This is a genomic window from Streptomyces sp. NPDC026500, assembly GCF_055567635.1.
In genome coordinates, this window is the sequence record NZ_JBVHQB010000027.1 from 1 (window position 1) to 54,580 (window position 54,580).

The following is a 54,580-nucleotide window of genomic DNA, read 5'->3' on the forward strand; positions in this document are numbered from 1 at the left end:
GCTGCAGACACTCCTCGCCCTCTGGACCGGCGCCTGCCCCACCTGCCACCGCGACATACCAACATCCATATCAACCTGACCAGGCACTACTAGGTTGCCGCTATGGCCAACGACATCGTGTTACGCCCGGACCCGCCTGTGCCCAGAACCTGGACGTGATGTGGCTCGTCAGCGAACACCTCGCGGTCGGCACGCCATCCCATCCCTTCCGCGCGACGCCAACGGGCGTATGGCGCAGGTGGTGCGGTCACCAGCCAGCACTCTCAGCAACCAGCATCCCAGCGGCCCGAAACCCTGCGCCGTATCGTCGCGCTGGACGCGGCGCACGCCGACCGGGATCCAAGAGAGCCTCGGCGAAGCCGGCAGGTACAACCAACCTCCGAGCCGTGGAGCATTCGCGGACGGCCCACTCGCAACAGGACAATTGCAGCGCGCTGAGCTGGAAGAACACGGCGAGCCAAAAGGCCCTCCGGAGCCTCGTGCGCGCGGAGGTGCGGGACGTCAGCTCGCCCTGTGCGCGACAGCCGTGGCGTCGTGGGTGCGTTCGTGCTCCACACGGGCCGTCTCCAGGAGGTGCAGCCAGGAGGTGACCGTCGGACGCCGGCGCAGCAGGGCCCGGCGCTCGCGCTCGGTCATACCTCCCCATACGCCGTGCTCGATGCGGTGGTCCAGCGCATAGGCGAGGCACTCGGTGAGTACGGGGCAGCCGATGCACAGTATTTTGGCCCGGTTCTGCGCGGCGCCCTCGACGAACAGGTCGTCAGGATCGGCCGTGCGGCACAATCCTCGGTCGCTCCAGTCGGTGCTCGTCATCTCGTGATGCCGTCCTCTCCCCTGGCCCCCGCCTGCGAGTTACCCACCTGCCCTGGGCAACAGGCATATGACACTACGCCTTTCGAGGACCGTCACTCTATCTGCCGTACGGACCACACCTTCGAGTGAGCGCCGCTTGCCTCCCGCGCTCAGCAGCGCTATGGAGGTGCCTCAACGGTTTACGGTCCGGTTCAGGACCTCCGGAGAGCGATGCAGTTGTCCTTTCACCCTTCCTTGCGCAGGAAAGCAGGAGCCATGTCCCGGAACAAGCAGACCGTCGAGACCTATCTGGACGGTTTCCGCAAGAACGATCACGCACAGATCCTGAGTTGCCTGACCGATGACATCCAGTGGACAGTCTTCGGCGGCTTCCATCTGACCGGAAAGGAGGCGTACGACGCCGCCATCGAAGGCCCCGGTTTCGTCCCGCCTCCCCAGCTGGAGGTCGTGCGCATGGTCGAGGAGGACGACGTGGTCATGGCCGAGCTCACCGGAACGGTGATGCGTGACACAGGAGAGGTGATGCGCATGTCGATGGCCGAGGTGTTCCGCATGCGCGACGGGAAGATCTGCGTGAAGTCGGCGGCGGCGGCCTGCTGAGCCTCGGTGTCGGTGCGCGTGTCTCCGCCTCCGCTCAGGTTGCGGCCCGGTCCGCGAGCACCGTTTCATGGAACGCGGCCACGACGGGCCGCAGATCAACCCGGTGCCAGGCGTCCCACAGCTGAACGGACCCTTCGTACCAGGGCAGTTCGCGTACCGCGACCCCTTCGGAAGTGCCGCGCAGCATGCTCTTCTGGATGAGCGCGAGACCCAGACCGGACGCGACCAGACCCAGCGCGGTGAGGGGGTCGGCCGCGTCGAGACGGATGTCCGGCGTGAAGCCGGAGGCGACACAGGACGCGACGAACGTGTCACGCCACACCGGATCCTGGGCGTCGCCCACCGCGATCCACGGCTGCCCGTCAAGTGCCTCGGGCGTCAACTCCTCCGTCAGGGCGAGGGGATGCTTTTTCGGGCAACGCGAGCAGCAACGGGTCCCGCAGCAACGCCGCTGCGTTCAGGTCCGCGTCGTCCTCGGGCGGCGGCGTGCGCACCAACGCGATGTCCAGGCTGCGCAGGCGCAGGCCCTCGAACTGCTCGGCCGACTCCTGGTCGTACGGCGCCACGTGGATTTCCTGGGCGCTGATCACGCAGGGTGCGCAGGGCCGAGGGCAGGACACCCGTACGCATGGCATCGGCCACGTATCCGACGCACAGGCCGCCTTCCTCCCCGCGGCCGAGCCGTCGCCCGAGGTTCTCCAGCCGGTCGGCATGGCGCAGCAGGGCCTGCGCCTCGGTCAGGAACACCCGGCCGTCGGAAATCAGCCCCAGATCCGGACAGCGCCTACGTGGCTCCGTCCGCCCGCCGTTTCGGCGCCGGAGTCAGCCAGCGCGCAGTGTCGCCGCCGCCTTGTAGGTGCGCAGTACCGGTGCCGTCTCGATCCGCGTGACGGCGTCCTAGGCCACCGGGCGCGTCAGATAGTGGTGCAGGGCCCCCGCGTCACGGCACAGCACGTGGGCGACGAGGTTCGTCGGGCGGTCGTCGCCGCGACCACCGCGAGGTCGTCGCGGCGCGCCGGCGCTGTCGCCACCGTGTCCAGGTGTGCTGGGGCGACCTGCATATCCACAGCAGCGCGGACACCGTCACGCCCAGCAGCCGGCAACTCGGCGGCACACTCGGTGTCGCGGTCATCGGGCGGCATCCATCCGGGGGCGGCCGACGACGCGCGCGGCGCGGCCCAGCACGCGTTGGGGGCCGGGGGCCACGGCAGTGGTCCTGGCCGCGACGGCGGTGGCGGCCATGGTCATGAATGACCGCACGCCCTGCCGTCCGCCGACGGCCAACTGCCGCCGCCCCACCGCCGACCCGCGAACGGCGTGGGCAGCCGCGAACAGTCAAGGACGGCCGGGCCGCCACCGCTGCGTGGGAACGCCCCGGCCGACATCAGCGACGCACGAACGAAGAACCCGCAACCACGGCCGACACAGGCACAAGACACCCACCCACGGTCGGCGCAACCGCGAAGCACCGCCCACACCGGCACGGGCGCACGGCACCACGCGCACCCGACACGGACGGAAAACACCTGCCTCACCCGGCACGGGCGCACGGCACCTACGAAGCGGACTCGAAACACCTGCCGGAACCCGGCACGGGCTCATGACACCCGCCCCGTAACCGGCACAGACGTGAGGGCGAGGAACCCGCCCATACCCGGCACGGGAGCCGGGCGCCCGTACCCGGCACGGGCTCATGGCGTCCGCCCGCAACCGGCGCGGGCGCGACGCCATGGCTCGCAACCGGGGCGGGCACGGGGCGTCAGGGCCGGCTCAGGATTCCGCGCGCCTCGGCAGCCGCCAGTTCGGACGTACGAAGTGGCAGGTGTAGCCGTCGGGGTAGCGCTGGAGGTAGTCCTGGTGTTCCGGCTCCGCCTCCCAGAACGGACCGGCCGGCGCCACCTCGGTCACGACCTTCCCCGGCCACAGCCCGGAGGCGTCGACATCCGCGATGGTCTCCTCGGCGACACGCTTCTGCTCGTCGTCGACGTAGAAGATGGCGGACCGGTAGCTGAGACCGATGTCGTTGCCCTGCCGGTTCTTCGTCGACGGGTCATGGATCTGGAAGAAGTACTCCAGGATCGTCCGGTAGTCGGTCTTCGTGGGATCGAACGTGATCTCGATCGCCTCGGCATGCGTGCCATGGTTGCGATACGTCGCGTTGGCCACGTCGCCACCGCTGTATCCCACCCGCGTGTCCAGCACGCCCGGGAACGTCCTGATCAGATCCTGCACGCCCCAGAAGCAGCCGCCCGCCAGCAGCGCCTTCTCCTCGTTCCGGCTCATCGCACGCACCCTTCTTCCTCGTCTTCGTCGGACTCGCACAGGCGCCACCGCGCGAGCTCCCGGCGGTCCGTCTCCCCCGCCGTCACAGCAACGTGGCACCGAACTGCACAAGGCCGGAAGGACCGCTCTAAATTCCCGGTCCGGCCCCTGGGACGTGAAAGAGCTCGAACCCCGTCACGACCGGCCGGGACGGACGCCCGCACGGCACCGATAACAATCCTGCAAGATTCAATCAACAACGCCTTGAGAATTTGCTATCGCTACCAGGAAAAGGGCTCAATGTCCCTGCTATGTCAGCAGAAAAGCGTTAGGGAGCGGATGAACGGCACGATCGACGGCTTCAGCTACGGGCTGGTCACACCGGTGGCCGCCTACGTCATGGCCTGTGTGGGCTCGGCGTTGGGGCTGCGCTGTGTGGTGCGGACGGTGCACCACGAGCCCGGCTGGAGGCTGGGTTGGCTCGCACTGGGAGCCAGCGCTCTCGGCTGTGGCATCTGGACGATGCACTTCATCGCCATGACCGGCTTTTCCGTGGCGGAGACGCCCGTAACCTACGACGTCCCGTTGACCGTGCTCAGTCTGGTCGTGGCGATCGTGGTGGTCTCCGCGGGCGTGTTCATCGTCGGGCATCGCGGCGCCACGCGAACCGCCCTCACCGTGGGCGGGAGCATCACCGGCCTCGGCGTCGCGACGATGCACTACCTCGGCATGTTTGCGATGCAGCTCAACGGAGACCTCCGCTACAACGCGTTCACCGTGACCCTGTCCGTGGTCATCGCCCTCGTCGCGGCGACCGCCGCGCTGTGGGCCGCCGTCTCCGTGCAGGGCTTCCTCCGCACCCTCGGCGCCAGCCTTGTCATGGGCCTGGCTGTCACCGGCATGCACTACACGGGCATGGCCGCCGTAAGCGTCCATCTCCACAACGGTATGCAAGAGGCCGTCGGCGGCCAGGAAGGCACCTCGCTCCTGCTGCCGATGCTCCTGGGCCCGATCATCTTCCTCATCCTCGCCGCGGCCATCGTCATGTTCGACCCGGTCCTGATCCTCGGAGCCGGCGAGTGGAACAAGTCGTCCGAGGGACGCTCCAAAGTAGTGGCGCGGGGACCCCGGATTCCGGTGCAGGTGTCCGGCATCGAGGACTCTCCGGCGCCGACGGCACCCGGTGGCCGGCAGGCCGACGGCTGGTCGTCGTCATCAACCCAGTGGCCCGCCGACGATGGGCGGGCCACCCAGTACAGCGACGCGGGAGCCGGTGACTCCTACGGAGCCCGGTACGAGGCGGAGTAGTCCCGTCCCTTCCCAGTCGATGGCCCGGCCGGCGCGTTCAACCTCGCGCTCCCGCCGGGCCATCGCCGCATCTGACGGACGGTTTCGGCAGGGCACCCGGCCGAGCGTGACGGGTAACGGGGCAGCCGCACCCGATCCCCGCACCGGCGGTCGTGACGCACTCCGGCCCCTCGGGATGATCTTGAGGCTAGGGTGCCCGGTATGACTTCCACGGCCTTGCGCGGTACGACGCTCCACTACGACGACACCGGCCCCTCGGACGGCCTCCCGGTCCTGCTGATCCACGGACATCCCTTCAACCGGACCCTGTGGGCCCCGCAGGCCGAAGCGCTCGCCGCGGCCGGACACCGTGCCATCACCCCGGACCTGCGCGGCTACGGCGACAGCGGAGTGGAAGCCGGCACCGTGTATCTCGCCGACTTCGCCGACGACCTCGTCGCGCTCCTGGATCACCTGGGCATCGAGCAGGCAGTGGTGGGCGGCGTCTCGATGGGCGGGCAGATCGCGATGGAACTACAGCGCGGCCACGCCAGGCGTGTACGCGCCCTCGTCCTGTCGGACACCTCCGCTCCGGCCGAGACGGACGAGGGCAAGGCCTTCCGCAACCGGCTCGCCGACCGTCTCCTGACGGAGGGGATGGACGGTTACGCGGACGAGGTCATCGGCAAGATGCTCGCCGCCTACAACGTGACCGCGATGCCGGACGTCGCCGAGCACGTCCTGAGCATGATGCGCGCCACTGATCCCCGCGGTGCCGCGGCAGCCCTGCGCGGCCGGGCCGAACGTCCCGACTATCGGGACACCCTCGCCGCCGTGCGGTCCCCCGTGCTGATCGTCGTCGGCACCGACGACGTGTACACGCCGGTCGCCGACGCCGAGGCCATCCATGAGCTCGTCCCGCACGCGGTCCTGAGCGTCATCGACGGCGCCGGCCACCTCCCCGGTGCCGAACAACCGGGGCGGTTCAACGCCGCGCTGCTGGACTTCCTCGCCACCCGCGTGGCCACCCTTACCTGAGCATTCGACCCGCTAGTCGCCGGGTACGCCGGAGCGGGGCCGCCGAAGTGGTCGTCGACTTCGGTTTCCCTTGGTGTCGTACGGGGATACTCCTCGTCGTGACGTCAACGACAGAGCGTCCTAGATGGTGGTTCGCGCTGCGCGGCGGGGCCTTCTTCCTCCTGGGCGGCGGCCTCGGCTTCGTTGCGTACGCATGGGTCCGCGACGGCTCGCTCGAGGGCGCGCCCTGGGGCGGGCTGCTGCTCGGGACGGCCGTGGCGGCGACTCTCGGCGCCTTGCTTCCGCGGCGGGGGGAACGTCGGCGTTAGGCGGTCGCTGCCCGCCACCCCATCGACGGGGCTGGAGCGGTCACAGCAGGAGAGGCACGGCGGGAGGTCGGGAGCGGGGCCGGTCGCGGCGGTTCGATTCCCGCCGGTGAGGGCCCAGCAGGGATTACGACGGGGTCTCTGTCGGCATCTCGAACCACATGGTCTTGCCGGTGGGTGTACACGTGCTGCCCCAGCTCTCGGCGAGCAGCTCGAGCAGTTCGGTACCGCGTCCGCCTTCCGCGTCGGCGTCGGCCTCGCGACGTACGGGGCGGGCCGGTTCCGTGTCCTCGACCTCGCACAGCAAGCGGTCGCCGCGCACGCACAAGTTGAGCCGCAGCGGGCCGCGCGTGTGACGCAGGGCGTTGGTGACCAGTTCGCTGACCAGGAGCTCGGCGGTCTCGGCCAGGTCTTCCAGGCTCCACTCGTCCAGCTGTGCCGTCACCAGGTGGCGGGCCCGGCGGGCCGAGGTCAGCTCCCGTGACAAGGGCCAGGAGGCGTCCCAGGGGGTGACTCGGGCGCGGGGCGCGTCGAACGGCCGAATGGGTTCGAGCGCGCGCGACCAGAGAGCCCGGTTCCGGGCGAGCCACGAGGTGGGTGCTGCCGGTGCGGATCCGTCCTTCTCCTGCTTCTCCTGATCGCGTTTCGCGGCCTCTTTGCGCCCTGATCCCTCAGGGCGACGGTAGAGCCGGGCGAAACGCCCCCGACGAGATATCGCCGGGAAGTCGATGGCCCCCGGGGCCATGAGAATCAGTCCCTTCTGCACTGCTGGCGACCAGACTGCCGGAGCGGAGCGGACCCGTCGACGACCGGTCCGGGCATGCGCCAGGTCACGCGTTCACGTAACGCCCGTCACGATAACAAATATACATGTAGCACTCGCTACGGTAAGAATTCTTTCCAAGAGTACCTATCCGGGCATATGGGATGTGTTCGGTGTCACGTCACCACACGGTAGCCACACCACAGCCCCTGTGGGGAGCCCCCATGCCACGGCCGCCCGACCAGGCCAAGCGACGCGATCTGATCAACCGGGTCCGCGCGTACTTGATTCGCAACGGCCTCGCCGACCTGTCCCTGCGCCCTCTCGCCCGAGCGCTGGGGACCAGCGACCGCATGCTCCTGTACTACTTCGGGACCAAGGACGACATGGTCGCCGAGGCGCTCGCCCTCGACGAGAGGCGACCGCTCCTGCGGGCCCGGAGCATGCTCGATCCCGCGGCCTCCCCGCGGGATCCTGCGGGAGTCCGCCGTTTCATGGAGGAGACCTGGCAGCAGTTCCGCGCACCCGACCTGCGGCCCGCGCTCCCCCTCTACCTCGAGATCATGACCGCCAGCCTCATTCACTCCGACCGGTACGGGCCCGTGATGCACGACGTACTGACCGAGTGGACCGGCCTGCTCACCTCCGCCTTCCGCGGCCTCGGCCTGACCGAGGTCCGAGCCCGAACGGAGGCCACCCTCCTGGTCGACGCGACCTTCGGCCTGCTCGTCGCTTCCTTGGCCGAAGGCGCCCCGGACCGGACCGACGCGGCCTTCCGCGCTCTCCTCGACCGCCTCGAACCCGGCTGGCACGTCAGCTGAGGCGTGTCCGGACCCGAGGCATTTCCGGACCCGGGGCGTGTCCGGACCCGGGGCGTGTCCGGACCCGGGGCGTGTCCGGACCCGGGGCGTGTCCGGAAAGAACGTGACCAGCGAATGTCCCCTTCCAGAAGGTGATCCGCCACGATGTCGCCGCCCGGGACTGGCCCGCCCTGCGGGCCGTGCTCGGAAGGATCGGCGCGGCCGAGCAGGCGGTACACGGCACTACCGCTGTCCGGCCACTCCCTAATGGCGCACTCGCGGCCGCCGCCGGTATCTACGCGCACCACAGTCGCGCCCGCCTCCCACGGGCCCGCGCGACGCTCTCCCGGATCGGCCTGGACGCCCTGCAGCTTCTCGGCGAGCCTTTCGCCCGGCACGAGCTGCACAAGGGGACCTGGAAGGACGCCGAACGCGGCGTCCGTGGAGACGACTTGCTCTCCTGCGTCGCACGGCTGTTCGCCCCCCCGCACCCGCGCCGATGACGCGCACCGACATCCTCGCAGCCCTTCCCGCCGCAGCCCAGCAGCCGCACCGCGGCCAGATGGACGGACTGGACCGCCTCCTCCACCGTTTCCCCGCCTTCCACCAGCCCGCCCCCCCGGGGCGAGGTCGCAGCCGCCGGTCGCGGCGACTGCGGGGTTCGCGCCCGCCTCGGTCAGACCGTGGACGTGGTGGGTCAGCGCGAGAGAGGCGAAGGCGGAGACGCCGGGATTGCTGAGATCACTTGATGATCAAAGCAACGGGAACTCCAAGAAAGGCGCGGCGTGGGCGGCGCGGCACGGCCGCGGGCAGAGCGGGGCGGGGCGGCGGGCCGGTGCCGTGCTCCCGCCGCCCCAGGGGACGGCGTGATGCGGTGTCAGACCTGGGCGGGGATGACGGCCGTGCTGAACAGTTCGCGATAGTTCTTGGCGTGCAGGGCGAGGTCCTCGTCTGAGATGCCGAACATCACACCGTGGACCTTGAAGGCGCCACGGAAGTCGACCTGACAGATCTCCAGGCTGCGGTGCATCGGTATCAGCAGCTCGTCCACGGTGGAGTTGTTGAAGCCCTCGCGGGTGTAGGACTCGGTGGTGTTGCCCACGGTCACGGTCAGCAGGACTTGCTTGCCGCGCATCTCCGACGGCGAGCCGTCGAAGGTGAAGGCGAAGCCCATGCTCAAAACGCTGTCCATCCAGAGCTTCAGCAGCGGGGTCATCGAGTACCACTGGAACGGGAACTGCAGCACGATCCTGTCGTGCTCCCGGATGAGCTGCTGCTCGCGCGCGGCATCGACACGGAAGTCGGAGTAGGTCCCGTACAGGTCGTGGACGGTGACATGGTCGAGGTCCTCGACTGCCTCGACCAGAGCGGCGTTGGCCCGCGACGCGGTCATGTTCGGGTGGGCGAGGACGATCAGGGTGCGAGGTGAGCTCACGGCGTGTTCTCCGGTGGGGTGGGACGCTTCTTCGGGGTGAAGTTGTCTGTGACTCAGTTAGCAAACCGAGCGGTTCGGTATTCATAATGGCGAACGTCGGCAGGCCATTCCCCTCGCCCGGTATGGCGTGCGTCACGGCGGGTGGGAGCGGTGACCGTCTCACGTGTGCCGATCAGGGGGACGCGTGGCGCGCCGACGGCGAGTCGGTCAGCCAGCGCTGGCCGACGGAGCCGTCGCGGACCTCGACGACGATATCGGCGCCCGGGTCGGGCATGGTGGAGGTGAGGGCGAGCTGTTCCTGCCAACGGGGGAACAACTCGCCCCGCACGGTGAGGTCGTAGCGAACGTCGTTGCCCCTCCTTGTCTGCTGGTCCGCGCAGGTGCCGAGGACGACTACGCCGGCGTCCGCATGCGAGTTCAGGCACAGACCGGGGTCAACTCCGCTGCGCAGCAATCCGTCGGCCTCGTACGACCATTCCTGCTTGAGCGACGAGGAACAGGTCATGAGCTGGGCGGCCGCCCCTACCTTCGGCTCGCCCCGGACGTCCAGGCACAGGCCGGCGGCGGCGTTGCGCAGCCGCGTCCGCTGTGGCCCGGTGGCGCCGACCGGAGGGGTCTGCGAGCCGGCGCTGGGTGACATGCCCTGGGCGGCGCTCGCGGTGGTCGAGGCGACCGGGTCGGCCCCGCCGCCGCGCTCGAAGCTGCTCGACAGCACGGTCGCGAGGACCACGGCCGAGGCGATGCCGACGCCGGCGAGCAGCACGCGGGAGTCACCCGCTCCCCTCGGCCCCGGAAGGGCGGGCGCGGAGATCCTGGTCCACCGCCGCATCCCGCCCTTGATGCCCGCGTCGCCGCGGCGTCCCCCGCGCCGGTGTCCGGCACTGCGCCGGGCGGAACCGCACGTGCGCGCCCCTTGGGCTGCCCGGCCCGGGCGCGAGTCGAGGTAGCGGCGGGCGCCCCAGCCGAGCACTGTCTCTGCGAGCAGCGCCCCCAACCCGCCCCCAAAATGGCTCAGTTGTTCGGCGGCGTAACCACAGAATGCACACTTCGCAATATGTTGCCGAACGTCCGGCAACAGTGCACCGCCACGTCGAATCGGAACGTCGAGGAGGCGGTTGTAGAAGCGGCATTCCTTCGTCGGCGCGAGTTCGCGATGGCCCCTAACACAGCCCTCGCGGAATTGTTCACGCATGCGATCGAGAGCGACCGACGCGGAGCGGACGTCCATCCCGAGCAAGCCGGCCGCAACGGTAAGGGGCTCGGCCTCGACCTCAGCGTGCCACAGCAGGCACTGGGCAGGTCCGGGAAGTGATTCGAATGACCGCTCTGCGAGCCGGCGATTTTCTGGGGTCGGCGAGTGAGTCGCCCGCATCCCGCGCGCGCCGGCGGGTTTCCGAAGCTCCGACAGGGTGTCTGATAATCGCTCCTCCCTGGACCAGTCGCGTATGGTGTCGCGCACGGTCACGAGCAGTCTTGGGCGCAGGGGGATCCCCGGATCGCCCAGCGTCAAACGGTCGAAGACCTGGTGGAACGCGGCCGCGGTGACCATCGCAGCGACGGCCCCGGTGCTGGTGAGACAGATGGCCGCGTAGTCGTGCACGGGCTGCCAGTGGCGCGTTGTCAACAGCGCGACGGAATGGGCGACCTTACTGTCCGGGCCGTTTCTAAGGCGCTCGCTGAGCGACTCGTCGGATTCTTCGGGAACCCCGCTGGACGACGGTGGGTAAGGAGGCCGAGGGGGGTGGGCGGTGGACACGGAATGGATTCCTTTGGTGCGTACCTATTGGCACCGGTGCGGGGAGTGTGAATTCACCCGTCGGCGAATCGGGCCCTGTGGGGCAACGGGTCAAGGAAAGACCGGGCCGTTACCCCCTGCATGGACGGCTCGCCTTTGCACAAGCCAGTGAGAACCAACAAGGTACTTGAGCAACATATGCGTCACCGAGTTCACCGACGGGACAATCACGGTGCGGATCAGCAACTGGCCCTCGGAGGCGCGGTGTTTGAAGGCGGTGTAAGTACGCTGGCCCACGGGTCGCCTCGAGGCCGTGACAGCGACGAAGCCGTCCTGAGCCCCGCCCACGGGTGATCCGCTCCCCTCAGAGGGGGACATGGCACGAGGCCCGTCGCGGCGTGGGGTCGGTCGCGGGGCGCCGCCCGCCGAATGGTTCGGCGGGCGGCGCAGCCACGGCCGCGAGTCGTCCGGGTAGGGGGCCCGAATATGGACGAGGCCGTAGCCGCTCGGAGAAGGGATCAGGCGTTGCGGCAGGTCCAGGGCTGCCAGCCGCGGGCCTGGTAGAGACGGTAGGCGGCGGCGATGTTCTGCGGGGCGTCCAGGGCACGCGCCGTGGTGCCGAGGTAAGGCTCCAGCGTCCCGCCGTTGTTGAACTGGAACACGCCGAAGTCGCGCGATCCGTTGTTGTTGCGGCCGACGGCTATCTCGTTGAGGCCGGACTCGCAGCGGGCGACGCGGATCGCCTTGGCTTCCAGGTTGTCGGGAAACGTCTGGCGGATCATCGTCTCGATCTGGGCGGCGGACCGGGTGTTCAGGTTCACCGATCCCGGATTGCTGAGACGGCTTTGGGTGGCCGGGCCCACGACGCCGTCCACAGCCAGGTCGGCACGGCCCTGAAACGCCTCGGCGGCGTTGCGGGTGGCCGGTCCGAAGGAGCCGTCCACCGTGAGGTGGGCACCGAGCTGGTCGAGTCTGGTCTGCAGCGCGGACACGCACGACCCGCTCGCGCCCTGGCTGAGTGTGGTCGAGCACAACGCCGACGACGTCGCGGAGGCCTGCGCCGCGGGCAGCGCCGCGACGCCCGCCGCGGCCAGCAGGCAGACGGCGGTCGTACTCATGGCCGCACGGCGCATGGTCGTGCGGGAACGGGTGGCCACGCGGTGGCCAAAAGTACTGCGGTTGTCGAACATGCGGGAATTCCTTGGTCGTTGGGGTGGGAGGTTACGAGCGCGGGCGTTCAGCAGCCGCAGGTGTAGAAGAGGACGTCCCAGTGGGTGCTCTCGCGGGCGTAGATGTTTCCGGAGCCGGCCCGGTACTGCGGGGCGCCGTCACCCGCCCGCCTGCCGATATAGGTGAAGGTGCCGGTGATGTAGTTGCTCAGGCAGGTGTTCGGGTTGAAGTCGAGCTTGTAGCCGTTCCAGTGGCTGTACGTGCCAGAGGCGTGCCCGGTCTCCGTGCCTCCGGTGATGTTGAGCGCACAGCGGCTGGCGTTCTTCAGCGTGATGGCACCCTGCACCGTGGCGAGGTTGATCTGCTCGAAGGACGTGCAGTGGGCGTTGTTGCGGTTGGTGCAGTTGCCGCTGGACGACCAGGTGATTCCCGCGCCCCGGAGACGGTTCGCGGCGTCCGCCTGTCCGAGCTTGGTCACGGCGGTCGGGGAGGCGGAGGTCGTCGGCGCGTCGGGTGCGGCCCAGGCAGAGCCGCCGGTGGCCGCGAGTGCGGTCGCGAGCGCCGTGCTGCCTAGGGCGGCGCCCAGCTTGGTCATCGTGTTCAAGTGCTTCTTCTCCTCGGCTGGTTGATGATGAGTCGGGCGGAGGCGTCGTCAGGCGACGAGCGCGCACCAGGTACGGGCGTCCACGACGCCGTCGGCTGGCAGAGACGCGCCGGCCTGGAAGGAGGCCACCGCCGCTCGGGTCGCGGGCCCGAAGGCACCGTCGACCCGCAGTCCGGCGCCGCGCGCGGTCAGTTGGCTCTGCACGGCGCGGACGGCCTCTCCGGAACCGCCCGTGGCGAGCGGCGCAACGAGCTGGTTCCAGGTCTGTTGTCCGGCGACACCATCCACCCCGGCCTTGACGGCGCCCTGGAAGGCTTGGACGGCATTCGCGGTGACTCTGCCGTAGCTCCCGTTGGCGGGGAGCGCGGATCCGTGCTGACGAAGCAGGTACTGGAGGCTGCGCACGCGCTCCCCGGTGACGCCCACGGTCAGCGTGGGCCAGACGGGGGCCACCGCGCTGCCGCCGATGCGGGCGGCGACGTCGGCTCGCAGGCGCGGCAGGCGGGCGTACAGCAGGTCGCCCGGGCAGTCGGTGTCGTTGAAATCCCGGTGCCCGTAGATCTGGTACGCCCGCAGGCCGTACCGGGCGCAGATGGTGGCGCACAGGTCCACGAGGGACGCGTACAGCGCCGAGGGTGGCTGGACGGCGTCGTAGGTGCCCTCGTTCTCGATGCCGATGGCGACCGTGTTCTGTGCCGTGGTGTGCGCGCTCACGACCGCGGCGGCGCCGCCGAGCAGCGTCTCCAGGCTGCGGTGCCGACCCTCCATGACGTGTCCGCCGCGACTGACGGTGAAGTGCTGGCCGGAGTCGATCCAGCTCCGGCCGAGATGCGAGTCCTGGATCGACCGGGCGAGCGCGAAGGCGTGCGCCTGTGAGCCGTCCTGGACATTGGGGCTGTCCGTGTGATGCACGATCACCTTGTGCGGGCGCGCGGATTGCACTGTGACCGGCCGGGAGGGCGGCCGGGCGCCCCAGCGGTCGCAGCCGGAGATCGGCGGATCCGCCGCGGCCCCCGCGGGTCCGGCGTACCGCACGGCCGCTGCTGAAATCCCCGTACCCAGCACGACCGCACCGCCCAATAACACCGCCCGTCGGCTCGTCCGCCCGTACGACCGCCCGCCGGAATGCAGGGAACTACCCACCATCCTTGGCCCTTTCGCCTCGTCGAGGCCGCCCGGGGGCGACGGAAGAGGACGATGGCAGTCCCGGACGGTGCGGCCAATGATCTGCCGGACATCGGGACAGCGGGCTGTTTCACCCCCTTCCACCTGCGGTGACGTGGCGGGCTGGGATGGCAGATGGGCTGGGGCGGAGCCGGGATGCGGCCAGTGCGGTTCGCGACTCCGGCCCGCGGGTCAGGGCGTGGCGCTCGGCTCCGGCTTCCCCTTCGGCCCCTTGGACCTGCCCGACTTCGACGCTCCCGCCTGGTAGGCCTTGTCGCACGACGGCCAGGCCCGGAAGTCGTGGGTACGGGCCCACAGACGGTGGGCGGCCTGGATGTTCCACTCGGGGTCGAGCGCCTTGCGGGGCGTGCCGCCCAGCTCCCGCAGGGTGCCGTCGTACAGCTGGAACACCCCCCAGTTCCGCGTGCCGTTGGTGTTTCCGAGGCTGTACAGCGGGTCCAGGTTCGAGGCGCACTTGGCGATGCCGCCGGCGCGGTCCGCGTCCTCGGTGAACACCTCGCGGACCCGCCGGTCGACCCTTTCGGGCGACCACGGATGCGCCTTGACACGGCCGGAGTAGAGGGCGCGTTTGGTTCCGTCGTCGACCACGCCGTTGGGCTCCAGCCCGGCGAGGAGCTGGAAGACGACGACGCGCATCTGCGTGAAAGGGCCGAAGGCACTATCGACATCGAGGTCGAGTCCGACCTGCTTGAGCCGGAGTTGGAGCTCACGGACGCAGGTGTCCTGATGGCCCATGGCGACGAAGCGGCACTTGGCCGACAGCAGCGGACGGTTCGGCGACGCGTCGGCCCCGGCCGGACGCCCGCCGGTGAGCAGGACGGTGCCCGCCACCGTCACGCCGACGACGAGCAGGCACCCGACGAGGACCGGCCATCGGCGCAGATGTCGCAGTCGGAGACGGAACGGCACCCGTGCCGGCTCGGATCCCAGGGCGACGGAACTCGCCCTGCCGGTCGGCAACTTGGCAGATGAGACAGGAGGGTTCGCTGCTGAGCCTGCCGACTCGACCTCGATGCCGGGCAGCTTGACCAACATCTCCGCCAACTCGGTGTCGGCGGTAGCGGGAATCTGCGCCGGAATCGGAGTCGGCCCCGCAGCCGAGGCGGGATCCGGGGTTGGTTCGGCCGATGGCGTCCTGCGTCTTCGGCCGGCGTCAACGAGCACCCAGAGCCGGTGCAGCTCCAGGAGTTCGCGGGGGCTGGCCCCGGAGGCCTTGCCGAACCGGGCGATGGGGTCGAAGTCGTTGGGCACGCCGACGCCCGAACAGTAGCGTTGCAAGGCGGAACCACTGACCCCCGACCGGCGTGCCAGTGCCTCATAGCTGCAGTCCGCCCGGCTCTTGAGCGTCTGCAGCAGATCCGTGAACTCGCGCGCGTAGGGGGACCCGGCCGCCCGTAACTCCGACACGCCACGTACCTCCACTGGTCGGCGCCGTATAGCAGCGGAGTCCACGGTGCCCCAACCAGCTTGCTGCGTCTACCAGTTCGAGGTGATACCCCCGGTAGACGCTGCTGGTGGCGAGCCGCCCGACGGGTGTCGGCGGCGACGCCGTGCAGGTGCGTGACTCCTCCACCCCGTGGACGGGGTGGCTTCTCGCGATGCCGGGTTGGCGTCGCGACGGACCAGCCCGGCCCGTGGAACGTTGGTTGCTCCGACGACGTCGGCGTGTGCCCGGTGGCCGCACGAGACGCAGTGGAACTTCTCCTGTGTGGGCCGGTTCTCCTTCGCGGTGTGCCCGCATTCGGGCCACCTCCGGGAGGTGTTGGGGGGCCACGGCCGTCACTTCCCTGCCGACGCTTTCAGCCTTTGCGTTCGGGACTGCGAGGAACACCCCCCAACCGGCGTCAGCGATCGAACGGTTCACCCGGTCTTTACCGCTGCCCCGTTGGGCAGGAAACCGCACACCTGCTCGGGGTCGGACTTCGGCGCGGGGGCTTTGCTCATGTTGCGGATCTTGAGGTCTTCGTGCGCGATGAAGTCGTGCTCGCGGACCGGATCGAGTGCGGTTTTGCGCGCGTGGTCGAGCCGCTGGCGTGCACCTTGCCCTGCAGGGCCGCGACCTTGTCCACGGCGCGCTGGTGGTTCTTGGCCTTGCGGCGCGGTACCGGCTCAGCGCCCGTGCGCGGCCTCCAGCTTGGCGGCGGCCTTGCGCGTGGCGCGGGTTGGCGACGTGCTCATCGTCGGAAGTGGTGAGGAACGAGGCGATGCCGACCACGCTGCCCGTCGCAGTTGTAGTCGGAGCCGCCGTGTGACATCGGGTGGGCGGGCTACCGGTAGGCGCCAGTGCCTTCGGCCTCCGGGCCGAGGTCGAGAGCGAACAGGCCCTGGCCCGGGGCGAGATCTACATCGCGATGGTCGACGCCTTCGAGCTCCTCGACGGTGCACCGAATGAGCCGCTTACGCATGCTGGCGTTCCTCCTCTGGCCGTTGGACGACCATCAGAGTGCCGACGGGCATCTGCGTTGCGCCTGGAGCAACGTGTTGCCTGAAGGCCGCAACACGCCCCGACCGGGCGTTCTCCCAGGTAGGCCGCAAACCGGCCGGCCAGCTGCTCCCGGGTGCACGGACGCAACTTGACGGTCAGATCGTCGGAACCGCCACCCATCCTGAACCGTACGATCACCCCGCTGTCCAGCAACGGCACTCGGCCCTCGGCGAAGCCGTTCCGGTCCTCGGCGAACCAGATGCGACGCGGCGTCATGGCGCCGCCTGCCCCTCTCAAGGCCGACAGCGGGCCGCACGCGTGGGACGGACGCGTGCAGGCCTCGGTTTCCCCCTGAAGCGGCCCCGGGGATTGGCCTGCGCTGGGACCAGCTGCGGCGCGGTCAGTTCCGCGTGGTTGAGAACGGCATGGCGTCGGCCCATTCCCCTCTCGGAGACCGGGTCCGTCTGTCACCGGCAGCTCGCGTGGTCGAAGTTGCCCGGACGAGCGGACACCGCGTCTTGCGTGCACTGCTCAGGCCGAGCGCGAACGCCGAACGGCTCGGCCGCAGCATCAGCCTGATCAAGAACTCGATCGAGGAGTCCGGGCTGCTCAGCGAATGGCACGGGGAGCACTTCGTCGCCATCGAGGTCCCTCCCGGCACCGACATGAGCCCGTTGTTCGCCCTGGTGCAACGGGAAGTCGACGAGGCCGACGCCTTCTGAGGTCGCACCGAGTCCTACCGCCTGGCCCGTTCCAAAGGCAGGGCGGAGCAAAAGGGCGGGCAGTAGTGAAGCACCCGATCCGCTTCGCCAGCCGAGGCCATGGGACGATCTTCGGTCACGGGTACTGCACCTACACCTTCTTCGAACAGTGCCCGCACCGCATGGCCTGCGGCCGCTGCGACTTCTACACGCCCAAGACCTCCAGCATGGGCCAGCTCCTGGAGGCCAAGGACAACCTTCAGCGCATGCCGGCGGGCCTCCCGCTCAGCGACGAGGAACGCGGCGCCGACGACAGCCAGGCCGCACTCGACCAGTTGCTGGAACGGCTGGTCGACGTTCCCACACCGGCTGGGACGACACCCCGCGAGATCGGCGTTCGCGACTGCGGCGCTCCTGCCAATCGTCGCAGTCAACCAGGGCATGAGGTTCGCCGGGATACAGCCGGAAGGGATGCTGCTGCGGACGATCGGCGGGTGAGGCCAGGACGGTAATCTCGAGGGCGATGGACGGTTCGGGGGGAGAAGACCAGCGGCCGTGGGACGCCGCGGCCGCGCTGGTGCGGGCCGCACGGACCGGGGACGTGCTGGCGATGGACGAATTGCTGACCTTGGTGACGCCGTACGTCACCCGGCTGTGCCGACCGATTGCCGTGTCGGACAGCGAGGACGCCGTCCAGGAGGCGCTGGTGGCGATCTTCCTCGGAGTGCGAGGGCTGCGTGATCCGCAGGCGTTCTACGGCTGGGCGCGCACGATCACCGTGCGCGAGGCGGTAAGGGTGGCGCGGCGCACTGCTGTCGAGCGTGCCGTCGACCCGGATGACCTGGCCCGCCTACGCGACCTCGTCCCTCGTGGTGACGGCGAACTGTCCGTACAGGTGCGGGACGTGCTGGCGCGGATGCCGGTGCATCACCGCGCGGTGCTCGTACTGCGCGAGCTGGAGGGGCTGGATGAACAAACTGCCGCCAAAGTGCTGGACATCGCGCCGGGCACGGTCAAGTCCCGTCTGCATCGTGCCCGTTCGGTGTTCCGGAAGGCGTGGCAGCGATGAGCGTTGACTGCGTGGCGCGGCTGCGGGTGATGGCCGCAGGACTGCATGCCGCGATGTACGCGGAGGAGCGATTGGACCTGCCGTACGACGAGGTGTGGGCGGTCGCCGAGGATCTGGCGGGTGAGCTGCCGCACCTCGTGCCCTTCCTGCGCGAGTTCCGCGTCCCGCCGGGTGACGCCGATGGCAAGCCGGCCCGGGCGGTGGGACCGCTGGGTGTCCGCGGTGCTTTCGAGGTGCGGCTGGCTCCCGGCTGGTGCCTGATGCAGTCGCGCCTCGTGGTGGGTGGCATGGCCGCCGCCCCGGAGGGCGACGGCACGCGCTTCGCGGTGCTCGGTGCGACGCGTCCCGCCGTCCTGCGGCCGGTCCAGTCGGTGTACGGCCGACTGCTCGGGGCCCGCCGCGGGCAGGCGTTCGTCCGCAGAGTCGCGCTCCGGGCGGCCGCACGTTAGCGGCTTCAGCAGCCCGTCACGAACAGTTCCTTCATCGCCTCGGCCACCGCTTGCGGGGCCTCCTGGGGCAGGAAGTGGCCGGCGCCGGGCACGATGCGCACGGTGAGGTCGTCCGCATGGCCTTCGCCGCCGGCCAGCATGGACGGGGGGATCACATTGTCCCGCTCGCCGCCCAGCAGCACGGTCGGCACGGTGAGCCGGTGCCCGCGCCACGCGCCACGCAGCAGCGCCGGGATGTCCCGGACGACGTACTGCCAGAACATGGCCTGCCCCGCGTGCGCGCCGACGCGGGCGGCGGCGGCGAACTCGGCCACTTCGCCGACCTGCCAGACCGACCGGTCGGCGACTTGATGGCGCAGCAGGAAGCGGGTGAACGCCGGCCACCGGCGCAGCACGACTTTGCCGATCACCGGATACTCGATGAGGGCGGTGTACCACTGCCGCCACAGGTTCGGCAGGATCGCACGGTGCCGGGCCCACGGGTGGGCCATGCTGAGCGCCAGGTAGCCGCTGAACCGCTCCGGTGCCCGCAGGCACAGCCGGAAGCCCACATGGGCACCCCAGTCGTGCCCGACCAGGCCCATCCGGTCAAGGCCAAGAGCATCTATCAGTGCGAGCATGTCGTCGGACAAGCCCTCGATGTCGTAGCCGCGCCTGGTCTGCTCCGACCAGCCGAAGCCCCGCAGGTCCGGGCAGATGAGCCGGTGTCCGGCAGCCGCCAGGACGGCGACCCGGTGCCAGGCGAACCAGTGCTGCGGGAAACCGTGCAACAGCAGGACCGGCGTGCCGGTTCCGTACTCGGCTACGTGCAACCTGACGCCGCGCACCTCCAGCCATCGGTGTTCCGCCCCCTCGTCGGCCGGGAGCGGTCTGGGGGCAGCAGACCTGCCCGAGGTCGTGCTCGATGCCATGGAAACGCCTCTCGCCTTCGGCGGGTCTCTTTCGGAACCGCATCGGCGGGTCAGGAGGAGAGTCCGAGCCGAAACGTTCCCCGCCTCCTCCGATTTCGCCGCGGCTCCGGCGCGTCCGTTCGGCGAGGGATCCCCTTACGAGATGCCAGCCTCACCGTCATCGTTCGTCCACTCGACCACCCGGCGTCACTGCTTCGCCCCGAAATCCTGTGTCCACCACGGGCCGCCCGACCCCTTGTGCACGCCGACGCCTATGTTCTTGAACGAACAGTTGAGGATGTTCGCGCGGTGCCCCGGGCTGTTCATCCAGGAGTCCATCACCGCCTGCGGGGTCTGCTGGCCCATGGCGATGTTCTCGCCGTACGTGGACCAGCGGTAGCCCGCGGCGGTGATGCGCTGACCGGGGTCGGCGCCGTCGGGGTTGGTGTGGTCGAAGAAGTCTCGGGCGGCCATGTCGTCGGAGTGGGCCCGGGCGGCGTCCTCCAGCTGCGTGTCCTCCGTGAGAGGACCGCAACCGGCGGCCGCGCGCTCCTTGTTCACCAGCACGACCACCTGCGCCACGGTGCTCGTCGGGGCCGACTGCGCCTGGGGTACGCCGGACACCCGCCGGGTCGCCCGCGCCGAGGACGCGGCTGCCGACGTACTCGGCTCGGCAGAGCGGGGTGTCCTGGAGGGTTTCGGCCTTGCCGTTTCCGACCCGGACACTGACGAGGACGGAGATGCCGTGGCGGTGGCGGGTGAAGAGGTGCCGGTGGCGCCGGGTGCCGAGAGGTCCATGACGGGGTCGCCCGCGGTCCGCGAGGGGGCCGCACCGTCGGTTCGTGTTCCGGGCCCGACACCGAGGTACCAGAGGCCGCCGCCCGCCACGCAGGCCGCCACGAGCATGCCGCCCAGGGCCCGGCGCCGCACCCGTCGGCGACGGCGAGCCTCGCTGCGCGAGGCCGCTCTGCCGCTGGGCGCGCGATGCCCTGCCCCAACCGAGCCCGCTTCTCCGTGGCCCGCGACCACCGAGGTCTGTGATGCCGAGCCGGTGGCGGCCATCCCGCCGGGGGCGGTCCGCAGTGCCGCGACCAGCCCAGGTGAGACGGCTATCAGCGCCAGGCCGGCCAGCAGTCCCTCTGCGGGCACCAAGCCGCTCCACAGGCCGGAGCAGCGGACACAGTCGCGGGCGTGCCGGGCGATTCGCTTGCGCCACAGCGCCGAGGGCCGGCCGTTCCAGGAGGCGAGGACACCCCGCAGTTCCTCGCAGGGCGGGCGCGCGTCGAGGGCTCGTACCACCACGCGGGCCGTCTCCAACTGCGCCTTCATCCGCTGCACTTGGACCGCGGTGTGCTGCGGCGACAGCTCCAAGGCCTCGGACACCTCGGCCCGGGTCAGTTCGCCGGCGCACTCCAGCCACCACAGGGAGAGAACGCTTCGATCGTCGGGTTCGAGCCAGCGGGTCGCCAGGGCGGTCTCCCGGCGCTGGCCTGAGAGCTGGAGCCGCATCATGGTCAGGTCCGCGAAGTCCGCGCCGGGGTCCGCGAGGTCCTCAGCCTCCTCCACGGCGCCCGGCGCGAGCTGCCGGTCCCGCCAGTGCGCCCGGACCTGGTTCATCGCGATCGCGACGAGCCAGGAGCGGAAACTCTCCGGAGTACGCAGTCCGTCCAGGCCGTCCAGGGCGCGGAGCATGGTGTTCTGCACGACGTCGTCGACATCGACGGAGCCGTTGAGGGCGCGCCCGACGATGTTGTAGACCAAGGGGAGAAACGCGCTGACCAGGGCGTCCTGAGCCGCCGAGTCGCCCGCTCGGGCGGCAGTCACCAGTGCCGCCGACTCCACCGCGTGCTGTCTCCTCATGAAAACTTCCCTGTCCTCGACTCCGAACGATGCTGCCGTTGCCTGGGAGACCGCCCGCGGAACCTCGGATAACAGTTCTTCGGAGACTCGTTGCGGAGAGACTGGCCACACCGTCGCGCCGATCGCAAGGTAGTAGGTCACATGGGGGTCCTCTCCGGCCCCGCACGTCCCTGCCACCGGACCGGCGGGCGCCCGTGTGCCCGCTGGTAAAATGGGCGCACGCTTCGAAGTCGCCGGGGCCCGTGCCAAGAGGCACGGGCCCCGGGGCGTTCCGGGCGTCAGACTGAGGAAGGTTCCCCATGAACGCGAAGCCGCCGGACCCTGGACTCTCCGATGCCGGCGAGCGCCGGCCGACGACAGCGCCGGAGGGCGACGTCTCGACACCACAGACCCTCTCCACGGGCCTGCCTCCGGCCGCGTCGTTCGACGCACTCGGCCTGCCGCCGGAGTTGGTGAACAAGATGACCGGCCTCGGGGTGACGGAGCCTTTCCCGGTCCAGGCCGCGACACTGCCCAACGCGCTGGCCGGGCACGACGTCCTCGGCCGGGCGAAGACCGGTTCCGGCAAGACGCTGGCGTTCGGCCTGGCCCTGCTCGCCCGCACAGCAGGCCGCCGAGCGGAGTCGAAGCGGCCACTGGCGCTGGTTCTCGTACCGACCCGGGAGCTCGCACAGCAGGTGAGCGACGCGCTGGAACCGTATGCGCAGACCTTGAACGTGCGACTGGCGACGGTGGTGGGTGGCCTGTCGATCAACCGGCAGCAGGCGCAACTGCGGACCGGCGTCGAGGTGCTCATCGCGACGCCGGGGCGGCTGACCGACCTGGTGTCACGCCGGGACTGCGTCCTGAACCACGTGCGCATCACGGTGCTGGACGAGGCGGACCAGATGTGCGACCTGGGCTTCCTGCCGCAGGTCTCGGACCTCCTTGATCAGATTCCCGCCGACGGACAGCGGCTGCTGTTCTCGGCCACGCTCGACCGCAACGTCGATCAGCTCGTACAGAAGTACCTCCACGACCCGGTTCTCGCCTCGGTCGACCGGCTGGCGGGCTCGGTCACCACGATGGAACACCACGTGTTGAACATTCACGCCGCCGACAAGTACGCGACGGCGACCGAGATCGCCGCCCGGGACGGCCGGGTGCTGATGTTCCTGGACACCAAGGCCGGCGTGGACCAGTTCACCCGTCATCTGCGTGCCAGTGGCATCCGGGCCTCCGCCCTGCACAGCGGCAAGTCGCAGCCGCAGCGCACGCACACGCTCGCCCAGTTCAAGAACGGCGAGATCAACGTGCTGGTGGCCACCAACGTCGCCGCCCGGGGCATTCACATCGAAGCCCTCGACCTCGTCGTCAATGTCGACCCGCCCGCCGACGCCAAGGACTACCTGCACCGGGGCGGGCGCACGGCGCGCGCCGGGGAGTCCGGGAGCGTGGTCACCCTGGTCACGCCCAACCAGCGGCGCGATGTGAACCGGCTGATGTCCGACGCCGGCATCCGGCCGACCGTCACACAGGTGCGCTCGGGCGAGGCGGCACTGGCCGACATCACCGGGGCCAAGCGCCCGCCGACCGGGCCGAAGACCAGCACCGGCAACGCGCCCTTCCGCGGCATCGGCACACGTCCGGGGCGCGCCGCGAAGGAGTCGCGCAAGACGGCGGACGCCCGCAAGGCCGCGGAGGCCCGTGCGGCGGCCCGGGTACGCAAGAGCCGCTGACGTCGGACGGAACCGCCCTGGGACGACGTCGCCTTCCGCGGCGTCCGCGGGCGGCATGGTCGGGGTTGGTCGCCCCGGGGCGACCAACCGCGGGTGCGTATGAAGGCGCCCGGGGCGTGGGCCTGGCCGGCGCCCCGGCCATGGACCGGACCCGTCCCGCGCGGTGACGCGCGTCCGCCTGCGCCTCAGCTGACGGCCTGCTTCACGAGCGCGCTGATCCGCGCCTCCGCCTCGGCCGTCATCTCTGTCAGGGCGAACGCGGTGGCCCACATCGTGCCCTCGTCCAGCTTCGCCTGATCGCTGAACCCGAGGGTCGCGTAACGCGCCTTGAACTTCTCCGCGCACTGGAAGAAGCAGACGACCTTCCCGTCCAGCGCGTAGGCGGGCATGCCGTACCAGAGCTTGGGTGCGAGGACGGGAGCGCCCTCTGTGATGACGGCATGGACGCGCTCGGCCATGATCCGGTCGGAGTCCTGCATCTCGGCGATCTTCGCGAGGACGTCGCGCTCGGCCTCGGCCGCCTTGTCCGCGCGCGAGCTGCGGCGGGCCTCCTTCTTCAGCTCCTGGGCATGGTCCTTCATCGCGGCCCGCTCCTCGGCCGTGAATCCCTCGTGCTTACCGCTTTCCGTGCTGCTCATGACAGAGCTCCCCTTGAGGATCCGATGGACGGAATCTTGGGCTCACAGATGGTGACGTTGCCACCTTTCCGTCATCGGCACGCACCGTGCCGATACCGACCGAATATTCCGTGCCACCCCCGGCATTGTCAACGGCACGGCGCGTGCCGATAAAATGGCCTCATGACCGACCCGCCCGCCGCGCCACGGCGCCGAGGTGCCGCACGCACCGACGAGCTGCTGCAGGCAACCCTCGATCTGGCCGCGGAGGTCGGGTACGCGGGCCTGAGCATCGAGGCCGTCGGCCGCCGGGCCGGGGTCGGAAAGCACACGATCTACCGTCGCTGGCCCTCGAAGGCGGCGCTGCTGCTCGACGCGCTCACCCGCGTGTGGACCAGCGACCTCGACTACCGCTACACGGGGGACGTCCGCGAGGATCTGCGCGAACAGTTCCTCCGTTCGGGCCTCGCCCTCTCCAGCCCGCCGATCGGCCCCGTCTACCGCGCGGTCATCGCCGAGGCGCAGGGCGATCCCGCGCTACGGGCGACCCTGCACGAACGCTTCCTGGCCACCGTCGAGCGGAGCACCCTCGACCGGATCACCCGCGCCCAGCACACCGGCGAACTGACCTCGGAAGCGAACCTGGAATTCGCCGCCGAGCTGCTGTGCGGCGCTCTGTACTACCGCAGCCTGCTGTCGACCCGCCCCATCGACGAGGACGCGGTCGACGGTCTCCTGGACATGTTCATGGCCGCGTACGGAACCACCGGCTAGACCCGGCCGCAGTTGGGGCACTCGACGAATGGCACCTGTCCCGTCCAACTATGGGGATCAGCGCTCCAGTTGGACCCCGACGCACACGCGCACGCACGAAGTCAGGGAACGACCGTGGCCGCGTCCCGCACGATGAGGGTGCCCTCGCGGTCCATGGTCAGCAGGTACTTCCGGTCGGGCGACATGTGGCTCCTTTCGGCACCGGCGACGCCGACGGGGGCACACCGGCACGATGGAGGGAGAAGGGGCCATCCTCGCCCGGCACCCGCGCGATGCCCGCCGTCTCGGGAGCTGCGGGCGAGGATGAGGAGGTCCGGTCTCCGGACGGTCAGCGGCGTCGCAGTGACGGGTCGAGGAGCGCGGGCGGAGTGTCGAACTTTTCGTGAGCGGCGAGGTCCGTGCCAGGGGCGACGATCGCGTCGATCGCGTCGAGTACGTCGGCGGGGAGCACGGTGTCGGCCGCGGCGAGCTGCGCGTCCAGGTGGTCCCGCGTGCGGGGACCGATGAGCGCGCTCGTCACGCCGGGATGCGCCGTCACGAATCCGAGCGCGAGCTGGATCATGGTCAGGCCGGCCTCGTCGGCGACTTCGGCCACTTTCTCGACGGCGTCCAGCCTGGCCCGGTTGGAGGGGATGGTGGTGTCGAAGCGTTGCGGCAGGAACGTCGAGCGGCTGGTGGTGATCTCCCGGCCCGCCCGGACGGCGCCCGACAGCCAGCCCGAGGCCAAGGGGCTCCACACCAGGACACCGAGCCCGTACTCCTCGGTCACGGGCAGGACATGGGTCTCGATCCCCCGTTGCAGGATCGAATAGCTGGGCTGTTCGGTGACGTAGGGCCTCAAGTGATGTTCGCGGGCGGCCCATTGGGCCTGCACGATGCGGTAGGCGGGGAAGGTCGAGGAGCCGAAGGAGCGGATCTTTCCCGCGCGCTGCAGGTCGGTCAGGGCCGACAGCGTCTCCTCGTCGCCGGCGCTCGGGTCCCATCGGTGGATCTGGTAGAGGTCGACGTGGTCGACACCGAGACGGCGCAGGCTGTTGTCCAACTCGGTGACCAGCCAGCGGCGCGAACCGCCCCGATGGTTGCGCTCGTCGCCCATGGGCATGCCCGCCTTCGTGGCCAGCACGATGTCGTCGCGGCGGCCCGCGATGGCTTTGCCGACCATCTCCTCCGACTCGCCGTCGCCGTACATGTCGGCGGTGTCGATGAGATTGACCCCGCCGTCGAGGGCTGCGTCGACGATGGCGGTGGCCTCGTCCTGGGTGGTACGCCCGATACTGCCGAAGTTCATCGCGCCGAGCGCGAGGGCGCTGACCTGTACACCGGTACGGCCCAAGGTGCGGTACTGCATGACCTGTCTCCTCCATTGCGGGTGAAGCGTGGTGGCAGCGCGGATTGGTTGTCGGGTCCCGGATCTGCCATCATGAACAAACGGAACGCCGTCCCGCTTGACGATACGGAACACTGTCCCACTTAGCAAGGCGATACGGAACGATGTTCCGTTTGACGGCCCGGCCACCGTGCGAGACCCGGCGACGGTGAGAACGGAGTTCCGATCACGGTGAGAACGGAGAGAAGGGCACGATGAGCGACAGCGACGAGACCACCGCCAGGCAGGCGGCCCGGCCCAGACGGGCCGACGCCCGGCGCAACCAGGAGACGCTGCTCGACGCGGCCGCCGCGGTCTTCGCCACGTCAGGCGTGGAGGCACCCGTACGCGACATCGCGGCCACGGCCGGCGTCGGAACGGCCACGATCTACCGGCACTTCCCGACCCGGGCGGATCTCATCGTCGCCGTCTACCGGCACCAGGTCGAAGCCTGCGCCGAGGCGGGACCGGCCCTGCTGAGGGACTGCGCCTCCCCTCATGCCGCGCTGGCCCGATGGATCGACCTCTTCGTCGACTTCCTCGTCACCAAGCACGGCCTCGCCGCCGTTCTGCAGCCCGACAACACAGCCTTCGACGCCCTGCACACCTACTTCCTCGACCGCCTCCTCCCCGTGTGTGCCCAACTCCTCGACGCGGCGGCCGAGTCCGGCGAGATCCGCCCCGGCCTGACGGCCTACGAACTGATGCGCGGCGTCGGCAACCTCTGCATCGGCGCCCACAACGACTCCCGCTACGACGCACGACGCCTGGTCGAGCTCCTCATCGCGGGCCTGCGCCAACCCCGTTGACCGCCCGCCCCACCCGATCCCGTGGCCGCGTTCGAGACCACAACGCGAACCAGCTCGCCCAGGTCAGCGGCTTCATCGAGCGGCCGCCCGAGCACGCGAGGGTCGAGCCGGGCGGTCACCGGGTCGGCGACAAGGGCTACTTGTACGCCCCGACCGTGGTCTCCGGCCTCAAGCAGGACGACGAGATCATCCAGAACGAGGTCTTCGGCCCGGTCATGACCCCAGGCGTTCACGGACGAGGCCCAGGTCGTCGCGTACGCCAACGGGGTGGACTACGCGCCGGCCTCCTCGGTGTGGACGGAGGACCACGCGCGGGCGATGCGGATGTCGAAGAGCCTCGACTTCGGCTGTGTGTGGGTCAACACCCACATGGCACTCGTCGCCGAGATGCCGCACAGCGGGTTCAAGCAGTCCGGCTACGGCAAGGACCTCTCCGCGTACGGCTTCGAGGACTACACCCGGATCAAGCACGTGATGACGTCGCTCTGAGCGGGCGTTCCAAGTGAGAGGGGTGAGTGCGGCGAAGGCGCCGCGCTCACCCCTCTCCGGCGTGCGACGACGTGTCAGCCGTGCGAGACGTTCAGGCCGTAGAAGGCGACGCGCGCCCCCTTCGTCGTGCTGTCCGAGGACGACTGGTTGTACGAGCCGGCCTTGAAGTACTGCTTGTAGGGGAAGAACGACGACGGAATCGAGTAGTGCGTGGTGCTGCCGTTGACGGTCAGGTCGATGGTGTTACCGCCGGAGACGGCGATGGTGTAGGTCCACGTCTTGCCGACCGCCACGTGTCCCACCGTGTGGGTCGTCTGCCCGCCGGACGGCGAGTTCTCGGTGCCGACGACGATGTCGCCGCTGGAGCGGTAGTACAGCTCCACCAGCGGTTTGGTGGACGATCCGCCGGAGCCGAGGTGGATCTGGCCGACGCATACGTTGGACGTGACCGAGACGACCCGCAGCGTCGCATTCAGCCGGTGGCTGCCGCCGAGTGACCAGTCCGCCGCGCTGCCACTGCGGTTCATCTCCCGCAGTTCGGAGCGGGCGTAGGAGGAGTTGGGCGTCGTGACGCCCTTCTCGGGCGCCCAGAAGGTCATCGCGCCGTCGCGTGTGTCGGTGTAGAAGTACGCGTCCTGGTAGCCGTTGGCCCCCTGCAGCCGGGCGGAGGAGATGGTGGTGGGCGAGCCCGGGGAACCGACGGGCTCCTGCAACTGCCAGACGGACAGGTCGAAGTTGCCACCGGGCGCGACCTTCGGGTCGGCGGCGCCGGCACTGGCGGTGCCCAGGACGGTCACCGCGGCGACGAAGCCCGCGACGGTGGCCGTCGCCAGAAGCCTGGAACGGGTCATGTTGACGTCCTTCGCTGATCGTGGGGGAAGGGAAGGCGTTCCGCTCTCCGCCGGTGCGGGTGGCGAACAACCGCGCACGGTTGTTCATATAGATGAATTCTGGGTTCACCTGTGAACCGGCGTGTGCCGTGACGCTAAAGGTCTGAACCAGAGCAGTCAAGGGGTCGCGCACAAGCGGAACTTGGGGATCGCGCCCCATCCCGGCCCGACGGAATCGACGGCCCCGCCTTCCTGTGTAGCCTGAAGGACGTGTATACGACGCGCGTCTCGCGGCGGGTGAATGCCTCGCGAGCAGAGATCTACCGGGCGCTGCTGGACGCGACCGCTGTCGCGCAGTGGCGGGTGCCGACCGGTATGCGCAGCGAGGTGCACGAGTTCGACGCCCGCGAGGGTGGCGCGTTCCGGGTCTCGCTCACCTATGACGTACCGAACGCGGCCGGCAAGTCGGAGGCGCACACCGACACGTACCACGGCCGTTTCGTGGAGCTCGTCCCGGACGAGCGGGTGGTCGAGGTCGTCGAGTTCGAGACGGCCGATCCCGGGCTGCGCGGTGAGATGACGATGACGACGGAGCTGACCGAGACGGACGGCGGCACCGAGGTGGTCATCGTGCACGAGGGAGTGCCGGACGCGGTGCCCGCCGCCGACAACGAGACCGGAACGCGGATGGCGTTGGACAGTCTGGCCCGGCTGGTCGAGCCGGGGCGGGACGTCAACTCCGGCGGGAATCACCGGGGCTGACGATCCGGTCTCCCCCGGGGTCGGCGGCCCGCACCAGGTCCCGGCCCATCAGGGCGCAGGCACCGAGCCCTGCCACCACGACCCCGGCGCACACCACCGCGACGGGGCCGACCGCCCAGCCGACGGCGCGCCGCGCGGTGCGGGCCTCCTTGACCGGGTGCAGCCTCATGGTGATGTGCGGCAGACAGGCGGCCCCGACCAGGAGGGTGGCCTCGAAGCTGATCAGGTCGAGGCGCCCGGCGACGGAGTGGCCGAAGTGGAGTCCGGGGCGCGCGTAGTCGGCGCCCGCTCCGGAGTGGTCCCGGGCGGCGTCGAAGAGGGCCGGTGGTGACCATCCGTACCGGGCGAGGACGACCCCGGCGAGCAGCAGCATGGCGGTGAGCGCCACACCGACCTTGAGGATCTGCACGTATCCGATGCCGCGCATCCCCCCGAACGCGGCGTACAGACCATCAGTGCGCCTCCGGCGACGGTGCACCCGGTGAGCGCGCCGTCGGGGAGCCCGAACATGGCCGCCATGATGCGTCCGGCGGTGGAGAGCTGCACCAGGAGCAGCGGGGTGAGGACGACGAGGGTGGCGACGCCGAGAGCGCGGCGTACGGAGTGGGCGCCGAGCTGGTCCGCGAGGAAGTCGCCCAGGGTGAACACCCCTTTGCGGCGCAGGGGTTCACCCAGGATGCGCATGACCAGGTACAGCGAGACGACAGTGGCGCACGCGAAGAGGACGCCGTCCGCCCCGTCGAGGGCGACCGCGCCCGTCGTACTGAGCAGGGTGGCCGCGGAGATGTAGTCACCGGCGACGGCCAGCCCGCCTCCGACCGGGCCGAAGGCCGCGCTGCCGCCGGCGTAGAAGTGCTCGGGGTCGTCCAGGTCGGCCGCCGCCAGCCCGCACAGCAGCAGGGACACGGCGACGAAGCCGAGGAAGACCATGACGGCGAGCGACTCTCCGTCTCCGGCGCTCACCGGTGGCGCTCCGATGCCGCTGATGCGTGTGGGCCGGTCGGTGCGCCCGGAAAAGGAGTTGAGGGAGATACGGGAGACATGCCGGGCATGGCATCAGCCGCAGGATGCCGCGTACAGGGGACAGCGCCTTCGGGAGGCGGGTGCACAGCGGTGGTGGGCTGGGTTTGTGCGGGGGCACACCGCGTTGGTCCATTGGAATGATTCACCGGCGCCGCGGGGTGAACGACGGGACGGTACGCCCCGGATGGACGGCCGCGGGTCCCTCGCGGTCACTAGCGTGGCTCCTTGTGTCGATGAGCTATGCCTTTGTGAACCTGAAACCCGGAGTGGGCAAGACGACGAGCGCGGTGTGGTTGGCTCACGCACTGCACGAGTCGGGCTTCTCACCGCTGTTGGTGGACAGTGACCCCGCGTCCTCGGCGCTGCGGTGGAGCGAACTGGCGGGGGGTTTCCCCTTCCCCGTGTTCTCGCTTCCGGTGGGCGACGTGCACCGGCGCGTGAACGACTTCCTCGGCGACCGGCAGGCCGTGGTGTTCGACGCCCCGCAGATGGAGGACCACGCCCACATCGCCCGCAGCGTCATGCGGTACGCGAGCGAGTGGATCGTGCCGGTGACTCCGTCCCCCATCGAGCTGGACCGCATGGCACCCATCGGCGGCGAGATGGGCGACGTACAGTCCCTGCGGGCCCGGCCGGCCCGCTCCGCCGTGCTGCTGAACCGTACGAACCGTCCCGACGCCACGCGTACCGGTCCTGACGCGGACGCCCGCGAAGCGCTCACCGAGCGCGGCTTCGACGTCCTGTCCACCCACATTCCCCGACTCGACCTGTACTCCCAGTCGTTCGGCAGTCCTGTCGAGGTCAAGGGATCGGCGTACATGGACCTCGCGGACGAGCTCATCAAGCGTCAGGACACGATGTGAATCAGCGCAAGGACACCTACCGGGCCGCCCTGCAGCGGGAACCGGATGTCGCCGCACCCCGCCACGTCAAGGTCGCGCGGCTGGACACGCGATACGTCCGGGTGACGATCGAACTGGACCCTGCGCTTCCGCGCGAACTGACCCGGTGGGTGGGACCGCCCGTGTCCGCGATCCTGCGCGCCGGCGCGACCGTACTGCGCCCGCTGACGGGCACCGCGTAAGCGCGATGTCGCGTGCCCACGGGCCCTGTGCCGCCGGGCCCACGGGCGCGGGGGCCCGGCGGCACGGGGGAACGGGTCACGGGGTTCGATCCGACGGCCGGGCCGGCTCCTGCGCGTGCCGTGCGGTGCCGTGCCGTGCCGGAAACTCAGGTGTCCATCGGGTGGCCGCCGTCGCCCTCGACCACGACCCGGTCCACGCCCGGCTCGTCGGCCCGTTCGACCATCGTCAGGTCGATCTCCCCGTCACCGGTGGTGTCGAACTGGTAGAGATCGGCCTTGCCGTCACCTGTGGTGTCGGTCATCCAGACGTCGGTCCTTCCGTCGCCGTTGGTATCGGCGCTGAGGACGACGTGATGCTCGTCCCCCTGGGTCTCGATCACTTCGTCCGTGCCGTCATTCGTCTCCATGACGGCCGATTGCCCCGGTCGACAGGTCCAAAACTATGGCCCGTTCGGGCCTGACGGGAATGTGCGCGGCCTGCCCAGCGGTCCGACGACGGCTGGACCGCTCAGGCCAGGAACCGTGTGAGCAGACGGTTGAGTTCGGCCGGTTGTTCCGTGGGAAGGGAATGATGGGAGGCGTTCGGAAGGAGGTCGACGCTCACACCGGGCATGAGACGGCGGGCCTCCGTGGCCACCCGCCGTACGTTGTGGGCACGGCTGCGCCCGGCCAGGAGTACCAGGGCCGGAACGGCGCAGGCCCTCAGATCCCCCGGCCTCGGGCGTCGCATGGCGACGACCTTTGACCGGCGCGCGTCGGCGGTGCTTCCCAGGAACGCCCGCCAGGCGGGATTCTCGGGGATACCGCCCGTTTCCCATTGGTGGAAGGCCTCCACGCGCTCGGCGCTGGGGCTGAGCAGCATCGGCAGGGCGCGCAGGAGATATCCGAGGCTCATGCCGGCGAAGCAGTTCGTGGGGTCCAGCAACGCGAGGCGGCCGATCCGGTGGGGTGCGCGCAGAGCGTAGTTCAGGGCGATCCAGGCACCGTAGGAGTGGCCACACAGGTCCGCGCCGTCGAGAGACAGCTCGTCGAAGAGCGTGTCGAGCCAGGTCATGAGGTCCTCGGCGCCACGCAGCGGCGCCCCGTCGTGCACACTCCGCCCGATGTCGCCCATCAGGTCGGGGGCGTACACCCGATGGCCGGAGGCGAGGGCATCCATGTTGGCGAACCACACCACCGAGGTGCTCCCGCCGCCGGGCAGCAGTACGAGCGGGGTGCCGTCCCTGGGGCCGCTGATGTGGACCCGGGTGGTGCCGTAGGGAGACGGCACATCGACGCTGTCGACCTCGACGGGCCACTGCTCCAGAACGGTGTCGTACGCCGAGAGGAATGCCGCCTCGCCACCCATGATCGCCGCCTTATGATTACTCGACCACCGATAGTCTCGATGAACGAGATAATACGCCAGGAGGGACACCGTGGACGATCGGGACCCGGACCTGCAACTGGTCCATCTGCTACGAGCCGTCACCGTGGAGCTGGATCTCTTCGCCGCCGAGTTCGCCGGCCTGCACGGGCTGCATCCCACTGATGTGCGTGCGCTGATCCACCTGTTGGACGCCGGACGGGCGGACACGCCCGCGACGCCCGGGTGGCTCGGTGCACAGCTGGGAGTGAACTCGGCATCGACCACAGCCCTGATCGACCGGCTGGAACGTCTGGAGCTCGTCCGCCGGGAACGGGACACCCGCGACCGCCGGCGGATCCTGCTCACCGTCACGGACCGGGCCGTCACTCTGGGCTGGTCGTTCTTCGGGCCGCTGATCAGCGAGATGGTGTCCTCGATGCGTACCTTCGACGAGAAGGATCTGGCCACGGTACGACGTTTCCTGCTGGCCATGCGTGACGTCGCCGCCACCGGGCGAAGGAACCAACGCGACGGCTCCGCCAGGCAGTGAAGGCCGCCGAGGTCCCCGTCGGGCCGGTACCGCTCCCCGGCCGCGCTCCGGAGCAGTGTGTCACCACCCCGGCCACCACCCCGGCCACCGGCCGGTGCCTCACCGGTAAGGCAGGATGGGTGTCATGACCGAGATCCGCACCCCCCGCCTCCTGCTCCGCCGCTGGTACGACCACGACCTCGCCCCCATGGCGGACATCAACGCGGACCCCGATGTCATGCGCTGGATCGACGACGGGGAGGTCCTCGACCTGGACGCCACGGCCGAGGCGATCGAGCAGTGGGAAGACGAATGGGACGAGGAGGGCTTCGGCCTCTTCGCCGTCGAACTGCTGGCCTCGGGCGAGATGGCCGGCTTCGCGGGACTGTCCGTGCCCGAGTACCTGCCTGAGGTGCTGCCCGCCGTGGCGATCAGCTGGCGGTTCGGCTCACAGTTCTGGGGCCAGGGCTACGCGTCCGAAGCCGCCCACGCCACACTGGAGTTCGCGCTCCAGGACCGCGGCCTCGACCGCGTCATCAGCATCAACCGGTTGGGCAACGAGGCCTCGGAGAACGTCGTCCGCAAGCTCGGCATGAAACCGGAGAGCGAGACGACGCACCCGGTGTACGGCTTCCCGCTGAGCATCCACGCCATCGATCTCACCGAGTTCCACGCGTGAATCCTCTTCTGGGTGCCATGGGCGCCCTTTAGACGGGTCTCAGCCGGACTCCGGTGAGCCGGTCGTGCCCTCCGGTTCCGTGGGCCGGCCGGGCACGGTACGGCGAAGGGTTTCGGCCACCGCCGTGTTCGCGACCACGACGATGGCCATGACCACGGCGGCAACGGGGTGCCCGACTCCGTACACAGCTGCCGCGCCACCGCCCAGCACAACTGTCTTGACCACAAGCACGAGGGGCAGTCCGGGCCGCAGTCGCGCCTTCGGTGCCGCGAACAACGACCAGAGCCCGACGGCCATCAGGGGCGTCCCCACGCCGAGCAGGATGTGGAGCAACTGGCCGTGACCGGTGGTGAATCCCCACCAGCTCAGACATGCCAGCGCGACGATCTCCACCACGAACGCCAGGAGTTCGTTGGCCGCGAACCATGGCCGCTCGGCAAACAAGGCTATGTCGTGGTTCGTTGACATGAAGTCCTCTCGGTGTGCAGGGCACGCCCAGCATGACAGGGCGGCACCACCTGATGTGCCCGTTCACCGAACCCGTGGCCAGAGCCTCTCCGAAGGTCGGTCGACATATTCTCGGGCGTTGATTCTGGGAACACAGCTCCGCTCCTGAGCCGTTGTGTGCGATGGCACGGTCGTTGCGTGGCCGTTCCGAGGCGCAGCCGTCCAAGACCGGGTCCGTACGAGGAAGAGCGGTGATCACGCGATGAAGGCGGTGCGGTTCCACGAGTACGGCGGGATCGATGTGCTGCGGGTGGAGGAGGTGGAACGCCCGGCGCCCGGCCCCGGGGAGGTGCTGGTCGAGGTTCGCGCGGCCGGGATCCAGCCCGGCGAGACGATGATCCGCGAGGGCGCGCGGCACGGACGCTGGCCGGCGACGTTCCCCTCGGGGCAGGGCAGCGATCTGGCCGGTGTCGTGGTGGAGGCCGGTCCGCAGGTGCGCGGCTTCGCGGTGGGGGACGAGGTTCTTGGCTTCACCCACAACAGGGCGAGCCATGCGGAGTTCGTCGTGGTGGACGACGTGAAGCTGACCTCGCGTCCGGAGGGTCTTTCCTGGGAAGTCGCCGGGTCGTTGTACGTGGCCGGTACGACCGCGTACGCCACCGTGTTCGCGGTGGACCCCGGACCGGCCGACACGGTCGTCGTGTCCGGTGCGGCGGGTGGCGTCGGGTCCCTCGCCGTACAGCTCGCACGACGGCACGGGGCCACGGTGATCGGGCTGGCGAGCGGGCGGAACCACGCCTGGCTGAAGGATCACGGTGTCGTGCCGGTCGAGTACGGGGAGGGCGTGGCCGAACGGATCCGGCAGGCTTCGGGCGGGAAGGTCGACGCGTTCATCGACACGTTCGGCGACGGCTATGTAGAGCTGGCAGTGGAGTTGGGCGTGCGGCCCGAGCGGATCAACACGATCCGCGACTGGCAGGCCGCGGCCAGGGTCGGTGCGGGAACCTACGGAGAAGGCGCGGCGGCGTGCGCGGTGGTGGTCGGCGAGCTGGCCCGGCTTGCCGCGCGAGGGGAGCTGGAGGTGCCCATCGCCCGCGCCTACCCGCTGGAGCGGGTGCGAGACGCGTTCCGTGAGCTGGAACTGCGGCAGACCCACGGCAAGATCGTGCTCCGGCCCTGACGCCGGCCACCGGTGACGGCCCACGGCGTCGGCCCGCCCACCGCATCCTCGCGACGCGACCCGGGCATCCGTGTCGCGCCTCGATGCACCGGGACAGTGAACTACCTTCTGTGCGGGGCGACTTCGATCGGTCAGGGACGCGACGTCACGCGTCCGCGGCCACGGCCCTCAGACCGGCCAACGACTCCCGGATGAACTGCGTCAGTTCCTTCGCCTCGGTCCGATCGACCCAGCGTCGGAACGCGAACTTGAAGACGGCGATCCCGACCTCCGCGGCAAGGCCGGCGGAGGCTTCGTCGGCGCCACGCAGTCGCAGTGCGTCCGAGAGCGTCGTGGACAGTGACGCGAGTTTGATCAGCTCGCGCTCCTGCAGCTCGGTGTTGGCGTCGATCACGGACTGCCGCTGCCGCGCGTGCTCCTGGCGGCGCTCCAGCTCAGCCGCGGCGGCTTCGAGGGCCACCGCCACGGCGTCCAGCGGGGTGGCGGACTCGGGAGCCTGCGCGACGGCGTTCGCGAGCACTTCCCGCAACTCGCTCGAACCCGCGAAGAGCACCTCACGCTTGTCCGAGTAGTGCCGGAAGAACGTCCGCTCCGTCAGCCCCGCCCGTTCGGCGATCTCCGCCACCGAGGTGCGGTCGTAGCCGCGCTCGACGTAGAGCTCCAGTGCCGCCCGTGCGAGGCGGCCGCGCGCGTCCGGCTGCCATCGACCCATGCCCGGCATCGTACTGGATGGCAGTCACTGACATCACCGGTCCGCCCTCGACGACCGCCACTGACATCAGACCCGTGCGCCTCGACGGCCGTCAGCGACATCAAGCCCCCGTTCGACGACAGCCACTGTCATCAAACCCTCCAGGTTCGATGACAGTCGCTGACATCAAATGCTAGGTTCGATGACAGTCACTGACATCGCTGGGTCACCCCACGCGCCCTCCCGGCGCGAGGGCGACACCCGGACTGGAGGCTTTCTCATGCGCGTTTTCGTCACCGGGGCATCCGGCTGGATCGGCTCGGCACTCGTCCCCGACCTCATCGGCGCGGGACATCAGGTCGTCGGGCTCGCCCGCTCGGACGCCTCGGCCGCGGCCCTGAAGAAGGCCGGGGCAGACACCGTGTCCGGCACCCTCGACGACCTCGACGTCCTGCGCGCGACAGCCGAGGCGTCGGACGGCGTGATCCACCTCGCGTTCAAACACGAGCTCGCCTTCTCCGGCGGATTCCAGGACGCCGCCGACGCGGACCGGAGCGCCGTCGAGGCACTCGGCGACTCGCTGGCGGGGTCCGGGCGGCCGCTCGTCATCGCGTCGGGGCTGGTCGGACTGGCCCCGGGTCGCGTGAGCACCGAAGCGGACGGCCTGACGCCGGACGGGCTGTCCACGCATCTGCCGGGCGGCCCGCGGACCCGGATGGGCACCGCCCACGTGACCCTCGCCCTCGCCGACCGGAACGTCCGCTCGTCCGTCGTACGCCTCCCCCCGACCGTGCACGGCGAGGGTGACAACGGATTCATGGCGGCTCTGATCGGCATCGCCCGCGACAAGGGCGTCGCCGGGTACATCGGCGACGGCACGCAGCGCTGGCCCGCCGCGCACCGCGGCGACGCCGCCCGCCTCTTCCGCCTCGCCCTGGAGGGCGCACCGGCGGGCTCGGTCCTCCACGCGAGCGCCGAGGAGGGCGTGCCGCTCCGTTCGGTCGCCGAGGTCATCGGCCGCCACCTCGATCTGCCCACCCGTTCCGTCCCCGCAGAGGAGGCGGCCGAGCACTTCACCTGGCTGTCGGGCTTCATCGGCCTCGACAGCCCGGCGTCCAGCAAGCACACGCGGAACCTGCTGGGATGGCACCCGACCGAGCCGGGCCTGATCGAGGACCTCGACAAGGGCCACTACTTCCGGGCCGGCGGGGAGTAGGCGCCACTCGGGGAGATCTCCGGCGTCGTACGGTCGTACGACCCGCCTGTCCGCCGGATGCCGCCCTGATGCCCTTCCGGCACTGCCGGTCCGGCAAAACCGGGGCACATTGACAGATATGCCCCTTTCGTTGCACCACATCGTCATCGACGCGCACGACCTCCCCTCACTCGCCCGGTTCTGGGCCGAGGTGCTGGGCTGGCGGATCCTCTCCGAGCGGGAGCGGGAGGTCGTGATCGGGCCGGACGAGACGGCGCCGGTGGGCATCTGCTTCATGCCGGTGACGGACCACAAGTCCGTCAAGAACCGCCTGCACCTCGATCTGACGTCCGCGGCCGACGACCGGGAGGCGGAGATCGACCGCATCCTCGCCCTCGGGGCCCGCAGAGCGGACGTTGGGCAGAGCGGCGAGGAGTCGTGGACGGTGCTGGCCGACCCGGAGGGGAACGAGTTCTGCGTGGTCCGCCCGAAGGCGACCCTCATCGGCTGAGGAGCTGCGCCACCGATCCCTCGGTGGAAGCAGGCGAATGAGCCGGCGATGTCTTCGGCTGCTTCGGACCAGGTGAACGGGGTCGGCTCGAAGCCCCGATCGCTCTGCCGGGTCAGCAGGGTCAGCAGGGTCAGCCGAGATACTGCGTAACCCGGGACCACGCGCTCGGTGCGCCGGAGGCAGTGGGCGCGGGGCGCCGGTCCCGCAGTCGGCGCCAGACCGTTCGGGGGCAGCGGCCCTTGGGGCGGCCGTCGGTGAAATCTTCGTACGGCACTCTGAGCGGCTGGGGTCCGATCTCGACCCAGTGGTCCTTGCCGGAGGTGAAGTCCCAGCCGTCGTTGGGCATACGGATGTGGTCGTCGCGGTCGTCCTTGTTCTGGCTGGTGATCTTCAGGACTTCCGCGTAGTGGGGACGGTTCCTCATGACCACGCAATAGCGTTCCTTGGATCCCCGGGTGTCCCTGAACGGAACCACCGCGTGCCAGATCTCGCCCGGAGCCGGGCGGCGGCCTCGCGAGTTGAAGCCGCCCCTGTCCCACCAGCGCACCGCCACCAGACACAGGTACGCGGTGAGACCCGAGGCACCGCACTGCGCCATCGCGCGGCCAGTCCACTCGGGCGCGTCGAACCGGACCGCGGCCCAGTGGGCGGCGACCTGACCGAGCACGAGCACCGCCGCGGCGCGAGTGAGGAGGGCCCATCGGGCGCAGGACCGCCGGCGGCTCGCGAACAGGGCCACGCCCAGAGCCACGACGACGGGTATGCCGTAGACGACCGCGTATTGCTCCGCTCCCTGCACGTACAGCGGCGGTTTCTGCGACGCCATCAGGTCGGGGAGGGTGACCGGCAATGCCAGGCCGTAGCCGACGGCGATCCACAGGTTCAGCATCAGATAGCCCTTGACGGCCATGCCCAGGCAGGACGTGTTGGTGCGACGGGTCACCAGATCCCCTCTTCCTCTGTACCGGGTGCCGAATTATTCAGGCAGATGCGGCCTTGTCAGGCGCGAAGCGGAGGTTGCGGGACGGATGGCGATCCAGGTGCTACGGGTCCACGGATGCTGCGGCCTGGCGTCGGCAGGCTTCTCTCAACCGGGCATCGATCGGGGGGCGTTGCCGCTGACGCACGCGCGGACGTACGACGGGCTTCGCTCCCGCCGGAGACACGGTCTGCCTGTTCCCAGGACTTGCGTCGGCTGTCCTGTGCCGCGGGCCCACCGCAGGAGGTCATGACCGCCGCCCGCCGAAGTCCTGCTGGTGTGCGGCGTTCGGGTTACAGCCATGGGCCCAGGAGACCCGCCGTACCGGCGAGGCCGCGTACTTCGGTACCTGGGGCTGAGACAACTCACGAACATCAGCGTCGTGTTGGTGTCCGACCGTCCACGCTCCCGCTCCGTCCAGCCTGTTGCGAAGCGCTGATGTCGTCGGCTGTTACCTTCCGAGCCATGACCGACAGCGTGTATGTGGGCAATGCGGGCAGGGACGCGGCTCTGGACCGGGGGTGGTTGCTGGGGCACTTCAAGGACGCCTCCGATCCTCGACACAGCGAGACCCTGGAGATCAAGTGGGGCGTCCACCCGCAGGGCGATGAGCGAGCTGTGTGGGTGACGGGCGAAGAGCGCACCGCCCTGCTGGTCCTCATCAGTGGGCGCTTCCGGGTGGAACTGCCCGGGCGCAGCGTTCTCTTGGCCCAACAGGGGGACTACGTCGTGTGGGGCCGGGGCGTCGATCACTCCTGGTTCGCCGAGGAACAGTCCGTCGTCCTGACAGTCCGTTGGCCCTCTCTCCCCGGCTACAAGGTGACCGATTAGGGCGATTCCACTGCTGGTCATACTGGCAGAGGCGGGGTTCTACGACTCGACCGAAGTCGGGCGTCGGAGCAGGTAGACGCCCGCGACGGAGACCAGGACGGCCATGCAGGCGATGAACACCAGCCCCGCGCCTTCCAGGCCGATCGGGCCCACCAGCACGCCCACTCCGATCACCGGAACCGAGATACCCGCGTAGGCGACTACGAACAAGGTGGAGATCACCGCGGCGCGCTGGTGCTCGGGAGACGCCTGCGCCACGGTGGCCAACGCGGCGCGGAACGCCAGGCCCTGGCCGCCTCCGCCGACGATCGCGCTCAGGACCACCAGGACCAGGAGGTCCCATCGCAGCGCGCCCGCGAGCAGCGCGAGGCCGCCGAGGAGGGCGGCGCAGCCCAGCGGCAGTGACCTTCGCACTCCGACCCGGCCGACGGCGAGCTGTCCGGCGGTCGAGGCGAAGAAGGCGAGTGCGACGACCAGTCCGCTCACGGCGTGGTTGTGCACGTCGAGGGACGTGGCGAGGAAGGACGGGCTGACCGATGTGAACACGCCGAAGAGGGCGAACCCCACGAAGGCGGCGATCGCGGGCGGCCCGAACACCGGCCGCACCTGTGGGGGCAGGCCGGGCCGTTGCGGCCGTACGGTGCTGAGCGGCCGGCGTTCCCGGACGGTCTCGGGGAGTCGCAGCAGGACGGCGGCGGAGCAGGCCACCAGGGCGAGGTGGACGGCGAACGGCAGGTACAGCGGCCAGGGCGCGTATTGCGCGAGCAGCCCGGCGAACAGGGGACCGCAGCCGAGTCCGCCCATGTTGGCGGCCGTCGCGACGAACGTGGCCCGGGTGGCACCGCCCGGCGGTGCCAGCTCCATCACGTACGCCGTGGCGGCCCCGGTGAACAGGCCGGCGGAGAGGCCGGACAGCAGCCGCCCCACGTACAGCCAGCCCAACCCGGTGGCGCACAGGAAACAGACGGCGCTCGCCGCCGCGAATCCGAGGCCCCACAGGAGCACCGGTCGCCTGCCCACCGAGTCCGAAGCGTTGCCCGCGAGCAGCAGCACGCCGATGACTCCGAAGGCGTACACGGCGTACACGACGGTGACCGTCAACTCGGAGAATCCGAACTTCTCCTGGTACAGGCCGTAGAGGGGAGTCGGCAGCGTGGTGCCGGCCATGCATACGGCGAACACCGCCCCGCTGAGCAAACACTGGCGCCACCCTCGGCGATCACCGTCCATGCCGCCGACAGTAACGTCGTGGGTGCTGCGATCCGGCCCGACGTGCCGCCGGAAGGGACCGGAGGGCCACGGAGCGGGGTGCTCGCGTTCCGGATGCTCGACTCCTCGCGGGTGAGCGGCGGACTGGGCGCGGTCCGCCCTCCCTTCGCGGGGAGGGCGGACCGTGCCGACGACCCGTCAGCGGGTCGGGGCGAGGCGCACACGGAACAGCGGGGAGGCGTGTGCCGGGCGCCTCGTCGTCAGGAGCAGCCCGCCGGTGTCGCCTGTGACGCGTCGTGGATCAGCGCGTCATGGGCTGCCTTCAGCCGGGCCACGTCCGGCTTGACCACCTTGCGGTCGTAGGTGATCAGCCCGTTCAACTCTCCCTCCACGTCGGAGATCTGGGTGTAGACGGCGCCGTTGCCGCCCTTGCAGGCGAGCTTGTGCACCTCGTCCAGCCGGGCCAGGTAGTCGTCGGTGTACGTCGAGGGGTCGACGTCCACGTAGGACTGCTGGACGGACCAGGCGTGTCCGGGCACCGCGAGTCCGAGTCCGCCGTACTCGCCGCTGACCAGGGCCCGTCTGCCGTCGGGAGCCGGTGGCAGCGCGGGGCTCGGGTAGCCGTGCTCGTCGATGATGTCGCCGGTGCCGCCGTCCACGCCGAGGTTGATGCCCGACATGGAGTTGATGAGGCGCGTCGGGTCCCAGGCCTTGGCCTGGTCGGCGATGCGGGCCTCGTCGTACTGGCCCCAGCCCTCGTTGAAGGTCACCCACATGACGACCGAGGGGCTGCTGATGTGCTCGTCGATCATCTGCTTCATCTCACGCTCGTACTCGGCGCGGGACGCGGCGTTCGGATCGACCCCGGCGGTCATTGCTGGCATGTCCTGCCAGACCATCAGGCCGAGCCGGTCGGCCCAGTAGAACCACCGGTCGGGTTCCACCTTGATGTGTTTGCGGACCGCGTTGAAGCCCATCCGCTTGTGCATCCTCAGGTCGTACGCCAGGGCCTCGTCGGTGGGTGCGGTGTAGAGGCCGTCGGGCCAGAAACCCTGGTCGAGGGTGGCCATCATGAAGACGGGCTTGCCGTTGAGGACGGTGCGCGGGATTCCGTTCACCTGCTCGACGGCGATCGAGCGCATCCCGAAGTAGCTGCCGACGCGGTCGGCGCCGACGGTCACCTTGAGGTCGTACAGGAAGGGGTCGTCGGGTGACCAGAGGTGCGGATCGGTGATCTTCAGGACGAGCGGCTGTCCGGTGCGGCCCCACACCGTTGCGACCTTGCGGTGTCCGGCGTACGCGGTGGCGGTGACCGGCACTCCGTCCCTCACGCCCTTGGGCTCGATGGTGAGCCTGCTGTTCTTGACGTCGGGCGTCAGTTTGAGCGAGTCGACGTGGTCGGCGGCCACCGGCTCCATCCACACCGTCTGCCAGATGCCCGAGGACGGGGTGTACCAGATGCCGCTGGGGTCGAGGCGCTGCTTGCCGACCGGCGGGTTCTCACCGCCCTGCGCGTCGGTGGGGTCGTAGACGCCGACGATCAGTTCCTGGGTGCGGCCGGGCTTCAGCGCGGCGGTGATGTCGGCGCTGAACTTGTCGTAGCCGCCCTGGTGTTCGGCGACCTTTGTGCCGTTGACATAGACCTCGGCCCGCCAGTCGACAGCGCCGAAGTTGAGCTGGAGGCGCTTGCCGGAGCCGACCTTCCAGCCGGACGGGACGGTGAAGGTGCGCCGGTACCACATGCGGTCCTCGTGGCGTTCGATGCCGGAGAGCTGGGACTCCACGGGGTAGGGCACGAGGATCTTCTCGGTGAGCTTCCTCCCGACCGGCGGCTGTTCGCCGGCCTTGGCGGCGGCGAACTGCCACGAGCCGTTCAGGTTCTGCCAGTCGGCCCGGGTGAGCTGCGGCCGGGGGTACTCGGGGTGGGCGTTGCGGGGGCCGACGTCGTCCGCCCACTTCGTGCGCAGCTGGTAGGTGGAGCGGTTGGGGCCGCTGCCCCAGAAGACGTTGACAACGTTGCCGTTCGCGCCGGAGAGGCCACCCTTGCCGTCGTAGCGCAGGTCTGCGGTACCTCGGGCCGTGCCGGTCTTGTTGCCGACGACGGGTTCCTTCAGGCCGACGATCAGGGACTTGGGGTCGGCGGGGTCCAACTTCGCGGTACTCAGGGGCCACTTGGCGCCGCCGATGACGGCTTCGACGTGGTCGGTGAGACCGGCCGGGGGCGCGGTGAGCGGCTGGGCGAAGTCGAGACGCAGGGTGCGGCCGTCGCCCTGGACCGTGGTGGCGATGGCACCGTCGTAGGCGTATCCGTCGGGCAGCCGGAGAGCCGACTGCGGGACGGCCGTCTTGGTGCCGCCGGGTGGGGTCCAGCGCAGATGGAGGTTGGAGCCACCGAAGTGCTCGAAGTACTCGACCTTGATGTCGTAGGCCTGTCCGGCGGTCAGATCGATCGGCTGGGAGGTCTGTTCGCGGTCCCAGTCGTCGACCCAGTGGTCGATGGCGAGGTGTCCGTCGACCCACAGCCGGAAACCGTTGTCGCCGATGATCGAGAACGTATGGGCCCCGGTCTTCTCGGGGACGATCCGGCCGGTCCAGCGGACGTTGACGTCGTCCGACTGTCCGGTGGCGAAGGCCAGTCGCGGCTCCAGGTTGTCGAAGTCGAGGTTGGTGTCCAATCCGGTGGCCTTCAGCTGGTGGAAGTCGAAGGCGCCGGGGGCGGACTGGGTGTAGTACTCGCCCTTCAGGCCGTGGACTTCCACGGGGTCGTCGGCGGCTGTGGCGGCCGGGGCGGCGGTGAGTCCCGCGAGGCCGAGTACCGCGACGAGCAGGAGTGCCAGTTGGGTTCGGAGTCTTCTGATGCGCACGGATCCTCCTTGGCTGAGGAAGGGTGGCGGCTCGTTGCTTCAGTCTGTACAACGTTGGAAGGAACGGGAGTTGGCATCACAGCACGGGTCCCGGCCTCTGTCCAGGGGCATGACAAACGCCCAGGTGACAGAGGCGCACATCGATGAAGAGGAGATCCCTTGCGGGTCAGCCTGAAGGACGTCGCGGAGCACGCCGGCGTCTCGATCAAGACGGTTTCGAACGTCGTGAACAACTATCCGCATGTCACCCCGGCCATGCGGGCACGCGTCCAGGAGGCCATCGACGAGCTGGGCTACCGGCCGAACCTCACGGCGCGCCACCTGCGCAAAGGACGCACGGGCATCATCGCCCTCGCCATCCCCGAGCTGGGCAACCCGTACTTCGCGGAGCTGGCGGGGGCCGTCATCGATGCCGCCGCCGAGCACGAGTTCACCGTCCTGCTGGACCACACGCGCGGCGACCGCGAGCAGGAAGTGCTGGTGAGCCAGGGTTTCCGGGCCAATGTCATCGACGGCCTGATCCTCAGCCCGCTGGAGCTGGAGGACGAGGATCTGCGCTCCCGCACCGACGACGTGCCGCTCGTGCTGCTCGGCGAGCGGGAGTACGAAGTGCCCTACGACCACATCGCGATCGACAACGTGGCGGCCGCACGCAGCGCGGTACGCCATCTGCTGAGCCGCGGACGCTCGCGGATCGCCTACCTGGGTGCCCGCACGGATTCGGCCAACCGGCCGGCGCATCTGCGACTGGCGGGCTGGCGCGAGGAGTTGACGGAGGCCGGGGTGCCCGCGCCGGACGAACTGGTGGTGCCGGTCGGCGGCTGGGACCGCGACGAGGGCGCCCGGGCGATGGCCCATCTGCTGGATTCCGGAGTGCGCCCGGACGCCGTCTTCGCGTACAACGACCTGGTCGCGATCGGTGCGATGCGGGTGCTGCACGAGCGTGGCCTGCGGGTTCCTTGGGATGTGGCGGTGGTCGGCTTCGACGACATCGAGGAGGGGCGGTTCGGTGCGGTCACACTGACGACGATCTCGCCGGACAAGCAGGCCATCGCACGGATGGCGGTGGCCTCCCTGCTGCGCAGTCTGTCGGGCAGGACCGAGCCCGGCGGACGTGAACTGACCGCGGATTTCAGGCTTGTTGAGCGCGAGAGCACGCTGGGGCGGCGCTGACGAGATTTCGGACAGAAGGCTTTACAGGCTCCTTCCAACGATGTAAAAACCTCCCCGGAACGACGTGTACACCGAGTTGACCGCAAGAGCCGATCATCCCCGGGAGCGCTCTCAGCGCCGGGGCCGCGCCGTTTGGGGACTCCATGAAGCCGATCGCACCACGTCATCGCACCTCCGCCAGGACCCTCCTCGCCACCGGCCTCATCACGAGCCTCGCGCTCGTCTCCGGATGCGCGAAGTCGGAGAACGACACCGCCGGCAAGGACAAGAACTCCACCAGCCAGGGCGACGGGGGTCAGATCGTCGCCTCGCCGTCCACGGGCTCGGGTCCGACCTGCGCCATCGACGCCTACGGCGCGAAGAAGATCGACCTGAAGTCGGCCACCGTCGGCTTCTCCCAGTCCGAGAAGGAGGCCAACCCCTTCCGGATCGCCGAGACCGCGTCGATCAGGGCCGAGGCGGCCAAGCGGGGCGTGAAACTGCTGACGGCCAACGCGCAGTCGCAGTTCTCCAAGCAGATCAGCGACGTCCAGGACCTCATCGCCAAGGGCGCCGACCTCCTCGTGATCGCGCCGCTCAACTCCGACGGCTGGGATCCCGTCCTGCGCTCGGCGTCCGCCAAGCACATCCCGATCATCACCATCGACCGCAAGATCAACGCCACCGCCTGCAAGGACTACGTGAGCTTCATCGGCTCCGACTTCGTGGAGCAGGGCAAGCGGGCCGCGGACCGGATGATCGAGGCGACCGGCGGCAAGGGCGACATCGCCATCCTGCTCGGCGCCGCGGGCAACAACGTGACGACGGAACGCACCAAGGGCTTCGAGGAACGCATCAAGGAGAAGGCGCCCAACCTCAAGATCGTCTTCAAGCAGACCGGTGAGTTCGCCCGGGAGAAGGGCCAGTCGGTCACCGAGAACCTCATCCAGTCCAAGCCCGGCATCACCGGGATCTACGCCGAGAACGACGAGATGGGCCTCGGCGCCGTCAACGCCCTCAAAGGGGCCGGCAAGAAGCCGGGCGCGGTGAAGATCGTGACGATCGACGGCACCCGCAACGCCGTCCAGGGCATCGTCGACGGCTGGATCGACGGCGTCATCGAGTCCAACCCGCGCTTCGGGCCGCTCGCCTTCCAGACCCTGGACAGTTTCACCCAGGGCGCGAAGGTCTCCCAGGACATCATCATCCAGGACAGCGCGTACACCAAGGGCAATGCCAAGTCCGACCTGGGCAAGGCCTTCTGACATGCTGTCAGTGACCGGCCTGTCGAAGTCCTTCCCCGGCGTGAAGGCCCTGTCCTCGGTGGACTTCACGGCCCGCGCCGGGGAGGTGCACGCCCTCATCGGAGAGAACGGCGCGGGCAAGTCGACCCTCATCAAGGTCCTCACCGGCGTCTACCAGCCCGACGAGGGCGAGGTGACGTACGACGGCACCCCGGTCCGCTTCGCCACACCGCTCCAGGCGCAGCACGCGGGAATCTCCACCATCTACCAAGAGGTCAACCTGGTCCCGCTGATGAGCGTGGCCCGCAACCTCTTCCTCGGCCGCGAACCCCGCGGCCGGCTCGGCCTGATCGACTTCCGGCGCATGCACCGGCAGGCCGACGAGGCGCTGCGCGAACTCGGTCTGCACGTCGACGTCCGCCGACCACTGCGTGAACTCGGCGTCGGCGCGCAGCAGATGGTGGCTCTGGCCCGCGCCGTCTCCGTCGACGCCCGCGTGGTCGTCATGGACGAACCGACCTCCTCGCTCGAACCGCGCGAGGTACAAACCCTGTTCGGGGTGATCCGGATGCTGCGCGAGCGGGGCATCGCGGTGATCTACGTCAGCCACCGGCTCGACGAGCTGTACGAGATCTGCGACGCGGTCACCGTGCTGCGTGACGGCAAGGTGGTGCACACGGGCCGGATCGCCGAACTCGACCGGCTGAGGCTCGTGGCGCTGATGCTGGGGCGGGAGATCGCCGACGTACGGCAGGACGGCCTGACCAAGTTCGCGGGCAGCCACGACACCGAGGCCGAACCCGTCCTGGAGGCACACAAACTGAGCGTGCGTCACCACCTGCACGACGTGTCCGTCTCCGTGCGGCCCGGCGAGGTGGTGGGGCTCGGCGGGCTGCTCGGTTCGGGCCGAACCGAGACGGCCAAGGCCATCGCCGGCGCGCTGCCCACCGACTCCGGGCGGGTCGTGGTGGCGGGCGTCCGCGTGCGCACCGGCTCGACGCCCGCCGCGATCCGCGCCGGCATCAGCCTGCTGCCCGAGGACCGCAAGGCCGAGGGGATCGTGCCGGGCCTCTCGGTCCGCGAGAACATCGCGCTCGCCGCGTTGCCCGGCCTCTCACGATTCGGCCTGGTCGACGAAGCACGCATCGACCGGATCGTGGACACCTTCATGAAGCGGCTGCGGATCAAGGCGGCGAGCCCGCACCAGAAGGTGGGCGAACTGTCCGGCGGCAACCAGCAGAAGGTGCTGCTGGCCCGCTGGCTGGCCATGCAGCCCAAGGTCCTGCTCCTCGACGAGCCGACCCGGGGCATCGACGTCGGCGCCAAGGCGGAGGTGCAGAAACTGATCGACGAACTGGCCGACGACGGACTCGGCGTCCTGCTCATCTCCTCGGACCCCGAGGAACTGATCGAGGGCAGCGACCGGGTGATCGTGCTCAAGGACGGCGCGGTCGTCGAGGAGCTCACCGGTGACGCCGTCACGGAGGACCGGCTGATGCGCGCCATCGCCACCGCACCCGCCGCCCCCGCCGCCACGGCCACCGGCACGAGCACCGGCCCGGGAGGCCACGATGACTGACCTGACACTCGGCCGGGTGACAGCCGACCGCGACCGACTGCTGGGCCTGCTCCAGGAGTACGGCGTCTACCTGGGCGTCGTAGCCCTCTTCCTGGTGAACACCGTCTTCACACCACACTTCCTGTCCACCGAGAACTTCCGCACCCAGGCGGTCCAGGTCGCCCCGGTCCTGATCGTGGCGCTCGGCATGGCGCTGGCCATCGGCAGCGAGGGCGTCGACCTGGCGGTGGGCTCGGTCATGGCCCTGTCCACCTCGCTCCTGTCCCTCTACCTCGGCTACGGACCCGGCGTCGCCATCCTGATCGCCCTGGCCGGCGGCGCCGTGATCGGCGTCGCGAACGGATCCCTCATCGCGTTCGTCGGCGTCCAGCCGATCGTCGCGACACTCGCGCTGATGGTCGCCGGGCGCGGGCTGGCACTGGTGCTCCTCCCCCAGCTCAAGGACGTCCACGACCCGGCCATGGCGAAGCTCGGCTCCGGTGATGTCCTGGGCATCCCGTACGTCGTGCTGATCGCCGTCGCCCTCGCGCTGCTCGTCGCGTTCGTCGTGCGCCGCACGACCTTCGGCCGCCAGCTCCTCGCCATCGGGGACAGCCGCCCGGCGGCCCGGCTCGCCGGACTGCCGGTACGCCGCGTCCTCATCCTGGTGTACGTGTGCTCGGGCGTCCTCGCTGCCGTCGCGGGCGTGCTGGCCACCGCCCGCCTCACCGCGAGCGACCCGACCTCGCTGGGCAACCTGATGGAACTGTCCGCGATCACCGCGGTCGTGGTCGGCGGCACCCCGCTGAGCGGAGGCCGGGTCCGCATCGGCGGCACGGTCGCCGGCGCCGTCCTCATCCAGCTGCTCACCACCACGCTCATCAAGCACGATCTGCCGCCGTCGTGGACCCAGATCGCCCAGGCCGCGGTGATCGTCCTCGCCGTCTACGCGGCACGGGAACGAGGAAAGCGATGACGACCGACGTGGAAACTCCGGTGCGCGCGAAGAACACGGCCGAGGAAGAACCGTCCGGCGCCGGCCGCTCCGAACGGCTCAGCGCCCTCGCCCAGCAGCACGGCGCGCTGGTCACCCTGATCGTCGCGATGATCGCCGCGTCCGTCGGCTTCGACACCTTCCTGACCGGCGACAACCTAGAGAACATGGCGCTCTCCTCGGCGTTCCTCGCCGTGGTCGCGCTCGGCATGACCTTCGTCATCGTCACCGGCGGCATCGATCTGTCCGTCGGCTCGCTCTTCGCGCTCGGCGGCGTGCTGGCCGCCTGGGGTTCCCAGTACGGAACGGTCGTCGCGCTGCTGCTGCCGCCGGCCGTCTGCGGGCTGATCGGTCTGGTCAACGGCCTGCTGATCGCCCGTTCGCGGCTGGCTCCGTTCATCGTCACGCTGGCCTCGATGCTGGGCGCCCGGGGCATCCTGCTCTCCGTGACCGACGAGGGCTCGAAGACGTATCTCGTGGACAAGGACTCGTTCTTCGCGAAGCTCGGACAGGGCGCGCTGATCGGCGTCGGCGTGCCCGTGTGGATCACCGTGGCGCTGTTCGTTCTCGGTGCGGTGGTCCTCCGGCGCACCCGATTCGGCCAGTACGTGTACGCGGTCGGCGGGAACGAGGACGCGGCGGCTCTGATGGGCGCCCCCGTGGCCCGTACGAAAATCTCCGTCTACACGCTCTCCGGGCTGTGCGCGGGACTCGCCGGAGCGCTCAACGCGGCGTGGCTGGCGTCGGGCGTGACGATCCTCGGCTCCGGAATGGAACTGGAGGCGATCTCCGCGGTCGTCATCGGCGGCACGCTGCTCACCGGCGGGTTCGGCTTCATCAGCGGCTCACTGGTCGGTGTGCTGCTGCTGAAGGTCATCCAGAACGTCATCAACCAGATCGGCTCCCTGGACTCCGCCTACCAACAGGTCGTCAGTGGCGCGTTCCTGGCCGCCGTCGTCATCGCACAGACCTGGCTGGGGCGCAGACGCCGGGTGCTGTGATGGGCATGGACCGGACCGGACCGGACTGGACTTGACTCGACCGGACTGGGCATCCGGATCGCCGAGCGAAGCCGTCAGGGTCCGCCCGTGCCCGGACGCAGAAGACCCGCACCGAGTGGTGCGGGTCTTGTGCGGCGAGGCCGTCCTGCGGGTTCGTGGCTTTCACCGGGACCGATCGGGCCTGGGGCTACAGCCGGTCACCTCCACGTCCTGACCGGATGCCAACCGCGTACACCCTGAACGGGTGTGCTTTCAGGCGCTGTTCAGTGACCGAGGAGTCCCTGGATCGGGCCGTGTCCCTGGCCGTGTCCCTGACCTTGTCCCTGGCCCTGACCTTGTCCCTGGCCCTGACCCTGGCCCTGCCCCTGGCCCTGACCGCGGTCATCGCCGTGCCCACGGTCGTCGCTGTGCCGACGGTCGTCGCCGCGCCCACGGTCGTCGCCGCGCCCACGGTCGTCGCCGCGCCCACGGTCGTCGCCGCGCCCACGGTCGTCGCCGCGCCCACGGTGGTCGTCACGACCGTGGTCGCGGCCGTGGTCGCGGTCGTTGCCATGTCCACGGTGGTCATCGCGGCCGTGGTCGCGGTGGTCGTCGCGGCCGTGGTCGCGGTGGTCGTCACGGCCGTGGTCGCGGCGGTCGTCACGGCCGTGGTCGCGGTGGTCGTCACGGCCGTGGTCACGGTCGTGGTGCCGGCCCCAGGAGACGCTGTCGACGAAGCGGCCGCGGTCGGTCCGCAGCGTGGCGACGTCGGAGTGGTTGTCCCACACCTCGTTGCGGCGGTCCTGATAGAGGTCACGGCTGGTGTCTCGGCCGAAGCCCGTGTGGATCCGGACGGTGGAACGGCCAGCCAGGCGGTAGTGGTCGAACGTGTAGCGGTTGCCGTCCTTGTCCGACAGCGTCCAGCCGTTCAGGTTCACTCCGTGGCGGTCCGAGTTGGTGATTTCCACCCACTCCGCGTTCAGCGAACGGCTGGAGCGGTCGTCAAAGCCCGGCGCGTCGCTCTGGACCCTGCTGATGGCGACGTGCGTGCGCTCGAAGCGCGGCTCCGCGGCCGAGGCGGACACGGCGGCCGAGCCGACCAGTGCGCCTGCCGCGATGGCCGCGGCCGCCACACGGCGGGCCGTGACAGACGTGGAAACGGACATGAATGCTCCTCAAGGTTCGAGAGCCGGCACACCCCGTACGAGCACCCCATTGCGGGGAACTGCACGGTGCGACCCTGTACGAGTCCCGGCCCGGTGGCCGGTGACTCATAAGTTGCTGCACGTCGCCTCCCGGGAGGAGCGACACCCGACCGCTGTTACCAATTACGGACATATCAGTTACAGGCGCCTGTATATGGCCTTTAACTACGGAAACCTGAAAAGTGATGGACTGCCATCGTCAACTCCCGTACTCCCTCAGCATTCATGCCGTATCGGACATCTCCCTCGTCATCGCACCTCAGCCACCCATCACCCGAAAGTGAGTAACACCCCTCCGGTCCGGCGCGGCCGCAGAACGTACGCCGCACCTCTTCACCACGACACCCCGCGTCCCCACGACGCCCTCGTCGCCACGACACCCGCCGTGCCCGCCTTCTCGACGGGGGGCCACCTGACGAGGTTTCGGAAACGGGCACGGCGTGGCGACTTCACGGCACTTGCGCGCCACTGCCAGTAGGCCGGGCGGCCGCGATCCAGCCGTCAGGCGGCGCGGCCGGGGACCGCGACGCGAAGGTCCAGGAGTTGCTGGGCGTGCCGGGGCACATGGTCTTCGGCGAGGCCCTCGATCAGGGCGGCGAGCGGAACCGGCTGATCCAGCACGAGCGCGTCGCCCGACCGGAGGAGCGAGGGCACCAGAACCGAGGCGGCTTGTTCGCTGAGCCGATCGGCGATGTCGCACAGGACCGCGACCTGGCTGCGGAGGTGGGCTGTCAGGTCTGCCCTGCCCGAGTGCTCGGCGATGATCCGGTCGAGATTCCAGGGGTCGAGAGAGATGCGGTTGTCGAAGGTCGGACGCGAGCCCGAGACGACGCTCAGCGCCACCGCGGCGACCGCGGCGTCGACGCTCAGGAGGTGGGCCAGGATCTGATCGGCGTTCCATCCTCCGTCGGCGGCGTCACCGAGGTCGGACATGGCCGCGACATCGAGCAACCTGTCGTAGGCCGCGCGAAGCCCTGTCGTGTCCATGGATGCTTCCTTTCAGTAAGTGGTTCGTGTCAGTCGGCCCGATGTGAGCGCGAGGCCTGTTCCGCGGACTCGGCGACGCGCTTGATGTTCGCGAGCCGCCGGTCCCAGTCGGCCGCGAGCGCGGCCATCCACCGTGCGGCCGCGTCCAGCGCCGCGGGCCGTAGCGCGTAGCGCACCTCACGTCCGACCCGGCTGCCGGAGACCAGCCCCGCGGCGTCCAGGACGGAGAGGTGTTTGACGACCGCCTGCCGTGAGACAGGGAGCCCTTCAGCGAGGGTCGTCGCCGTGGCGGTGCCCTGTTCGGCCAGCAGATCGAGCAGCCGGCGCCGCGTCGGGTCGGCCAGCGCACCGAGGACGCTGTCGACGTCCTCGGCGGCGCGACCAGGCTGTTCCTCCGTCACGGCGAGGGCTGTTCGGCGCGCTTCTTGAGCGCGTCGAGCTCCAGGGGCCAGCCTTGGGTGTGGTCCTTCAGATTCTGGCTGCGCAGTTCCTCGGACCCGGCCAGCGCCGCGAACCCGCTCTCCACGACGCGCAGCCGCGTCCGGTCGCCCTCCTGGGTCAGCGTGAACTCGACGAGCGTGCTGTTCTCCTCGCGCAGCTCCTCTCCGGGGAACGCGCTGGTCCAGCGGTACGCCAGATACGTCGGCGGCTGAACCTTCTCCACGCGTACCGGGAAGTCGCCGTGCTCGGGGTTCTTCGCCACCATCGACTCGCCCTCCCTCGCCACGGTGCCGGGCAGGCTCGCCTTGTCCGCTACCCAGAAGCCGGGTTGGGCCACCAGTGACCAGACCCGTTCCATGGGCGCTTCGATCAGGGTTTCGCGTTCGATCCGGTCCTCGCTCATGAGGGAACTCCTTCATCGCCACGATCAGATGCAACTCCAGGGTTGCACAATGCTCAGCGACGCGCAACCAGAGAGTTGCACGCCGGGGGGGGAGGTGTCGGCTTCGGGGTCGCGCTCAGGCGCGGAGTGCGACGTCGAGATGGCGTATGAGCTCTCCGACGCGTCCGCCTCCAGGGGGTGCGGCGGGCAGCCGGCCCAGTACCCGCGGTGACCGCTGCTGATGCGTGTGAACATCAAGCTGACCGACGGCCACCGGGCCTACTCCGAGCGCCTTCGCATCCTGCGGGAAGCCCTCGCTCGCTGGCCCGGCCCTGGCGGCAGCTACCCGGAGGGACCAGGGGCAGAGGTACGGAACCTGACACAGCTGTTCCAGCTGATCGCGCTCGGCCGTACCACCGTGATCATGCCCGAGTCCGCGGTCACCGACCTGCGCCGGGATCTCGCTGTCGTGCCGGTCCTGGACGCGCCGCCCGTGACTACGGTGATCGCTTGGCCGTCGCGGAGCCGAGATCGCGCAGTCGCCGATCTCATCCGCGTGGCAACAAGTCTTTGACCGGCTGTTCTCCAGCACGGTCGAAGCCCGACGCCGGCCTCTGCCTCACTTCCGGAGGCCGGTGACGGAGGCAGAACGGCGGAATCGGCGCCTCGCCCACGACGACGTCCAACGCATCCAATATGCAAGCGACTTGACCGTCGACGATCACTGTCACCGCGCGGAAAGTGCGTCGCGTTCTCCATGTGTTCTGCCTACGCTGGCACCATGCCTCCCGCCAAGACCTCGTTCGTCTGCCTGCCTTGCCGGGCTTCGTACAAGCAGCCGTACGACACGTACCGGCCGCAGCGGATCTGTCCCCGCTGCGCCGAGCCCCTGATCCACGTGGGGTCGGCCTTCGCCCCGCCCCGGCGTCGGGACACCGCGGCCTGGAGGACACTCGCCGTCCTGCTCAACGCGGGCGTCGGCTTCCACAAGAGCTGCTGCTGCGGGCCCGGATACCGCCCTCGCACCCTGCGCGAAGTCCGCGAGCGGATGACGTACGCACGACGCACCGGTGAGCCCTTCGCCAGGGCACTCGTGCGCCCCGAGATTCCCTGACGGCCGGGGCGGCTGTCAGGGAACGCGCCCTTCCGCCGCCATGTCCTGCGCAGACCAGGAGTGAGCGACGGAGGCGCGGGTGCCGTGCTCAGTTCTCCAGACGGACCGGCATCAGCATGGAGAACGTGTCCTCGTCGTCGGGTCGTCGGATCGCGATGGGCGCGGTAGCGGCGCCGATCTCCAGGATCAGTCGGTCCCGGGCTCCGGCGGCGAGCGCGTGCAGCAGGAACTCGCGGTTCACGGCGACAAGACTCTGGTCGTCGTCACCGTCCACGCCGATGGTCACCGTTCCATCGGATGTCACCTTGAGCAGGCTGAGGTCGGCGGCCGTTTCGTCCGGTCCGCGCACTTCGCTCATACGGACGGGACCGGTCTCCACCGCCTCCTGGAACTTCGCCACGTCGACCAGGGCGCGGCGGCCGGCCGGCAAGTGGACCAGGCGGCGGTAGTCGGGGAAGTCGTGGTCGAGGCATTGGCCGGCCGTCTGCCGGTCTCCGGTCTCCAGTGTCACGCGGTCACCGTCGACGGCGAGTTGGACGGATTCCTCGCCGCTGAGCAGGGCCCGCATCGCGTCGGCGAGCGGGGACGGGACGATGATCTGGACACGGGTCTCGGCGTGCCCGCTGGTGCCGGCCTGCGCGACGGCCATCCGGTACCGGTCCGTGGCCACGACGTTGAGTGTCTCGCCCTCGATGTCGAACAGGACACCCCCGAGCATCGGCAGTTCCGGGTCGGTACCTGCGGCGAAGCGGACCGCGTCCAGCGCGCAGGCGAGTTCCGGCGCGGAGACGGACAGGCGGACGGCGCCGGTGCGGGGCAAAGTCATGGGTTTCTCCCTGCGTTCGAGTAGTGCTCGGAGCGTGGAGAACTCGTTGCGGGCATCGGACAGTCCCGCCTCAAGACGGCGCACATGCGCCTGAAGGAGCTTGCGCACCAGGTCGGTGTCCGCGCTGGACCAGCCGGCGAGGACCAGGCGGATGTCCGCCAACGGCATACCGGCCCGGCGCAACCGGGCCAGCAACCGTGCCTCCTCGAGTTGCTCGGTGTCGTACCAGCGGTATCCGCTCACCGGATCGACCCAGGCTGGGACCAGCACACCACCACGGTCGTAGAACCGCAGGGCGCTCACGCTCAGTCCGCTGTCCCGGGCCATCTCACCAATGCTGCGCATCTCGCTCTCCACACCCGGAACCCTGA

The 54,580-nt window shown here is 69.6% G+C and carries 55 protein-coding genes and 5 pseudogenes; 29 read left to right on the top strand and 31 right to left on the bottom strand.

Annotated elements, in window-relative coordinates; all coding sequences use genetic code 11:
- Positions 1-501: 501 nt before the first annotated feature.
- Entirely contained in the window at positions 502-813 is a 312-nt protein-coding gene (locus ACZ4N5_RS35580) for a WhiB family transcriptional regulator (RefSeq protein WP_355843212.1), read from the bottom strand.
- 255 nt (positions 814-1,068) lie between these two features.
- Between ACZ4N5_RS35580 and ACZ4N5_RS35585 the strand changes: the two genes are divergently transcribed.
- Complete coding sequence (locus tag ACZ4N5_RS35585) at positions 1,069-1,413, top strand: nuclear transport factor 2 family protein (RefSeq protein ID WP_467761165.1); 345 nt, start codon at positions 1,069-1,071, stop codon at positions 1,411-1,413.
- A 34-nt stretch (positions 1,414-1,447) separates the two neighbouring features.
- On the opposite strand, the pseudogene ACZ4N5_RS35590 reads toward ACZ4N5_RS35585, so the two are convergent.
- Together ACZ4N5_RS35590 and msrA are read right to left on the bottom strand one after the other, a co-directional pair.
- A pseudogene (locus ACZ4N5_RS35590) lies at positions 1,448-2,178 on the bottom strand (LysR family substrate-binding domain-containing protein); the annotation flags it as partial.
- 1,005 nt (positions 2,179-3,183) lie between these two features.
- Entirely contained in the window at positions 3,184-3,696 is a 513-nt protein-coding gene (gene msrA, locus ACZ4N5_RS35595; protein WP_351864515.1) for a peptide-methionine (S)-S-oxide reductase MsrA, read from the bottom strand.
- Between the two features lie 318 nt (positions 3,697-4,014).
- Between msrA and ACZ4N5_RS35600 the strand changes: the two genes are divergently transcribed.
- Together ACZ4N5_RS35600 and ACZ4N5_RS35605 are read left to right on the top strand one after the other, a co-directional pair.
- The gene (locus ACZ4N5_RS35600) at positions 4,015-4,983 is read left to right on the top strand and encodes an MHYT domain-containing protein (RefSeq protein WP_467761166.1); all 969 of its coding nucleotides are present in this window, start codon (positions 4,015-4,017) and stop codon (positions 4,981-4,983) included.
- A 201-nt stretch (positions 4,984-5,184) separates the two neighbouring features.
- Entirely contained in the window at positions 5,185-6,000 is an 816-nt protein-coding gene (locus tag ACZ4N5_RS35605) for an alpha/beta fold hydrolase (protein ID WP_467761167.1), read from the top strand.
- 432 nt (positions 6,001-6,432) lie between these two features.
- Here the strand turns inward: ACZ4N5_RS35605 and ACZ4N5_RS35610 are convergent, their stop codons facing one another.
- Positions 6,433-7,050, bottom strand: coding sequence for an ATP-binding protein (locus ACZ4N5_RS35610; RefSeq protein ID WP_467761168.1), 618 nt, complete (start codon positions 7,048-7,050; stop codon positions 6,433-6,435).
- A gap of 242 nt (positions 7,051-7,292) precedes the next feature.
- Between ACZ4N5_RS35610 and ACZ4N5_RS35615 the strand changes: the two genes are divergently transcribed.
- Together ACZ4N5_RS35615 and ACZ4N5_RS35620 are read left to right on the top strand one after the other, a co-directional pair.
- On the top strand, positions 7,293-7,889 hold the full coding sequence (locus ACZ4N5_RS35615; protein WP_467761169.1) for a TetR/AcrR family transcriptional regulator: 597 nt from the start codon (positions 7,293-7,295) through the stop codon (positions 7,887-7,889).
- 131 nt (positions 7,890-8,020) lie between these two features.
- Positions 8,021-8,371 carry a hypothetical protein gene (locus ACZ4N5_RS35620; RefSeq protein WP_467761170.1) on the top strand — a complete coding sequence of 117 codons (351 nt, stop codon included), beginning with the start codon at positions 8,021-8,023 and terminating at the stop codon, positions 8,369-8,371.
- Positions 8,372-8,745: 374 nt separating this feature from the next.
- On the opposite strand, the gene ACZ4N5_RS35625 is transcribed toward ACZ4N5_RS35620, so the two are convergent.
- From ACZ4N5_RS35625 to ACZ4N5_RS35660, 8 genes and pseudogenes are all read right to left on the bottom strand, one after another.
- On the bottom strand, positions 8,746-9,303 hold the full coding sequence (locus ACZ4N5_RS35625; RefSeq protein WP_467761171.1) for an NAD(P)H-dependent oxidoreductase: 558 nt from the start codon (positions 9,301-9,303) through the stop codon (positions 8,746-8,748).
- 172 nt (positions 9,304-9,475) lie between these two features.
- Entirely contained in the window at positions 9,476-11,059 is a 1,584-nt protein-coding gene (locus ACZ4N5_RS35630) for an RICIN domain-containing protein (protein WP_467761172.1), read from the bottom strand.
- A 497-nt stretch (positions 11,060-11,556) separates the two neighbouring features.
- A complete protein-coding gene (locus ACZ4N5_RS35635; RefSeq protein ID WP_467761173.1) occupies positions 11,557-12,228 on the bottom strand; it encodes a peptidoglycan-binding protein in 672 nt (223 codons plus the stop codon).
- A gap of 47 nt (positions 12,229-12,275) precedes the next feature.
- Positions 12,276-12,803 (bottom strand): hypothetical protein, encoded by a 528-nt coding sequence (locus ACZ4N5_RS35640; RefSeq protein WP_467761256.1) that lies wholly within the window; start codon positions 12,801-12,803, stop codon positions 12,276-12,278.
- Between the two features lie 57 nt (positions 12,804-12,860).
- Positions 12,861-13,958 carry a peptidoglycan recognition protein family protein gene (locus ACZ4N5_RS35645; RefSeq protein WP_467761174.1) on the bottom strand — a complete coding sequence of 366 codons (1,098 nt, stop codon included), beginning with the start codon at positions 13,956-13,958 and terminating at the stop codon, positions 12,861-12,863.
- 210 nt (positions 13,959-14,168) lie between these two features.
- Complete coding sequence (locus tag ACZ4N5_RS35650) at positions 14,169-15,404, bottom strand: peptidoglycan-binding protein (protein ID WP_467761175.1); 1,236 nt, start codon at positions 15,402-15,404, stop codon at positions 14,169-14,171.
- Positions 15,405-15,473: 69 nt separating this feature from the next.
- Positions 15,474-15,716: pseudogene (locus ACZ4N5_RS35655) on the bottom strand (hypothetical protein); the annotation flags it as partial.
- Positions 15,717-16,264: 548 nt separating this feature from the next.
- Complete coding sequence (locus ACZ4N5_RS35660) at positions 16,265-16,402, bottom strand: hypothetical protein (protein ID WP_467761176.1); 138 nt, start codon at positions 16,400-16,402, stop codon at positions 16,265-16,267.
- Between the two features lie 409 nt (positions 16,403-16,811).
- Here ACZ4N5_RS35660 and ACZ4N5_RS35665 point away from each other — a divergent pair, with 409 nt between their 5' ends.
- From ACZ4N5_RS35665 to ACZ4N5_RS35680, 4 genes are all read left to right on the top strand, one after another.
- On the top strand, positions 16,812-17,144 hold the full coding sequence (locus ACZ4N5_RS35665; RefSeq protein ID WP_467761257.1) for a DUF4265 domain-containing protein: 333 nt from the start codon (positions 16,812-16,814) through the stop codon (positions 17,142-17,144).
- Positions 17,145-17,209: 65 nt separating this feature from the next.
- Positions 17,210-17,635, top strand: a complete 426-nt coding sequence (locus tag ACZ4N5_RS35670) for a hypothetical protein (protein ID WP_467761177.1) — start codon at positions 17,210-17,212, stop codon at positions 17,633-17,635.
- 98 nt (positions 17,636-17,733) lie between these two features.
- Positions 17,734-18,192: an RNA polymerase sigma factor gene (locus ACZ4N5_RS35675; RefSeq protein WP_467761258.1), complete on the top strand. Its 459-nt coding sequence runs from the start codon at positions 17,734-17,736 to the stop codon at positions 18,190-18,192.
- A complete protein-coding gene (locus ACZ4N5_RS35680; protein ID WP_467761178.1) occupies positions 18,189-18,641 on the top strand; it encodes a hypothetical protein in 453 nt (150 codons plus the stop codon). Before ACZ4N5_RS35675 ends, ACZ4N5_RS35680 begins: the two co-directional genes overlap by 4 nt.
- Positions 18,642-18,646: 5 nt before the next feature.
- On the opposite strand, the gene ACZ4N5_RS35685 is transcribed toward ACZ4N5_RS35680, so the two are convergent.
- Both ACZ4N5_RS35685 and ACZ4N5_RS35690 read right to left on the bottom strand, forming a co-directional pair.
- Positions 18,647-19,552, bottom strand: a complete 906-nt coding sequence (locus ACZ4N5_RS35685; RefSeq protein ID WP_467761179.1) for an alpha/beta fold hydrolase — start codon at positions 19,550-19,552, stop codon at positions 18,647-18,649.
- A gap of 186 nt (positions 19,553-19,738) precedes the next feature.
- On the bottom strand, positions 19,739-21,391 hold the full coding sequence (locus ACZ4N5_RS35690; protein WP_467761180.1) for a sigma-70 family RNA polymerase sigma factor: 1,653 nt from the start codon (positions 21,389-21,391) through the stop codon (positions 19,739-19,741).
- A gap of 299 nt (positions 21,392-21,690) precedes the next feature.
- Between ACZ4N5_RS35690 and ACZ4N5_RS35695 the strand changes: the two genes are divergently transcribed.
- Positions 21,691-23,109: a DEAD/DEAH box helicase gene (locus ACZ4N5_RS35695; RefSeq protein ID WP_467761181.1), complete on the top strand. Its 1,419-nt coding sequence runs from the start codon at positions 21,691-21,693 to the stop codon at positions 23,107-23,109.
- Positions 23,110-23,294: 185 nt separating this feature from the next.
- Here ACZ4N5_RS35695 and ACZ4N5_RS35700 read toward each other — a convergent pair whose 3' ends face one another.
- Positions 23,295-23,747 carry an iron chaperone gene (locus ACZ4N5_RS35700; protein WP_467761182.1) on the bottom strand — a complete coding sequence of 151 codons (453 nt, stop codon included), beginning with the start codon at positions 23,745-23,747 and terminating at the stop codon, positions 23,295-23,297.
- Between the two features lie 162 nt (positions 23,748-23,909).
- On the opposite strand from ACZ4N5_RS35700, the gene ACZ4N5_RS35705 reads away from it, so the two are divergent.
- Positions 23,910-24,500 carry a TetR/AcrR family transcriptional regulator gene (locus ACZ4N5_RS35705; RefSeq protein WP_467761183.1) on the top strand — a complete coding sequence of 197 codons (591 nt, stop codon included), beginning with the start codon at positions 23,910-23,912 and terminating at the stop codon, positions 24,498-24,500.
- A 328-nt stretch (positions 24,501-24,828) separates the two neighbouring features.
- On the opposite strand, the gene ACZ4N5_RS35710 is transcribed toward ACZ4N5_RS35705, so the two are convergent.
- Positions 24,829-25,848, bottom strand: a complete 1,020-nt coding sequence (locus ACZ4N5_RS35710; RefSeq protein ID WP_467761184.1) for an aldo/keto reductase — start codon at positions 25,846-25,848, stop codon at positions 24,829-24,831.
- Between the two features lie 233 nt (positions 25,849-26,081).
- Between ACZ4N5_RS35710 and ACZ4N5_RS35715 the strand changes: the two genes are divergently transcribed.
- Both ACZ4N5_RS35715 and ACZ4N5_RS35720 read left to right on the top strand, forming a co-directional pair.
- Positions 26,082-26,675 (top strand): TetR/AcrR family transcriptional regulator, encoded by a 594-nt coding sequence (locus tag ACZ4N5_RS35715; protein ID WP_467761185.1) that lies wholly within the window; start codon positions 26,082-26,084, stop codon positions 26,673-26,675.
- A gap of 38 nt (positions 26,676-26,713) precedes the next feature.
- A pseudogene (locus tag ACZ4N5_RS35720) lies at positions 26,714-27,164 on the top strand (aldehyde dehydrogenase family protein); the annotation flags it as partial.
- A 74-nt stretch (positions 27,165-27,238) separates the two neighbouring features.
- On the opposite strand, the gene ACZ4N5_RS35725 reads toward ACZ4N5_RS35720, so the two are convergent.
- On the bottom strand, positions 27,239-28,015 hold the full coding sequence (locus ACZ4N5_RS35725; RefSeq protein WP_467761186.1) for a polysaccharide lyase family 7 protein: 777 nt from the start codon (positions 28,013-28,015) through the stop codon (positions 27,239-27,241).
- Positions 28,016-28,264: 249 nt separating this feature from the next.
- Between ACZ4N5_RS35725 and ACZ4N5_RS35730 the strand changes: the two genes are divergently transcribed.
- Positions 28,265-28,756: an SRPBCC domain-containing protein gene (locus ACZ4N5_RS35730; RefSeq protein ID WP_467761187.1), complete on the top strand. Its 492-nt coding sequence runs from the start codon at positions 28,265-28,267 to the stop codon at positions 28,754-28,756.
- On the opposite strand, the gene ACZ4N5_RS35735 is transcribed toward ACZ4N5_RS35730, so the two are convergent.
- Positions 28,728-29,183, bottom strand: a complete 456-nt coding sequence (locus tag ACZ4N5_RS35735; protein ID WP_467761188.1) for a sodium:solute symporter family transporter — start codon at positions 29,181-29,183, stop codon at positions 28,728-28,730. The genes ACZ4N5_RS35730 and ACZ4N5_RS35735 overlap by 29 nt on opposite strands.
- A gap of 128 nt (positions 29,184-29,311) precedes the next feature.
- A pseudogene (locus ACZ4N5_RS35740) lies at positions 29,312-29,686 on the bottom strand (sodium:solute symporter family transporter); the annotation flags it as partial.
- 326 nt (positions 29,687-30,012) lie between these two features.
- Between ACZ4N5_RS35740 and ACZ4N5_RS35745 the strand changes: the two are divergent.
- Both ACZ4N5_RS35745 and ACZ4N5_RS35750 read left to right on the top strand, forming a co-directional pair.
- Complete coding sequence (locus ACZ4N5_RS35745) at positions 30,013-30,642, top strand: ParA family protein (protein ID WP_261705162.1); 630 nt, start codon at positions 30,013-30,015, stop codon at positions 30,640-30,642.
- Positions 30,639-30,863, top strand: a complete 225-nt coding sequence (locus ACZ4N5_RS35750) for a hypothetical protein (RefSeq protein WP_467761189.1) — start codon at positions 30,639-30,641, stop codon at positions 30,861-30,863. The genes ACZ4N5_RS35745 and ACZ4N5_RS35750 overlap by 4 nt, the downstream gene beginning before the upstream one ends.
- Positions 30,864-31,009: 146 nt before the next feature.
- Here ACZ4N5_RS35750 and ACZ4N5_RS35755 read toward each other — a convergent pair whose 3' ends face one another.
- Positions 31,010-31,270: a hypothetical protein gene (locus ACZ4N5_RS35755; protein ID WP_467761190.1), complete on the bottom strand. Its 261-nt coding sequence runs from the start codon at positions 31,268-31,270 to the stop codon at positions 31,010-31,012.
- A 101-nt stretch (positions 31,271-31,371) separates the two neighbouring features.
- A complete protein-coding gene (locus tag ACZ4N5_RS35760; protein ID WP_467761191.1) occupies positions 31,372-32,211 on the bottom strand; it encodes an alpha/beta fold hydrolase in 840 nt (279 codons plus the stop codon).
- Positions 32,212-32,281: 70 nt separating this feature from the next.
- On the opposite strand from ACZ4N5_RS35760, the gene ACZ4N5_RS35765 reads away from it, so the two are divergent.
- Both ACZ4N5_RS35765 and ACZ4N5_RS35770 read left to right on the top strand, forming a co-directional pair.
- Positions 32,282-32,761: a MarR family winged helix-turn-helix transcriptional regulator gene (locus ACZ4N5_RS35765; RefSeq protein ID WP_467761192.1), complete on the top strand. Its 480-nt coding sequence runs from the start codon at positions 32,282-32,284 to the stop codon at positions 32,759-32,761.
- Positions 32,762-32,885: 124 nt separating this feature from the next.
- Complete coding sequence (locus tag ACZ4N5_RS35770) at positions 32,886-33,419, top strand: GNAT family N-acetyltransferase (protein ID WP_467761193.1); 534 nt, start codon at positions 32,886-32,888, stop codon at positions 33,417-33,419.
- Between the two features lie 39 nt (positions 33,420-33,458).
- Here ACZ4N5_RS35770 and ACZ4N5_RS35775 read toward each other — a convergent pair whose 3' ends face one another.
- Positions 33,459-33,887 carry a YrdB family protein gene (locus ACZ4N5_RS35775; RefSeq protein ID WP_467761194.1) on the bottom strand — a complete coding sequence of 143 codons (429 nt, stop codon included), beginning with the start codon at positions 33,885-33,887 and terminating at the stop codon, positions 33,459-33,461.
- A gap of 241 nt (positions 33,888-34,128) precedes the next feature.
- Between ACZ4N5_RS35775 and ACZ4N5_RS35780 the strand changes: the two genes are divergently transcribed.
- Entirely contained in the window at positions 34,129-35,046 is a 918-nt protein-coding gene (locus tag ACZ4N5_RS35780; RefSeq protein ID WP_467761195.1) for an NADP-dependent oxidoreductase, read from the top strand.
- A 145-nt stretch (positions 35,047-35,191) separates the two neighbouring features.
- Here the strand turns inward: ACZ4N5_RS35780 and ACZ4N5_RS35785 are convergent, their stop codons facing one another.
- Entirely contained in the window at positions 35,192-35,758 is a 567-nt protein-coding gene (locus ACZ4N5_RS35785; RefSeq protein ID WP_467761196.1) for a TetR/AcrR family transcriptional regulator, read from the bottom strand.
- A gap of 259 nt (positions 35,759-36,017) precedes the next feature.
- Between ACZ4N5_RS35785 and ACZ4N5_RS35790 the strand changes: the two genes are divergently transcribed.
- Positions 36,018-36,953, top strand: coding sequence for an SDR family oxidoreductase (locus ACZ4N5_RS35790; RefSeq protein WP_467761197.1), 936 nt, complete (start codon positions 36,018-36,020; stop codon positions 36,951-36,953).
- A gap of 118 nt (positions 36,954-37,071) precedes the next feature.
- Positions 37,072-37,443, top strand: coding sequence for a VOC family protein (locus tag ACZ4N5_RS35795; protein WP_467761198.1), 372 nt, complete (start codon positions 37,072-37,074; stop codon positions 37,441-37,443).
- A 130-nt stretch (positions 37,444-37,573) separates the two neighbouring features.
- Here ACZ4N5_RS35795 and ACZ4N5_RS35800 read toward each other — a convergent pair whose 3' ends face one another.
- Positions 37,574-38,386, bottom strand: coding sequence for a hypothetical protein (locus ACZ4N5_RS35800; protein ID WP_467761199.1), 813 nt, complete (start codon positions 38,384-38,386; stop codon positions 37,574-37,576).
- Positions 38,387-38,887: 501 nt separating this feature from the next.
- On the opposite strand from ACZ4N5_RS35800, the gene ACZ4N5_RS35805 reads away from it, so the two are divergent.
- Positions 38,888-39,253, top strand: coding sequence for a cupin domain-containing protein (locus ACZ4N5_RS35805; RefSeq protein ID WP_467761200.1), 366 nt, complete (start codon positions 38,888-38,890; stop codon positions 39,251-39,253).
- 39 nt (positions 39,254-39,292) lie between these two features.
- Here the strand turns inward: ACZ4N5_RS35805 and ACZ4N5_RS35810 are convergent, their stop codons facing one another.
- Both ACZ4N5_RS35810 and ACZ4N5_RS35815 read right to left on the bottom strand, forming a co-directional pair.
- A complete protein-coding gene (locus ACZ4N5_RS35810; protein ID WP_467761201.1) occupies positions 39,293-40,483 on the bottom strand; it encodes an MFS transporter in 1,191 nt (396 codons plus the stop codon).
- A 239-nt stretch (positions 40,484-40,722) separates the two neighbouring features.
- Positions 40,723-43,326: a PA14 domain-containing protein gene (locus ACZ4N5_RS35815; RefSeq protein ID WP_467761202.1), complete on the bottom strand. Its 2,604-nt coding sequence runs from the start codon at positions 43,324-43,326 to the stop codon at positions 40,723-40,725.
- 159 nt (positions 43,327-43,485) lie between these two features.
- On the opposite strand from ACZ4N5_RS35815, the gene ACZ4N5_RS35820 reads away from it, so the two are divergent.
- From ACZ4N5_RS35820 to ACZ4N5_RS35840, 5 genes are all read left to right on the top strand, one after another.
- Positions 43,486-44,499, top strand: coding sequence for a LacI family DNA-binding transcriptional regulator (locus ACZ4N5_RS35820; RefSeq protein ID WP_355843319.1), 1,014 nt, complete (start codon positions 43,486-43,488; stop codon positions 44,497-44,499).
- Between the two features lie 143 nt (positions 44,500-44,642).
- A complete protein-coding gene (locus ACZ4N5_RS35825) occupies positions 44,643-45,743 on the top strand; it encodes an ABC transporter substrate-binding protein (protein WP_467761203.1) in 1,101 nt (366 codons plus the stop codon).
- A 1-nt stretch (position 45,744) separates the two neighbouring features.
- Positions 45,745-47,301, top strand: a complete 1,557-nt coding sequence (locus ACZ4N5_RS35830; RefSeq protein WP_467761204.1) for a sugar ABC transporter ATP-binding protein — start codon at positions 45,745-45,747, stop codon at positions 47,299-47,301.
- On the top strand, positions 47,294-48,256 hold the full coding sequence (locus ACZ4N5_RS35835) for an ABC transporter permease (RefSeq protein WP_467761205.1): 963 nt from the start codon (positions 47,294-47,296) through the stop codon (positions 48,254-48,256). The genes ACZ4N5_RS35830 and ACZ4N5_RS35835 overlap by 8 nt, the downstream gene beginning before the upstream one ends.
- Entirely contained in the window at positions 48,253-49,275 is a 1,023-nt protein-coding gene (locus ACZ4N5_RS35840) for an ABC transporter permease (protein ID WP_467761206.1), read from the top strand. The genes ACZ4N5_RS35835 and ACZ4N5_RS35840 overlap by 4 nt, the downstream gene beginning before the upstream one ends.
- Positions 49,276-49,538: 263 nt before the next feature.
- Here the strand turns inward: ACZ4N5_RS35840 and ACZ4N5_RS35845 are convergent, their stop codons facing one another.
- From ACZ4N5_RS35845 to ACZ4N5_RS35860, 4 genes are all read right to left on the bottom strand, one after another.
- Positions 49,539-50,420, bottom strand: a complete 882-nt coding sequence (locus ACZ4N5_RS35845) for a lamin tail domain-containing protein (RefSeq protein ID WP_467761207.1) — start codon at positions 50,418-50,420, stop codon at positions 49,539-49,541.
- A gap of 540 nt (positions 50,421-50,960) precedes the next feature.
- On the bottom strand, positions 50,961-51,446 hold the full coding sequence (locus tag ACZ4N5_RS35850; protein ID WP_467761208.1) for a hypothetical protein: 486 nt from the start codon (positions 51,444-51,446) through the stop codon (positions 50,961-50,963).
- A 29-nt stretch (positions 51,447-51,475) separates the two neighbouring features.
- Positions 51,476-51,847 carry an ArsR/SmtB family transcription factor gene (locus tag ACZ4N5_RS35855; protein WP_467761209.1) on the bottom strand — a complete coding sequence of 124 codons (372 nt, stop codon included), beginning with the start codon at positions 51,845-51,847 and terminating at the stop codon, positions 51,476-51,478.
- Positions 51,844-52,290, bottom strand: coding sequence for an SRPBCC domain-containing protein (locus ACZ4N5_RS35860; protein WP_467761210.1), 447 nt, complete (start codon positions 52,288-52,290; stop codon positions 51,844-51,846). The genes ACZ4N5_RS35855 and ACZ4N5_RS35860 overlap by 4 nt, the downstream gene beginning before the upstream one ends.
- A gap of 292 nt (positions 52,291-52,582) precedes the next feature.
- Between ACZ4N5_RS35860 and ACZ4N5_RS35865 the strand changes: the two are divergent.
- A pseudogene (locus ACZ4N5_RS35865) lies at positions 52,583-52,843 on the top strand (LysR family transcriptional regulator); the annotation flags it as partial.
- Between the two features lie 207 nt (positions 52,844-53,050).
- Positions 53,051-53,383, top strand: coding sequence for a deoxyxylulose-5-phosphate synthase (locus tag ACZ4N5_RS35870; protein ID WP_467761211.1), 333 nt, complete (start codon positions 53,051-53,053; stop codon positions 53,381-53,383).
- A gap of 88 nt (positions 53,384-53,471) precedes the next feature.
- Here ACZ4N5_RS35870 and ACZ4N5_RS35875 read toward each other — a convergent pair whose 3' ends face one another.
- On the bottom strand, positions 53,472-54,554 hold the full coding sequence (locus tag ACZ4N5_RS35875; RefSeq protein WP_467761212.1) for a DNA polymerase III subunit beta family protein: 1,083 nt from the start codon (positions 54,552-54,554) through the stop codon (positions 53,472-53,474).
- Positions 54,555-54,580 lie beyond the last annotated feature (26 nt).

Coding starts and splice junctions, on each gene's coding strand:
- ACZ4N5_RS35580 (WP_355843212.1), bottom strand. CDS start 813: ATGACGAGCACCGACTGGAGCGACCGAGGATTGTGCCGCACGGCCGAT.
- ACZ4N5_RS35585 (WP_467761165.1), top strand. CDS start 1,069: ATGTCCCGGAACAAGCAGACCGTCGAGACCTATCTGGACGGTTTCCGC.
- msrA (WP_351864515.1), bottom strand. CDS start 3,696: ATGAGCCGGAACGAGGAGAAGGCGCTGCTGGCGGGCGGCTGCTTCTGG.
- ACZ4N5_RS35600 (WP_467761166.1), top strand. CDS start 4,015: ATGAACGGCACGATCGACGGCTTCAGCTACGGGCTGGTCACACCGGTG.
- ACZ4N5_RS35605 (WP_467761167.1), top strand. CDS start 5,185: ATGACTTCCACGGCCTTGCGCGGTACGACGCTCCACTACGACGACACC.
- ACZ4N5_RS35610 (WP_467761168.1), bottom strand. CDS start 7,050: ATGGCCCCGGGGGCCATCGACTTCCCGGCGATATCTCGTCGGGGGCGT.
- ACZ4N5_RS35615 (WP_467761169.1), top strand. CDS start 7,293: ATGCCACGGCCGCCCGACCAGGCCAAGCGACGCGATCTGATCAACCGG.
- ACZ4N5_RS35635 (WP_467761173.1), bottom strand. CDS start 12,228: ATGTTCGACAACCGCAGTACTTTTGGCCACCGCGTGGCCACCCGTTCC.
- ACZ4N5_RS35640 (WP_467761256.1), bottom strand. CDS start 12,803: ATGACCAAGCTGGGCGCCGCCCTAGGCAGCACGGCGCTCGCGACCGCA.
- ACZ4N5_RS35645 (WP_467761174.1), bottom strand. CDS start 13,958: ATGGTGGGTAGTTCCCTGCATTCCGGCGGGCGGTCGTACGGGCGGACG.
- ACZ4N5_RS35660 (WP_467761176.1), bottom strand. CDS start 16,402: ATGCGTAAGCGGCTCATTCGGTGCACCGTCGAGGAGCTCGAAGGCGTC.
- ACZ4N5_RS35675 (WP_467761258.1), top strand. CDS start 17,734: ATGGACGAATTGCTGACCTTGGTGACGCCGTACGTCACCCGGCTGTGC.
- ACZ4N5_RS35680 (WP_467761178.1), top strand. CDS start 18,189: ATGAGCGTTGACTGCGTGGCGCGGCTGCGGGTGATGGCCGCAGGACTG.
- ACZ4N5_RS35685 (WP_467761179.1), bottom strand. CDS start 19,552: ATGGCATCGAGCACGACCTCGGGCAGGTCTGCTGCCCCCAGACCGCTC.
- ACZ4N5_RS35690 (WP_467761180.1), bottom strand. CDS start 21,391: ATGAGGAGACAGCACGCGGTGGAGTCGGCGGCACTGGTGACTGCCGCC.
- ACZ4N5_RS35695 (WP_467761181.1), top strand. CDS start 21,691: ATGAACGCGAAGCCGCCGGACCCTGGACTCTCCGATGCCGGCGAGCGC.
- ACZ4N5_RS35700 (WP_467761182.1), bottom strand. CDS start 23,747: ATGAGCAGCACGGAAAGCGGTAAGCACGAGGGATTCACGGCCGAGGAG.
- ACZ4N5_RS35705 (WP_467761183.1), top strand. CDS start 23,910: ATGACCGACCCGCCCGCCGCGCCACGGCGCCGAGGTGCCGCACGCACC.
- ACZ4N5_RS35710 (WP_467761184.1), bottom strand. CDS start 25,848: ATGCAGTACCGCACCTTGGGCCGTACCGGTGTACAGGTCAGCGCCCTC.
- ACZ4N5_RS35715 (WP_467761185.1), top strand. CDS start 26,082: ATGAGCGACAGCGACGAGACCACCGCCAGGCAGGCGGCCCGGCCCAGA.
- ACZ4N5_RS35725 (WP_467761186.1), bottom strand. CDS start 28,015: ATGACCCGTTCCAGGCTTCTGGCGACGGCCACCGTCGCGGGCTTCGTC.
- ACZ4N5_RS35735 (WP_467761188.1), bottom strand. CDS start 29,183: ATGCGCGGCATCGGATACGTGCAGATCCTCAAGGTCGGTGTGGCGCTC.
- ACZ4N5_RS35745 (WP_261705162.1), top strand. CDS start 30,013: ATGAGCTATGCCTTTGTGAACCTGAAACCCGGAGTGGGCAAGACGACG.
- ACZ4N5_RS35755 (WP_467761190.1), bottom strand. CDS start 31,270: ATGGAGACGAATGACGGCACGGACGAAGTGATCGAGACCCAGGGGGAC.
- ACZ4N5_RS35760 (WP_467761191.1), bottom strand. CDS start 32,211: ATGGGTGGCGAGGCGGCATTCCTCTCGGCGTACGACACCGTTCTGGAG.
- ACZ4N5_RS35770 (WP_467761193.1), top strand. CDS start 32,886: ATGACCGAGATCCGCACCCCCCGCCTCCTGCTCCGCCGCTGGTACGAC.
- ACZ4N5_RS35775 (WP_467761194.1), bottom strand. CDS start 33,887: ATGTCAACGAACCACGACATAGCCTTGTTTGCCGAGCGGCCATGGTTC.
- ACZ4N5_RS35780 (WP_467761195.1), top strand. CDS start 34,129: ATGAAGGCGGTGCGGTTCCACGAGTACGGCGGGATCGATGTGCTGCGG.
- ACZ4N5_RS35785 (WP_467761196.1), bottom strand. CDS start 35,758: ATGGGTCGATGGCAGCCGGACGCGCGCGGCCGCCTCGCACGGGCGGCA.
- ACZ4N5_RS35790 (WP_467761197.1), top strand. CDS start 36,018: ATGCGCGTTTTCGTCACCGGGGCATCCGGCTGGATCGGCTCGGCACTC.
- ACZ4N5_RS35795 (WP_467761198.1), top strand. CDS start 37,072: ATGCCCCTTTCGTTGCACCACATCGTCATCGACGCGCACGACCTCCCC.
- ACZ4N5_RS35805 (WP_467761200.1), top strand. CDS start 38,888: ATGACCGACAGCGTGTATGTGGGCAATGCGGGCAGGGACGCGGCTCTG.
- ACZ4N5_RS35810 (WP_467761201.1), bottom strand. CDS start 40,483: ATGGACGGTGATCGCCGAGGGTGGCGCCAGTGTTTGCTCAGCGGGGCG.
- ACZ4N5_RS35825 (WP_467761203.1), top strand. CDS start 44,643: ATGAAGCCGATCGCACCACGTCATCGCACCTCCGCCAGGACCCTCCTC.
- ACZ4N5_RS35830 (WP_467761204.1), top strand. CDS start 45,745: ATGCTGTCAGTGACCGGCCTGTCGAAGTCCTTCCCCGGCGTGAAGGCC.
- ACZ4N5_RS35835 (WP_467761205.1), top strand. CDS start 47,294: ATGACTGACCTGACACTCGGCCGGGTGACAGCCGACCGCGACCGACTG.
- ACZ4N5_RS35840 (WP_467761206.1), top strand. CDS start 48,253: ATGACGACCGACGTGGAAACTCCGGTGCGCGCGAAGAACACGGCCGAG.
- ACZ4N5_RS35845 (WP_467761207.1), bottom strand. CDS start 50,420: ATGTCCGTTTCCACGTCTGTCACGGCCCGCCGTGTGGCGGCCGCGGCC.
- ACZ4N5_RS35850 (WP_467761208.1), bottom strand. CDS start 51,446: ATGGACACGACAGGGCTTCGCGCGGCCTACGACAGGTTGCTCGATGTC.
- ACZ4N5_RS35860 (WP_467761210.1), bottom strand. CDS start 52,290: ATGAGCGAGGACCGGATCGAACGCGAAACCCTGATCGAAGCGCCCATG.
- ACZ4N5_RS35870 (WP_467761211.1), top strand. CDS start 53,051: ATGCCTCCCGCCAAGACCTCGTTCGTCTGCCTGCCTTGCCGGGCTTCG.
- ACZ4N5_RS35875 (WP_467761212.1), bottom strand. CDS start 54,554: ATGCGCAGCATTGGTGAGATGGCCCGGGACAGCGGACTGAGCGTGAGC.